This window comes from Arthrobacter sp. 10T419 (assembly GCF_056394105.1).
Genome location: NZ_JBFTHF010000009.1, coordinates 171,772 through 214,699, shown reverse-complemented (window position 1 = coordinate 214,699; position 42,928 = coordinate 171,772). Strand labels below are relative to the sequence as shown.

Annotated in this window: 39 protein-coding genes and 1 tRNA gene (1 of these 40 cut by a window edge); 31 read left to right on the top strand and 9 right to left on the bottom strand. The window is 68.0% G+C overall.

Features of this window, described 5'->3' with window-relative positions:
• The first annotated feature begins 457 nt into the window (after positions 1-457).
• The 10 genes from AC1DBD_RS15305 (at position 458) to AC1DBD_RS15260 (ending at position 11,717) form a co-directional block, all read left to right on the top strand.
• On the top strand, positions 458-1,522 hold the full coding sequence (locus AC1DBD_RS15305; RefSeq protein WP_476892782.1) for a hypothetical protein: 1,065 nt from the start codon (positions 458-460) through the stop codon (positions 1,520-1,522).
• 6 nt (positions 1,523-1,528) lie between these two features.
• A complete protein-coding gene (locus tag AC1DBD_RS15300; protein WP_476926297.1) occupies positions 1,529-2,521 on the top strand; it encodes an HAD-IIA family hydrolase in 993 nt (330 codons plus the stop codon).
• Between the two features lie 10 nt (positions 2,522-2,531).
• Positions 2,532-2,780, top strand: coding sequence for a hypothetical protein (locus tag AC1DBD_RS15295; protein WP_441418928.1), 249 nt, complete (start codon positions 2,532-2,534; stop codon positions 2,778-2,780).
• On the top strand, positions 2,777-3,601 hold the full coding sequence (locus tag AC1DBD_RS15290; RefSeq protein WP_476982425.1) for a TlyA family RNA methyltransferase: 825 nt from the start codon (positions 2,777-2,779) through the stop codon (positions 3,599-3,601). Before AC1DBD_RS15295 ends, AC1DBD_RS15290 begins: the two co-directional genes overlap by 4 nt.
• A gap of 22 nt (positions 3,602-3,623) precedes the next feature.
• Complete coding sequence (locus AC1DBD_RS15285) at positions 3,624-4,661, top strand: NAD kinase (protein WP_441418926.1); 1,038 nt, start codon at positions 3,624-3,626, stop codon at positions 4,659-4,661.
• Positions 4,662-4,664: 3 nt separating this feature from the next.
• Positions 4,665-6,401, top strand: a complete 1,737-nt coding sequence (gene recN / locus AC1DBD_RS15280; RefSeq protein ID WP_476982424.1) for a DNA repair protein RecN — start codon at positions 4,665-4,667, stop codon at positions 6,399-6,401.
• A 73-nt stretch (positions 6,402-6,474) separates the two neighbouring features.
• The gene (locus AC1DBD_RS15275; RefSeq protein ID WP_441418924.1) at positions 6,475-8,241 is read left to right on the top strand and encodes a CTP synthase; all 1,767 of its coding nucleotides are present in this window, start codon (positions 6,475-6,477) and stop codon (positions 8,239-8,241) included.
• A gap of 27 nt (positions 8,242-8,268) precedes the next feature.
• Positions 8,269-8,931: an NUDIX domain-containing protein gene (locus tag AC1DBD_RS15270; RefSeq protein ID WP_476982423.1), complete on the top strand. Its 663-nt coding sequence runs from the start codon at positions 8,269-8,271 to the stop codon at positions 8,929-8,931.
• On the top strand, positions 8,931-9,956 hold the full coding sequence (gene xerD / locus AC1DBD_RS15265; RefSeq protein ID WP_476982422.1) for a site-specific tyrosine recombinase XerD: 1,026 nt from the start codon (positions 8,931-8,933) through the stop codon (positions 9,954-9,956). Before AC1DBD_RS15270 ends, xerD begins: the two co-directional genes overlap by 1 nt.
• A 123-nt stretch (positions 9,957-10,079) precedes the next feature.
• Positions 10,080-11,717, top strand: a complete 1,638-nt coding sequence (locus AC1DBD_RS15260) for an HNH endonuclease signature motif containing protein (protein WP_476982421.1) — start codon at positions 10,080-10,082, stop codon at positions 11,715-11,717.
• Positions 11,718-11,739: 22 nt separating this feature from the next.
• Here the strand turns inward: AC1DBD_RS15260 and AC1DBD_RS15255 are convergent, their stop codons facing one another.
• Complete coding sequence (locus AC1DBD_RS15255) at positions 11,740-12,234, bottom strand: GNAT family N-acetyltransferase (RefSeq protein ID WP_441418920.1); 495 nt, start codon at positions 12,232-12,234, stop codon at positions 11,740-11,742.
• Between the two features lie 118 nt (positions 12,235-12,352).
• On the opposite strand from AC1DBD_RS15255, the gene AC1DBD_RS15250 reads away from it, so the two are divergent.
• The 4 genes from AC1DBD_RS15250 (at position 12,353) to AC1DBD_RS15235 (ending at position 15,212) form a co-directional block, all read left to right on the top strand.
• Positions 12,353-12,856, top strand: coding sequence for an RNA polymerase sigma factor (locus AC1DBD_RS15250; RefSeq protein ID WP_476982420.1), 504 nt, complete (start codon positions 12,353-12,355; stop codon positions 12,854-12,856).
• 2 nt (positions 12,857-12,858) lie between these two features.
• Positions 12,859-13,650, top strand: coding sequence for a hypothetical protein (locus AC1DBD_RS15245; protein WP_441418918.1), 792 nt, complete (start codon positions 12,859-12,861; stop codon positions 13,648-13,650).
• Positions 13,651-13,682: 32 nt separating this feature from the next.
• Positions 13,683-14,183, top strand: coding sequence for an NUDIX domain-containing protein (locus tag AC1DBD_RS15240; protein ID WP_476909483.1), 501 nt, complete (start codon positions 13,683-13,685; stop codon positions 14,181-14,183).
• Positions 14,184-14,342: 159 nt separating this feature from the next.
• Entirely contained in the window at positions 14,343-15,212 is an 870-nt protein-coding gene (locus AC1DBD_RS15235; protein WP_441418916.1) for a hypothetical protein, read from the top strand.
• An 83-nt stretch (positions 15,213-15,295) separates the two neighbouring features.
• On the opposite strand, the gene AC1DBD_RS15230 is transcribed toward AC1DBD_RS15235, so the two are convergent.
• The 4 genes from AC1DBD_RS15230 to AC1DBD_RS15215 all read right to left on the bottom strand — a co-directional run bounded on the left by AC1DBD_RS15230 (position 15,296) and on the right by AC1DBD_RS15215 (position 19,572).
• Positions 15,296-16,435: a bifunctional 2-methylcitrate synthase/citrate synthase gene (locus AC1DBD_RS15230; protein WP_476982419.1), complete on the bottom strand. Its 1,140-nt coding sequence runs from the start codon at positions 16,433-16,435 to the stop codon at positions 15,296-15,298.
• Between the two features lie 62 nt (positions 16,436-16,497).
• On the bottom strand, positions 16,498-17,400 hold the full coding sequence (gene prpB / locus AC1DBD_RS15225) for a methylisocitrate lyase (RefSeq protein ID WP_441418914.1): 903 nt from the start codon (positions 17,398-17,400) through the stop codon (positions 16,498-16,500).
• The gene (locus AC1DBD_RS15220) at positions 17,400-18,920 is read right to left on the bottom strand and encodes an MmgE/PrpD family protein (protein ID WP_476982418.1); all 1,521 of its coding nucleotides are present in this window, start codon (positions 18,918-18,920) and stop codon (positions 17,400-17,402) included. The genes prpB and AC1DBD_RS15220 overlap by 1 nt, the downstream gene beginning before the upstream one ends.
• A 10-nt stretch (positions 18,921-18,930) precedes the next feature.
• The gene (locus tag AC1DBD_RS15215) at positions 18,931-19,572 is read right to left on the bottom strand and encodes a GntR family transcriptional regulator (protein WP_441418912.1); all 642 of its coding nucleotides are present in this window, start codon (positions 19,570-19,572) and stop codon (positions 18,931-18,933) included.
• 183 nt (positions 19,573-19,755) lie between these two features.
• Between AC1DBD_RS15215 and AC1DBD_RS15210 the strand changes: the two genes are divergently transcribed.
• Positions 19,756-21,675 (top strand): propionyl-CoA synthetase, encoded by a 1,920-nt coding sequence (locus AC1DBD_RS15210; protein WP_476982417.1) that lies wholly within the window; start codon positions 19,756-19,758, stop codon positions 21,673-21,675.
• 56 nt (positions 21,676-21,731) lie between these two features.
• Here AC1DBD_RS15210 and AC1DBD_RS15205 read toward each other — a convergent pair whose 3' ends face one another.
• Together AC1DBD_RS15205 and AC1DBD_RS15200 are read right to left on the bottom strand one after the other, a co-directional pair.
• The gene (locus AC1DBD_RS15205) at positions 21,732-22,451 is read right to left on the bottom strand and encodes a response regulator (RefSeq protein ID WP_441418910.1); all 720 of its coding nucleotides are present in this window, start codon (positions 22,449-22,451) and stop codon (positions 21,732-21,734) included.
• Entirely contained in the window at positions 22,448-24,169 is a 1,722-nt protein-coding gene (locus AC1DBD_RS15200) for a sensor histidine kinase (protein ID WP_476982416.1), read from the bottom strand. Before AC1DBD_RS15200 ends, AC1DBD_RS15205 begins: the two co-directional genes overlap by 4 nt.
• Positions 24,170-24,303: 134 nt before the next feature.
• On the opposite strand from AC1DBD_RS15200, the gene AC1DBD_RS15195 reads away from it, so the two are divergent.
• From AC1DBD_RS15195 to AC1DBD_RS15150, 10 genes are all read left to right on the top strand, one after another.
• Positions 24,304-25,671: a cation:dicarboxylate symporter family transporter gene (locus tag AC1DBD_RS15195; RefSeq protein WP_476892767.1), complete on the top strand. Its 1,368-nt coding sequence runs from the start codon at positions 24,304-24,306 to the stop codon at positions 25,669-25,671.
• A 299-nt stretch (positions 25,672-25,970) separates the two neighbouring features.
• Positions 25,971-26,870 (top strand): ParA family protein, encoded by a 900-nt coding sequence (locus AC1DBD_RS15190; RefSeq protein WP_441418907.1) that lies wholly within the window; start codon positions 25,971-25,973, stop codon positions 26,868-26,870.
• Between the two features lie 8 nt (positions 26,871-26,878).
• Positions 26,879-27,727, top strand: coding sequence for a segregation and condensation protein A (locus AC1DBD_RS15185; RefSeq protein ID WP_476909488.1), 849 nt, complete (start codon positions 26,879-26,881; stop codon positions 27,725-27,727).
• Positions 27,728-27,819: 92 nt separating this feature from the next.
• Positions 27,820-28,440, top strand: coding sequence for an SMC-Scp complex subunit ScpB (scpB, locus tag AC1DBD_RS15180; RefSeq protein WP_476909555.1), 621 nt, complete (start codon positions 27,820-27,822; stop codon positions 28,438-28,440).
• Between the two features lie 109 nt (positions 28,441-28,549).
• On the top strand, positions 28,550-29,752 hold the full coding sequence (locus tag AC1DBD_RS15175) for a pseudouridine synthase (protein ID WP_441418905.1): 1,203 nt from the start codon (positions 28,550-28,552) through the stop codon (positions 29,750-29,752).
• A 3-nt stretch (positions 29,753-29,755) separates the two neighbouring features.
• Positions 29,756-30,865 carry a prephenate dehydrogenase gene (locus AC1DBD_RS15170; RefSeq protein ID WP_441418904.1) on the top strand — a complete coding sequence of 370 codons (1,110 nt, stop codon included), beginning with the start codon at positions 29,756-29,758 and terminating at the stop codon, positions 30,863-30,865.
• Complete coding sequence (gene cmk, locus AC1DBD_RS15165; RefSeq protein ID WP_441418903.1) at positions 30,865-31,608, top strand: (d)CMP kinase; 744 nt, start codon at positions 30,865-30,867, stop codon at positions 31,606-31,608. Before AC1DBD_RS15170 ends, cmk begins: the two co-directional genes overlap by 1 nt.
• Before the next feature lie 49 nt (positions 31,609-31,657).
• Complete coding sequence (locus AC1DBD_RS15160; protein ID WP_441418936.1) at positions 31,658-32,356, top strand: lysophospholipid acyltransferase family protein; 699 nt, start codon at positions 31,658-31,660, stop codon at positions 32,354-32,356.
• A complete protein-coding gene (gene der / locus AC1DBD_RS15155; RefSeq protein ID WP_346959094.1) occupies positions 32,353-33,903 on the top strand; it encodes a ribosome biogenesis GTPase Der in 1,551 nt (516 codons plus the stop codon). Before AC1DBD_RS15160 ends, der begins: the two co-directional genes overlap by 4 nt.
• A 167-nt stretch (positions 33,904-34,070) precedes the next feature.
• Positions 34,071-34,147, top strand: a tRNA-Pro gene (locus AC1DBD_RS15150).
• 91 nt (positions 34,148-34,238) lie between these two features.
• On the opposite strand, the gene AC1DBD_RS15145 is transcribed toward AC1DBD_RS15150, so the two are convergent.
• Entirely contained in the window at positions 34,239-35,108 is an 870-nt protein-coding gene (locus AC1DBD_RS15145) for an Fpg/Nei family DNA glycosylase (RefSeq protein WP_476982415.1), read from the bottom strand.
• A 153-nt stretch (positions 35,109-35,261) separates the two neighbouring features.
• On the opposite strand from AC1DBD_RS15145, the gene gcvH reads away from it, so the two are divergent.
• The 5 genes from gcvH to AC1DBD_RS15120 all read left to right on the top strand — a co-directional run bounded on the left by gcvH (position 35,262) and on the right by AC1DBD_RS15120 (position 38,390).
• Positions 35,262-35,648 (top strand): glycine cleavage system protein GcvH, encoded by a 387-nt coding sequence (gcvH, locus tag AC1DBD_RS15140; RefSeq protein WP_138769663.1) that lies wholly within the window; start codon positions 35,262-35,264, stop codon positions 35,646-35,648.
• Between the two features lie 164 nt (positions 35,649-35,812).
• Entirely contained in the window at positions 35,813-36,286 is a 474-nt protein-coding gene (locus tag AC1DBD_RS15135) for an FHA domain-containing protein (protein WP_476982414.1), read from the top strand.
• A 23-nt stretch (positions 36,287-36,309) separates the two neighbouring features.
• Positions 36,310-37,026, top strand: a complete 717-nt coding sequence (ftsR, locus tag AC1DBD_RS15130; protein ID WP_175321576.1) for a transcriptional regulator FtsR — start codon at positions 36,310-36,312, stop codon at positions 37,024-37,026.
• On the top strand, positions 37,026-37,529 hold the full coding sequence (locus AC1DBD_RS15125; protein ID WP_175321577.1) for a bifunctional nuclease family protein: 504 nt from the start codon (positions 37,026-37,028) through the stop codon (positions 37,527-37,529). Before ftsR ends, AC1DBD_RS15125 begins: the two co-directional genes overlap by 1 nt.
• A 264-nt stretch (positions 37,530-37,793) precedes the next feature.
• Positions 37,794-38,390, top strand: a complete 597-nt coding sequence (locus AC1DBD_RS15120; protein WP_476917778.1) for a MerR family transcriptional regulator — start codon at positions 37,794-37,796, stop codon at positions 38,388-38,390.
• Between the two features lie 103 nt (positions 38,391-38,493).
• Here the strand turns inward: AC1DBD_RS15120 and AC1DBD_RS15115 are convergent, their stop codons facing one another.
• Positions 38,494-39,342 carry a ParA family protein gene (locus AC1DBD_RS15115; protein WP_476982413.1) on the bottom strand — a complete coding sequence of 283 codons (849 nt, stop codon included), beginning with the start codon at positions 39,340-39,342 and terminating at the stop codon, positions 38,494-38,496.
• Between the two features lie 320 nt (positions 39,343-39,662).
• Between AC1DBD_RS15115 and AC1DBD_RS15110 the strand changes: the two genes are divergently transcribed.
• Positions 39,663-42,928, top strand: the 5' portion of a protein-coding gene (locus AC1DBD_RS15110) for a pyruvate carboxylase (RefSeq protein ID WP_476892762.1). Its footprint extends 130 nt past the window's final position; only the first 3,266 of its 3,396 coding nucleotides appear in the window; its start codon is at positions 39,663-39,665; the stop codon falls past the right edge of the window.

Below are 42,928 nucleotides of genomic sequence, written 5' to 3'. Positions count from 1 at the left end.
CAGTGGTGGTGGCGATCGTGATCGTAAGCCGTTCAGTGGTGGTGGCGATCGTGATCGTAAGCCGTTCAGTGGTGGTGGCGATCGTGATCGTAAGCCGTTCAGTGGTGGTGGCGATCGTGATCGTAAGCCGTTCAGTGGTGGTGGCGATCGTGATCGTAAGCCGTTCGGTGATCGTCCGTCGCGTGAGGGTGGGGAGCGTCGCAGCTTCGGTGGCGACCGGGACCGTAAGCCGTTCACCGGTGCCGGTGCTGATCGTGATCGTAAGCCGTTTGGTGACCGTCCCTCGCGTGAGGGTGGGGAACGTCGCAGCTTCGGCGGCGACCGGGACCGTAAGCCGTTCAGTGGCGGGGATAATCGCAAGCCCTTCGGCAACCGCGAGGACCGTCCGGCTCGCAGCTTTGACCGCGCCGAGTCCGGTCCGCGCCAGTTCGGCCGTGACCGCGCCGAGGACCGCCCCGTGCGCGAGCCGAACGCCCGGGACCTGCGCAGCGCTAACCGCCCGGACCGTGAGCGTTCACCGCAGATCGACGAGGACGTCACCGGCAAAGAACTCGACCGGGCCACGCAGCACCAGATCAAGACCCTTGAAGACAACAGCGCCGAATGGGTGGCACGCCACCTCGTGATGGCCGGCCGCCTTCTTGATGAGGAGCCTGAGCTCGCCTTCCAGCACGCCCTGGCGGCGAGCCGCCGCGGCGGCCGCCTCGCAGCGGTCCGCGAAGCCGTTGGCCTGACTGCGTACGCTGCAGGACACTACGGTGAGGCGCTGCGGGAATTCCGCACCTACCGCCGGATCAGCGGATCCAACATGCACCTGCCGGTGATGGCCGACTGCGAGCGTGGCCTCGGCCGGCCGGATCGTGCCCTGGACATGGCCCGCTCCGAAGAGGCCAAGGACCTCGACGCTCCGGGCAAGGTGGAACTGGCGATCGTCGCGGCCGGCGCCCGTACCGACCTCGGCCAGCTCGACGCTGCGGTCTCCGAGCTCGAAATCGCGCAGCTGGACATCAACCGCGCGTTCTCCTACAGCCCGCGGCTCTTCCGCGCCTACGCCGATGCCTTGACGGCGGCCGGCCGCGACGCCGAAGCGGGGAAGTGGCAGCGCCAGGCCGTCGTCGCCGAGAAGGCCCTGGGCATGGGCGTTGACGAGGAGCCGGACATCATCGACCTCGGTTGGGACGAGGAAGAGGAAGCCCGCGAGGAAAAGGAGCGCCGCCGGATCCTGCAGCAGCAGTCCGAGCAGCAGGCCGCCGCCGCCGCCGGCGAGGCCGCACCCCGTGCCGCCGGTGCCGGAGCGGTGGCCGGCCTCCCGGAGACCGACGCGCCGCACTCTGCTGTTCGCGATCTTGAAGCCGGCTCCGACGACGAAGAGCCCGACTTCTTCGAATCCGACGACGCCGAATCCGACGAGGATTCCGTGGAAGCCGACGAACTGGAAGCCGACGAACTGGAACCTGTGGAGTCGGAATCCAGTGACGCCGACGCCGGGGAGTCCCACTACTCGGAACGCGTCGAGGACTAGTCCGCAATGGCCGAAGCTGAGCTGATTTCCCGGTTCGACGCGCTCCTCGCCGATTTGGACGGCGTCGTCTATGCGGGCCCGCACGCCATTCCCGGCGCCGTGGAGTCGCTCCGCCGCCTCTCGGAAATCGGCGTCGGGCTGGGTTACGTAACGAACAACGCCTCCCGTTCGCCCGCGGAGGTTGCACAGCACCTGCGCGAGCTCGGCGCCCCTGCGGAGGAGCAGCAGGTGGTGAGTTCGCCACAGGCGGCCGGCGAACTGCTGGCCTCGCTGCTGCCTGCCGGTGCCCGCGTCCTGATCACCGGTGGCGAGGCGCTGGCCCGCGAAATCGAACTCGCAGGGCTGGTGCCGGTCCGCAGTGAGGCCGAGGATCCCGTCGCCGTCGTGCAGGGCTTTCACCCGGATCTGGGCTGGAAGGACCTCGCGGAGGCATCTTACGTCGTTGCGGCCGGTGCCCTGTGGGTGGCCACCAATACGGACATGTCCATTCCGCAGGCCCGCGGTATGGCGCCCGGCAACGGCACACTGGTTGCCGCCGTCGCCGCCGCCACCGGCCGGCAACCGCTCGTCGCGGGCAAGCCCGAAGCGCCGCTGTTCCACGCCGCCGCCAAGCGGCTGGCGGCCGACCGTCCGCTGGTGGTCGGAGACCGGCTGGACACTGACATCCTCGGCGGCAACAACGCCGGCTTCGCGACGGTGGCCGTGCTGACCGGTGTGGACACGAGGGAATCCATCCTCGCCGCGCGCACCATGGAACGCCCCACTTTCGTGATCAATGACCTCACCGACCTCTACCGCCCCTACCCGGCGGTGGAGCGCGACGCCGAGGGACGCTACCGTTGCGGAGCGGCTTCGGCGCTCGTCGAGGGGACCACGGTGCGCGTCAGCGGGGATCCCGCGGACCTCGACTCGTGGCGTGCAGCCTGTGCCGCCTGGTGGGCTGCGAACCCCGAAACTGCAACCGCCCTGGCGCCCGGCCTCGAGTGGCTGGATCACTAGACTGGAGAGCATGACCGAGCAAAGTTCTTCCACCGATGCCGATTTGGAAAGCGCTGACGCCCGGATCGACTGGCCTGCGCCCGCCGACGCCGCTGCTGTAGACGATCCGGCCGTAGATGCCTTGCTGGTGCGCCTGAACGCGCTGCCGGAGCTGCCGGTCGCGGACCACGGCGAGGTCTACGCCGGCCTGCACGACGAGCTGGCGGCAGCCCTCAACGAGGACGTGACCGGACAGCGTGCGGGGGACTCCCCGCAATGACCAGGCTTGATCAGGCCCTCGTCAGCCGCGGGCTGGCAAGGTCCCGCACCCATGCCGCGCGCCTGATCGGCGAGGGCAAGGTCAGCTCTGGAGGCGAAGTGCTCGCCAAGGCCTCCTTCCAGGTCCAGGACGGCATGGCCCTTGATGTCGCAGCCACCAGGGAGGACGACTACGTCAGCCGCGCGGCCCACAAACTGGCCGGCGCCCTGGATGCCTTTCCCGCCGTCGAGGTTTCCGGCAAGCGCTGCCTCGACGCCGGAGCCTCCACCGGCGGCTTCACCGAGGTGCTGCTTCGGCGCGGCGCCGCGCATGTCGTCGCCGTCGACGTCGGGCATGACCAGCTGGTACCGCAAATCCGCAACGACGCGCGGGTCTCGGTCCACGAAGGGCTCAACGTCCGCTACATGACCCCGCAGATGATCGGCGGCCCGGCGGCGCTGACCGTGGCGGACCTGTCGTTCATCTCGCTGACCCTCGTGGTGGCGCCCCTCGCGGCGTGCACCGAGCCCGGCGGGGACCTGGTCCTGATGGTCAAGCCGCAATTCGAGATCGGCAAGGACCGGCTGGGCCGCACCGGCGTGGTCACCTCCGTGCGGGAACGCCGCATGGCCGTCGCCAAGGTGGCGTCCGCGGCGATGGACGCAGGCCTGGACCTGGCGGGCCTCGCGCAGAGTCCGCTGCCCGGCCAGGACGGAAACGTGGAGTACTTCCTGTGGATAAAACGCGGGATCCGGACAGACCTGCCTAAGATCGAGGAGCGGGACGCAGCCGTTGCTGCGTTACTCGGAACGATCTGGCCAGAGCAGCACGAGAAGCACTAGAAGCACTAGAAGGCGGAACCCGATGAGCAGGCGTGTCCTCATCCTTGCCCACACCGGCCGCGAGGAATCCCTCAAGGCCGCTTGGGAAGCGTGCGCCCAGCTGCATGCCTCCGGCCTCGTCGCGGTGATGCAGAAATCCGAGCTCGCCGACATGGTCAGGTTCTTCGGCCGGCTGGACCAGCCCGTCGAGGTCCTGCACGACCACGTCAAACTGCCCGACGTCGAACTCGTCATGGTGCTCGGCGGTGACGGCACTATCCTGCGCGCCGCGGAGCTGGTCCGCGAGGTGGACGTGCCGCTGCTCGGCGTCAACCTCGGCCACGTCGGCTTCCTCGCTGAGAGCGAGCGGGCGGACCTGGCCCAGACCGTGGAGTGGATCGCCAGCCGCCAGTACACGGTGGAGGAGCGGATGACCATCGATGTGCAGGTGTGGGTCCGAGGGCAGAAGATCTGGCACACCTGGGCGCTGAACGAGGCCGCCATCGAAAAAGGCAACCGTGAACGGATGCTCGAGGTGGTCACCGAGGTAGACGAACGCCCGCTCACCTCCTTCGGCTGCGACGGCGTCGTCCTTGCCACCCCCACCGGCTCCACCGCTTACGCGTTCTCCGCCGGCGGCCCCGTGGTGTGGCCCGAGGTCGAGGCGCTGCTGATCGTGCCGATCAGTGCCCACGCCCTCTTCGCCAAGCCGCTCGTGGTCTCGCCCAGGTCCCGGCTGGCCGTCGAAATCCTGAACCGCACCGACGCCCAGGGCGTGCTGTGGTGCGACGGCCGGCGCTCCGTGGACCTGCCGCCGGGAGCCCGCGTGGAAGTGACCCGCTCGGCCACGCCGGTAAGGCTGGCCCGCACCCACCAGACCCCGTTCTCCGGACGCCTGGTCCGCAAGTTCGAGCTCCCCATCCAGGGTTGGCGCGGTCCGGTGCCGCAGACCGACACCATCCACACCGGGCCCCTGCCGGTGGTGCGCACCCCGCGGCCCAGCCGCGCGCTGCCCACGCCCCGTCATGCGGGCCCCGGCGCGGATCCGGAAGCACCAACTGATCCCTCGACTGTGAAGTGACCCATGCTTGAAGAACTGAGAATCCGCGACCTCGGCGTCATCACCGACGCGACGCTGCCGCTGGGCCCCGGCCTGAGCGTGGTGACCGGCGAGACCGGCGCCGGTAAGACGATGGTGGTCACCGCCGTCGGCCTCCTGCTCGGCGCAAGGTCCGACGCCGGCGCCGTCCGCAGCGGGGCGAAAAGCGCCTCCGCGGAAGCCGTGCTGAAGCTCGACGCCGGGCACGCTGCGATCAGCCGGGCACGCGAGGCCGGAGCCGAGGTCGAGGAGTTCGACGGCGGCGCCGAACTGCTGCTCGCCCGAAGCGTGGGTGCCGACGGGCGTAGCCGCGCCTACCTCGGCGGCCGCGCCGCGCCGGTCGGAGTCCTCGCCGAGATCGGCGGGACGCTGGTGGTGGTCCACGGTCAGTCGGACCAGATCAGGCTCAAGAGCCCGGTGGCGCAGCGCGAAGCCCTGGATAAGTTTGCGGGGGAGGGCCTGGCCGGTTCCCTGACCGCCTACCAGGAGCTGCACGGGCACTGGAAGGCCAGCCAGGCCGAGCTGGACGAACTCCGCAGTGCCGCCCGCGAACGGCTGCGCGAGGCGGAATCCCTCGAGGCAGCCCTTGCCGAGATCGACGCCGTCGACCCACAGCCCGGCGAAGACGAATCGCTGAAAGCGGAGGCCGTCAAGCTCGCCAACGTCGAAGAGCTCCGAATCGCAGCCAGCACCGCCCATCAGGCCCTCATCTCCGAAGACTTCGGCGAGGACGCCGATGCCACCACGCTGGTGGACGCCGCAAAGCGCACCCTGGAGCACGTCGCGGAACACGACGGCGAACTGGGCTCTGCCGCCGCCCGGCTGGCGGAGGTGGGCTTCCTGCTCAACGACATCGCCGGCGACCTGGCCAGCTACCAGGCCTCCCTCGACACCGAGGGGCCGGAACGCCTGGCCGAGATCGAGGACCGGCGCGCCGCGCTGGCCAAGCTGGTGCGTAAGTACGCCCCCAGCATCGACGAGGTGTTGCTCTGGGCGGAGCAGGCCCGGGCCCGTTTCGAAGAGCTCCAGGACGACTCCACCCGGATCGAGGCGCTGGACGCCGAGGTCGCCCGCTCCGAGGCCGACCTCCGCAAGCAGGCCGCGGCCATCAGCAAGACCCGGAAGAAGGCCGCCAAGGACCTCTCAGCCCGGGTCAGCGCCGAGCTGACCGCGCTGGCCATGGCCGACGCCACCCTGGTCATCAATGTGGACCCCGGTGAGCAGCTGGGCCCGTTCGGCACCGACGAGATTTCCTTCCTGCTGCAGCCCCACTCCGGCGCGCCGGCCCGGCCGCTGGGCAAGGGTGCGTCCGGCGGTGAGCTCTCCCGCGTGATGCTCGCCATCGAAGTGGTGCTGGCCGCCGTCGACCCGGTACCGACGTTCGTCTTCGACGAGGTCGACGCCGGCGTCGGCGGCCGCGCCGCCGTCGAGATCGGCCGCCGGCTGGCCATGCTCGCCCGGCATGTCCAGGTCCTCGTGGTCACCCACCTGCCGCAGGTGGCGGCCTTCGCCGACCAGCACATCCGGGTCACCAAGACCTCGGTGCGCGGGGCCGACGGCGCGACGGCGACCGGCTTCACCTCCAGCGATGTCCAGCTGCTGGACGAGGCGGAACGGGTCCGCGAGCTGGCCCGCATGCTCGCCGGGCAGGAAGACTCCGAATCGGCCCGGGCACACGCGCAGGAACTGCTGGACGACGCGAAGCTGCTGCCGCAGGCCTGATCGATCTTCCGGCGCGCCGGGACTGGGATGACCATCACAGCGGTGATTTATCGACCCTAGGACGGCCGAATTGATGATAGGCTCAAATTCCGTGGTGCAGCGATCAAATTCCCGTGTAAATTCCCGGTTCCCGGGCTCGTCCAAGACGACCAAACACATCTTCGTAACCGGTGGTGTGGCGTCCTCGCTCGGTAAGGGACTGACGGCTTCGAGCCTCGGTCACCTCCTGCGGGCACGCGGCCTGTCTGTAACAATGCAAAAGCTCGATCCCTATCTGAACGTGGATCCGGGCACGATGAATCCCTTCCAGCACGGCGAGGTCTTCGTGACCGACGACGGCGCCGAGACGGACCTCGACATCGGCCACTACGAGCGCTTCCTCGATGAAAACCTTGAGGGCTCGGCCAACGTCACGACCGGCCAGGTGTACTCCACGGTCATTGCCAAGGAGCGCCGCGGCGAGTACCTCGGCGACACCGTCCAGGTCATCCCGCACATCACCGATGAGATCAAGCGCCGCATGCGGCTCCCCGCCGAGGGCAAGAACGCTCCGGACGTCATCATCACCGAAATCGGCGGCACCGTTGGCGACATCGAATCCCAGCCGTTCCTCGAGTCCGCACGCCAGGTCCGCCAGGACGTCGGCCGGAACAACGTGTTCTTCCTGCACGTCTCCCTCGTGCCCTACATCGGGCCCTCGCAGGAACTGAAGACCAAGCCGACGCAGCACTCCGTCGCTGCGCTGCGCTCCATCGGTATCCAGCCCGAGGCGATCGTGATCCGCTCCGACCGCGAGGTCCCGCAGGCCATGCGCGACAAGATCGGCCGGATGTGCGACGTCGACATCGACGCCGTGATCGGCTGCCCGGACGCACCGAGCATCTACGACATCCCCAAGACCCTGCACTCCCAGGGCCTGGACTCCTACATCGTCCGCGCCCTGGACCTGCCGTTCAAGGACGTCGACTGGACCAGCTGGGACAAGCTCCTCGAAGCCGTCCACAACCCCAAGCATGAGGTTGAGATTGCCCTCGTGGGCAAGTACATCGACCTGCCGGACGCCTACCTGTCCGTGACCGAAGCACTGCGTGCCGGCGGCTTCGCAAACGACACCAAGGTCAAGATCCGCTGGGTCCCCTCGGACGAATGCGAAACCCACGACGGTGCCGTCAAGTCCCTGGCCGGCGTGGACGCGATTTGCGTCCCTGGCGGCTTCGGCATCCGCGGCCTTGAGGGCAAGCTCGGCGCCCTGAAGTACGCCCGCGAAACCAAGCTCCCGGTGCTGGGCCTGTGCCTGGGCCTGCAGTGCATGGTGATCGAGTACGCCCGCAACGTGGTCGGCCTGGAGGGCGCCTCCTCGTCCGAGTTCGAACCGGACTCTAAGTACCCGGTCATCGCCACGATGGAAGAGCAGCTCGACATCGTCGACGGCAAGGGCGACCTGGGCGGCACCATGCGCCTGGGCCTGTATGAGGCGAAGCTGGACGAGGGTTCGGTCATCGCCGAGACCTACGGCACCACTACGGTCAGCGAACGCCACCGGCACCGCTACGAGGTCAACAACAAGTACCGCGAGCAGATCGCTGCCCAGGGCCTCGTCTTCTCCGGAACTTCGCCGGACGGCAAGCTGGTCGAGTACGTCGAGCTTCCCCGTGAAGTCCACCCGTACTACGTGGCCACGCAGGCGCACCCGGAGCTGAGCTCACGGCCCACCCGCCCGCACCCGCTGTTCGCCGGGCTGGTCAAGGCTGCCCTGGACCGCCAGCACGGCGCGGGCCAGCCTGCCGCTGCCACTGGCAAGGCTGCGGCCGCCAAGTCGACTCCGGCAGAGTCAAAGTAACTCCCAACTGAATCAAAGGACGGCGCGATGCCCGGTAAGTCTGAGACCCCCAATGCTGCACGGCAGGTTTCGGATGAGCCGAGCCCGCGCCGTCTTTTGTCTTCCGAGAAGGTCTACGAAGGCCGGATCTGGGACGTTGTCAGCGACAGTTTCCAGCTGAGCGACGACGGCGAGCCACTGGTCCGTGATTACATCGACCACCCCGGTGCGGTGGCCGTGTTGCCGATGAACGACGACGGCGAGATCCTGCTGATCAAGCAGTACCGGCACCCGGTGGGCATGGCCCTTTGGGAAATCCCCGCCGGGCTGCTCGACGTCGAGGGCGAGGACTTCGTGGCCGGGGCAGCCCGGGAGCTCGCCGAGGAAGCGGACCTGGTGGCCGGGACGTGGAACGTGCTGGCGGACTTCTTCAACTCACCCGGTTCCTCCAGCGAAGCCATCCGCATCTACCTGGCCCGGGACCTGAGCGACGTCCCCGGCCACGAACTGCACGTCCGCACCGACGAGGAAGCGGAAATCGAGCTGCACTGGATCCCGCTCGACGCGGCTGTCTCGGCGGTGCTGGACGGACGGCTGCACAACCCCTCCGCCGTCGTCGGAATCCTCGCCGCCGCCGCGGCCCGGTCCGACGGGTTCCAGGGACTCCGCCCGGCCGACGCGCCGTGGCCGGCCCACCCCAGCCAGCGCTGATGACCGGACTGCTGGCGGCCGAACCTCCCGCCGCTGAACCTCCTGCCGAGGCCTTGCCCCCGGCGAAGCCGGCGCCCGCCCGTCCGCTGACCGCCGTCGACCGCGCCATCACCGACTACCTGCAGCACATGGGGGTTGAGCGCGGACTGGCCGCGAACACCCTCTCCGCTTACCGACGCGACCTGGCGCGCTACGCCCGGCACCTCGCCAGGGCCGGCCGCCAGCGCCCGGAGGAGATCACCCGGCGCGACGTGACGGGCTTCGTGCAGGCGCTCTCCGACGGGTCCGACGGCGGTTCCGCCCTCGGTGTGCGCTCGGCCGCCCGCACGGTTGTGGCGGTTCGCGGGCTGCACAAGTTCTGGGCGCTGGAAGGTGTCACGCCCGCCGACCCGGCCAGCGATGTGCACCCGCCGATGCCCGGAAAGCGGCTGCCCAAGGCCATCACGGTCGATGAGGTGACCCGCATCCTGGAAGCGGCCGGAACCGACACTGCGACCGGACTGCGCGACCGCGCCCTGCTCGAGTTCCTGTATTCCACCGGGGCGCGCATCAGCGAGGCCGTAGGCCTCGACGTCGACGACATCTCGCTCCAAGGGGACGACGAGCCCGGCCCGGCGATTGTCCGGCTGTTCGGCAAGGGCTCCAAGGAGCGCTTGGTGCCGCTGGGATCCTACGGAGCACGCGCCCTGGACGCCTACCTGGTCCGCGGCCGGCCGCTGCTGGCCGCCAAGGGCAAAGGCACCCCGGCCCTCTTCCTGAACGCCCGGGGCGGCCGGATCAGCCGCCAAAGCGCCTGGACCATCCTCAAAGCCGCGGCCGAGAAGGCCAACATCACCAAGGACGTTTCGCCCCACACCCTGCGGCACTCCTTCGCCACGCACCTGCTCGAGGGCGGGGCCGATGTCCGCGTTGTGCAAGAGCTGCTGGGCCACGCGTCCGTAACCACCACACAGGTCTACACGCTGGTCACCGCTGACACGCTGCGCGAGATCTACGCCGCCGCGCATCCGAGAGCGCTGGGGTAGGCCTGATCTGCTTGGCCTGCTTGGCCTGCTTGGCCTGCCGGGCGTGCGGCCGGCAGCTTACCGGCCGGCAGGATGCGACGCACCGCCATCAATAATGTCGGTGCTCGTTCGTAGGCTGGGGGTATGAAAAGCGGAGTGGCTTTCAACGCGCAGACTGGTGAGGCCCTGGCAGCCGTTGCCGACTCTGTCGCTGCACTGGCTGCCGTCATAAGCGACGGCGAAGAGCATACCGATCCGCTGCGGGCCTTGGCCGATGGTTGCCTGGACGGTCTGGCCGAGGTGGCCCGGCTGGAGGCCCGGACCGCCGCACTGAAGGTCAGGCTCGCAGCGGCTTACCCGCAGGCCGCAGAAGCCCTGGCACAGCCCGCGGCGACGCCGCGGGATTCGACAGCGCAGGAGATGGCCGTGGTAGCCGAGGTCGCATGTGTGCTTTTCGTGAGCGAACGGAGCGCCGGAGCCCTCCTGCACGAAAGCCGGGCACTCACGACGTCGTTGCCTCTAACCCTGGCAGCCTTGCAGGCCGGAACGATCTCGTGGCAGCACGCCCGGATCATGGTCGACGAAGCCGAGGGCCTGGATCCGGCCGGGGCGGCGGCGCTGGAGACCCACTTCCTGGACCCGGAGGCACCAGATCCGGCGCGTGGATGCCCAGCCGGGGAGTTGGCGCCGGGCCGGTTTCGGGCCAAGGCCCGGAGCTGGCGCGAACGCCACCACCCGGTCAGCGTAGAGTCGCGCCACACCAAGAGTGCGGGGGACCGGCGGGTCGAATACTGCCCGGACCGGGACGGGATGGCCTGGCTTTCGGCGTATCTTCCGGCCGACTCGGCCGCGGGTATCTGGGAGCGGATCACCAGCGCGGCCCGGGCCCTGCAAAACCCTTCTGAGGTCCGGACCCTGAGCCAGCTCCGCGCGGACGTTGCCGCCACCTGGCTGCTGAGCAACGGGGGCGGCGAAGCGGGCTGCGGCGGGAGCGAGGCTGTGGCCGGGGATGTCCCGGCGCCGCGGGCACAGGTCCTGATCACGGTCCCGGCCCTCTCCCTGCTTGGAGCCACCGACGAACCTGCCATGCTGGACGGGCACGGACCGATCCCGCCGTCGATGGCCCGCCGCCTGGTCGCAGGCGGCGCCGATTCGTTCTACCGGGTCCTGACCGACCCGCGCGACGGCGCCCCGCTGGAAATCGGCCGCACCAGCTACCGCGTCCCGAAGGCCCTGCGGCAGTGGCTGCGCCTGCGTGACGGCAAATGCCCGTTCCCGGGCTGCAACAACCTGTCCCTGGACAACGACGCTGACCACCTCCTGGCCTGGGCCGACGGCGGCACCACCGGGATCGCCAACCTCGGCCAACCCTGCCGCAAACACCACCGCCTCAAACACACCACGGCCTGGGCACCCACCCAAGCCAGTCAAGACCACCCGCCTGGCTGGACCTCACCGACCGGCCGGCACTACGCCAGCGAACACCAGGATTGGGAACCACCCCACTTGCCGACGCTCATTGCGGAGTCGGACACCCAGTCCCACCAAGGACTGCCAGGGCATACGGGATACGGGAGTGTGCCCGCGCCGTTTCCAGAGGATCGTGCAGGCGAACATCTTGGACTGGAACTGCCGGAGGATCCCCTCCCGGACTGGTATGAATTTCCGGACTGGCATGAATTTAGGGCCGGGCACGAAATCCCTGCCGTTGAAGCAACCGACCCGGACTGGTCCTCGGCGATGGGAACCACGCTGGTGGGGCGCCTTCTCCAACCGGCCTGATCGACTAATCAACTGACGGTCCCTACCTCACCATGCGTGCGTCGACGATCTTTGGAGCCCCGGGGTCCCTCTGTTCCGTACCGTCGAAATCGAAGCCGTTGCGGCGATAGAACGCCACCGCACGGGGATTGTCCTTCGCGACCCACAGCATGGCCCCACCATCGCCCACGGTCGCATCCATCAAGGCCTGTCCCACCCCGGTGCCGTGGTGCTCCGCCAACACGTAAAGGCTGTAGAGCTGCCGGTCGCGGGGGAGTTGCTGACCCCTCGCGTCGAGGCTGGGACCAGCGAACGCGAAGCCGATGATCTGTCCTCTGCTCTCCGCGATTCTGATAGTCCATTCCACGCGGGGGTTCCCGAGGACCCTGTTCCACATCTGGTGTCGGCTCCGGACATGCTCCTCGGTGAAGAAGTCCTCAGGAAGTAAGCGTGAATACGTCTCCCGCCACGTGGCCACGTGCAGATCAGCGATCTCAAGTGCCTCGGGCAGCGCGGGTTCGCGCAAAGTGAAGGGCATCACGACATCCTGCCAGAATTTCCGCTCCTGAATGTTTTTAGTGGCCGATGTAAGAAAAAACCCGTCGCAGGACACTTAGTCTTCAGGAAGAAGTCATCCGATGTCCGGGGGAAGCACCATGTTGGCTGCCAAAGAGCAAGCGTTCATTGACCTGCACACGCAACATTCAGTGCGGGTCTACCGCTACATTGCCTGCCGGATCAGCGACCGGCACCGCGCCGAGGAACTGGCTGCGGATGTCTTCAGGATTGCCTGGGAAAAGCAGCTGCCGGAACCACCCGGTATTGGCTGGCTGCTGGCGACCGCCCGGAACGTGATCGGCAACGAATACAAGGGCCGCCGTCGCCGCCAGGAACTGGTCGATCGGCTGGAAGATGAGGCCCGCAGCCAGGTTCCAGGGCCAGACACTGAACAACGCGCCGCCGTAGCGGACGTTCTAGCGCGGTTGAGGGAGCGGGATCGCGAGGTCCTCATGCTCACCTACTGGGACGAACTGAGCACCGCTGAACTGTCCCAGGCGCTGGGATGTTCTCCGTCCGCCGCTGCAGTCCGACTGCACCGGGCACGCCGGGCCTTCGCGAAGGCCGCGCCCACCCATCTCATGACCGAACGGAAGGACTAGCCATGGACCGCATCGAACAGCTCATGAAGGACGCCAAGCCGCGTGTCGGTGCACCGGGCGTGGCGCCGGGGAGCGATGCTGCCCGCTCTGCCGTCTTTTCTACGGATCCCAACATTGTCCAACTGGCCGGGCGCACACCCGCAGGGCGGACACCGGCACGACGCAAAACCGTCCGGGCCGCGGCGGCAACCGTGCTGGCCGCTGCTGCTGTCGTTGCCGCAGTGGTGATCGGCGGGAACCTGATGCCGCAATCGGCGCCCGGCCCTGCCCAGACCGGGGTCCCAACGGTGACCGCCTCCGCAAGCCCCGCACCGAGTCCTGCCAGCCCCTCACCAAGTTCGGCCACCCCGACGGCGCCCACGTCCACAGCCGCTCCCGCTCCAACGAGCGCCGCAGCTTTGAGCACCGGCGGCGTCGCGTGCACGCTGTCCAATATCGACCAACAGCGCAATGACCAGACGCGTGCCATCAAGGCGATCCCCGCCGCCGAGCAGGCTTATTACACCGTGCTGGGCTGTGCTGACGGTTGGCTCGCCTACTCCATTTCCGATGATGGCGTCCGGGCGCTCAAGCTCGACGGCGGCAACGCGTGGTACAAGATTGCCAAGCTGCAAAACGGCCGTTTCCTCTGTGACGTTCGGCAGGAGTGGGCCTACGTCTTCAACTGGGAGTTCCAGGCGACGAACAACCAGGGACTCACCGCGCAGCAGGCCATGGACAAGGAATTCGCGGCCAAGGGAATTCCGGTCAAACTGCGGCCGAAGCTGGTCGGCGAGGGCCCGGCGGCCGGGTAACTTCGGTGCCGGCGGCTATTAGGCTGGAATACATGAACCTCACACCAGTGACCCTCTGCTTCCTGCTCCGCGACACGGCGGGCGGCGCGGAGGTGCTGCTGGGCCTGAAAAGGACCGGGTTCGGCGTCGGCAAGATCGTCGGCGTCGGCGGCCACGTCGAACCGGGGGAGAGCGACGCCGAGGCCGTGGTCCGCGAGGTCTGGGAAGAGGTCGGTGTCGTGGTGCTCCAGGAGGACCTGGTCCACGCCGGCAACGTCGAGTTCATCTTTCCCGCCCGGCCGGCATGGAACATGGCCTGCCGGCTCTTCACCACCCGGCGCTGGAACGGCGAACCCGCCGAAAGCGCGGAAATAACGCCCGAATGGTTCGGCGTCGGGGAGCTTCCGTTGCACCGCATGTGGCAGGATGCCGGGCACTGGCTACCACCGGCGCTGGCCGGCGAAACCATCGACGTCGTCGTGGTCCTCAACGAGGACAACGAAACGGTGGCGTCGATCCGCTACCCCTCCACGCAGAGGACCACGCAAGGCTGAGGCCCGGCGCCCGCGACGAATATTTCCGCGACTCGAAACTCGGTGCGGGGAATGCCGCTGCTCGGCCGGTAGCCTAGGCTTCGAACATTGCTCAGCGGCGATCCAGGCACTTCCTTCGCTCGCCGGCAAGCGGCACACGGACCACATTGGGGGCAAGGCATGGATTCAAGCAAGCACGACCTTACGGGCGGGGAGTCCTACGACGACGAACAGCCGGCCGTAAACGGTACACGCCGCCGCTGGCCGCTGGCGGCTGCCGTCGTTATCGTCGCGCTGGCGGCCGTTGCCGGGGGCGTCGCCGTCGCCGGCAATATGCGGCCCGCCGACCCGGCCCCCGCTGCGGCCTCGACGGCGGCAGTATCCACGCCGACCGAATCCGCCACCGTCACGACGGAACCGTCGCCCACCGCCACGGCGTCGGAATCCGCGACGCCGTCGGCAACCACAGCGCCCGCAACGGACGGGACGGTCAGCGGAGTCACCAACGGGCGTTACGTCAGCGCTTCGGCCGGGGTCTCATTCACCTTGCCTGACCGTTGGACGGTAGAGGAATCCACGGACCGGCCCGCCGAGTTCCCGGGTACCAAAATCATCGTCTTCAACGAAGCCAGGATGCAGGTGGCCGAGCTTTACCACGGCGCCACTGGTGCAGTCGGCGGCGCCTGCGGTCCGGGTCCGTACAAAATGACGGAACTCGACACAGCGCCGGCCCTGGACACGCCGTGGGCCCAGGCCAGTGGAGTGCGGTTTTCCTACCGCGTCCTGGATATGCGGGCGGACGGCGGCGCCTTCGACTACCAGGTTGGACTGGTCGACAATGTGACCGGGCAAGTGAAGGACAGCTGCAAGATGTTCTCCTTCGTGTCCGGTGCGCCCAAAGGCACCCTGTCCTTTGCCGACCGCACCTTCCAAAGCCAGAGGAACGATGACCCCATCTTCAACTCGCTGGCGGAGGCCAAGGACTTTATGCGGAGCCCGGAGTACAAGAAGCTCAAGGCCATGATCCTCAGCCTGAGGATGCAGGGCTAGCAACAAAAAGCGCGGGCCGTCCACCTCCAGGAGGTGGGCGGCCCGCGCTTTTTTTGTTGCTCGCACTGGCTAAGTCATGCTGTCTACGGCACGTGCCGTTCCTCGACACCGTTGTATTCGCTCAGCGGGCGGATCAGCGAGTTCGAGTCCAGCTGCTCCATGATGTGCGCGGTCCAGCCGGTGATCCGGCTGGCGACGAACAGCGGAGTGAAGGTGGGGGTGTCGAATCCCATCAGGTGGTACGTCGGTCCGGCCGGGTAGTCGAGGTTCGGCTTGATCGCCTTCGCCTCATCCATCGCGGCCTCGAGTCCGTTGTAGAGCCCCAGCAGCTCCGGACGGCCGTAGTGCGCGATCATCTTGTCCAGGGCCGCCTTCATGGTGGGAACCCGGGAGTCGCCGTGCTTGTACACGCGGTGGCCGAAGCCCATGACCTTCTTCTTGTGCGCCAGGGCATCTTCCATCCAGGCCTTCGCCCGCACCGCAGCCTCTTCGAGCGACTCCTCCTGCCGGATGCCGATCTCGTCGAAGGTGTGCATGACCGCCTCGTTCGCGCCGCCGTGCAGCGGCCCCTTCAGCGCCCCGATGGCGCCGGTCACGGCCGAGTGCAGGTCCGAGAGCGTGGAGGTGATTACCCGCGCCGTGAAGGTCGAGGCATTGAAAGAGTGCTCGGCGTACAGGATCATCGAGACATTGAACGCCTCCACTACTTCCTGGACCGGCTCCTCGCCGAAGGCCATCCACAGGAAGTTGGCGGAATAGCCCAGGTCGTTACGGGGCTCCACCGCTGCCTGCCCGTGGCGTCGGCGCTGGTCGTAGGCCACCACCGCCGGCATGGCGGCGAAGAGGTCCACGGCTTTGGCCATGTTGGCCTCCCGCGAGGAGTCCTCGGCGAGCGGGTGCCGGGCGCCCATCACCGACGCCGCGGTGCGGCAGACGTCCATGGGGTGCGAGGTGATCGGCAGCGCGTCGATGACCTGCTTGACGACCGGATCCAGGGCACGTCCCGCGCGCTCGGCTGCGGTGAACTCCGCCAGCTGCTCCGGCGTCGGCAGCTCGCCGTTCCAGAGCAGGTAGGCCACTTCCTCGAAACTGCACTTGGCGGCCAGCTCCTGGACGGGGTAGCCGCGGTAGAGCAGGGAATTGGTGTCCGGGTTGACCTTGGACACCGCGGTGTAGTCCACCACGACGCCGGCAAGGCCCTTTTTGATCTCATTTTCAGCCATGCTGAAACTCCTTTGTTCCTAACGCCTGTTGACCGGCCGGGGCCGGCAGTCCGGTGGGGGTGTCAGATGCCGGGGATCTGGAAATTGAAGACCCCGGTGTCAAAGCGGTTGTACGCCTCGTAGTCGACGAGGTCGTAGAGACGCGCACGGGTCAGCATGCTCGAAACCTGTGCCTCCTGGGTGCCGTCGGATTTGATCGATTCCAGAGTACGCTCAGCAGCGCCCATGGCACTACGGAGCAGCGTTACCGGGTAGATGACCATGTTGACGCCGACGCCGGCCAGCTCGTCGACCGTGAACAGCGCGCTCTTGCCGAACTCGGTCATGTTGGCCAGAATCGGCACGTCGACGGCGTCGCGGATGGCCTGGAACTCGCTGAGGTCCTTCATGGCTTCCGGGAAGATCGCGTCAGCGCCGGCTTCCACGAGGGCCTTGGCCCGCTGCTGCGCCGCCTCGAGCCCATCGGTGGCCCGGATGTCGGTCCGGGCCATGATCAGGAAGTTGGGATCCCGTCGGGCGTCGGCCGCGGCCCGGATCCGCTTGGTCGCGGTGTCGAGGTCCACAACGTTCTTGCCGTCGAGGTGGCCGCAGCGCTTCGGGTTGAACTGGTCCTCGATGTGGCAGCCGGCCAGGCCCGCGTTCTCGAGCTCCTGGATGGTGCGTGCCACGTTCATCGGCTCGCCGAAACCGGTATCGGCGTCGACGATCGAGGGCAGGTCCGTCATCCGGGCGATCTGCCCGGCCCGGGTGGCCACCTCGGTGAGCGTGGTCAAGCCGATGTCCGGCAGGCCGAGGTCATTGGCGAGGACGGCGCCGGAGATGTACACCCCGGCGAATCCCTTTTCCTCGATCAGCCGGGCCGAGAGCGGGTTGAACGCACCCGGGAACTGCTGGATTGTCCCGGAAGCAAGCAGCTCCCGGAACCGGATCCGCTTCTGCTCCGGCGTGGTCTTCGAATACAGCATTAGAAGAGTCCCTTCGGGGCGGCTGCCAGGTCGATCACGCCGTCGGCTGCCTTGATGTTGAGCTGGTCGAGCTCGCCGGCGGCGAGTTCGGGAAGCCGCGCGGCGGCGGCCAGGAAGCGCTCGATCTCGTCCTCGGCCACGAGGCCGGCGGCGAGGGTGCGGAACTTGTTGACGTACTGCTCGCGGGCGAACGGCCGGGCGCCCAGCGGGTGCGCGTCGGCGACGGCGATCTGGTCGGTGATGACGGTGCCGTCCTTGAGCGTGATCTCCACGGAGCCGCCGAAGGCCTTCTCCGCGATATCCAGCGAGTGGTAGCGGCGGGTCCATTCCGGATCCTCGACCGTGGTCACCTTCTGCCACAGCTCCACCGTGTCCGGGCGGCCTGCGCGCTCCGGGGCGTAGGAATCGACATGGTGCCAGGCCCCGTCCTGCAGGGCCACCGTGAAGATGTACGGAATGGAGTGGTCCAGGGTTTCCCGGCTTGCCGTGGGGCTGTACTTCTGCGGGTCGTTGGCGCCGGAACCGATCACGTAGTGCGTGTGGTGGCTGGTCTTGATCAGCACGGACTCGACGTTGGCCGGGTCGGTGACCTCGGGGTGCTCGCCGTGCAGCTTGCGGGCCAGGTCAATCCACGCCTGTGCCTGGTACTCGGCGGAGTGTTCCTTGGTGTAGGTGTCCATGATGGCGCGCTTGGCTTCGCCGTCCTCGGGCAGCGGCACCGTGTAGTTGGCGTCGGGGCCATCGAGCATCCAGGCGATGACGCCGTCTTCACCTTCGTAGATCGGCACCGGGGAGGTCTGGCCGCGCATGGCACGGTCGGCGGATTCAACAGCCATCTTGCCGGCAAACGCGGGGGCGTGGGCCTTCCAGGTGGAGATCTCGCCCTTGCGGGACTGGCGGGTGGCGGTGGTGGTGTGCAGCGCCTGGCCGATGGACTGGAAGATGGTCTCGACGTCGAGGCCCAGCAGGGTGCCGATGCCGGCGGCGGCGGAGGGGCCCAGGTGCGCTACGTGGTCGATCTTGTGCTTGTGCAGGCAGATGGCCTTGACCAGGTTGACCTGGATCTCGTAGCCGGTGGCGATGCCGCGGATCAGGTCCTTGCCGCTGGAACCGACGTGCTGGGCGACGGCGAGGATCGGCGGGATGTTGTCGCCCGGGTGGGAGTAGTCCGCGGCCAGGAACGTGTCGTGGTAGTCGAGTTCGCGGACGGCGACGCCGTTGGCCCAGGCCGCCCATTCCGGAGCCACGCGCTCCTCGATGCCGAACACCTTCGAGCCCTTGCCGCCGGTGCTGGGACCGTGGGTAAGTGCCTGGGCGCGGGCGGCGACGATCGGGGCGCGGTTCAGGGAAGCGATGGCCACCGAAGCATTGTCGATGACGCGGTTGATCACCATGTCGGTGACCTCGTCGGAGACGGCGACGGGATCCGCGGCCACCTTGGCGATCTTGAAGGCGAGCTGGTCCTCGCGGGCCAGGTTTTCCTCGCTCTTGTAAACGCGGACGTGGTGTTCCTTAACCATGGTGCTCCTTCTAGTGAGGTACGTGGGTGGCTTTGACGTGGGAAAGGCTTCGGTGCAGATGCAGCGTGGTGGCGGCCTCGGCGAGCCGCGGGTTGCCGGCGGCGATGGCTTCGGCAATGGTGGCGTGCTCGGCGGCCGCTGCGGTGAGGCGCTCGGCGTCGTCGGCCGCCAGCCGGCGCACCCGGACCAGGTGAACGCGCAGGCTGCGCATGGCCTGGACCAGGTAGGAGTTGGAAATAGCGGCGTCGATGGCCGCGTCGAGCCGCCCGACCAGGCTGTAGTAGTCATGGCGTGCGGGGTCTGTGCCATTGATCAGCTCCGGCGCTCGCAGGAGCTCGCGACGCAGTTGCTCGAATGTCGCCGCATCGCCGCGCTCGGCGGCCAGCGCCGCGGCCCTGCCCTCGAGGGTTTCGCGCAGTTCGAAGAGTTCGTCAATGTCCTCGAGGGAAATGTCGGTAACGACGACGCCGCGGCCGCCCGCCGTCGTCGTCAGCCCTTCCGCGCTGAGCCGGCTGAGGGCCTCGCGCAGCGGGGTCCGCGAGATGCCGAGCCGCTCGGACTGTTCGACCTCGGCGAGGACTGTTCCCGGCAGGAGACGCCACTCGATGATGTCGTCGCGCAGGGCGGCGTAGGCCTTGTCACTGGCGCGCATGATGGTCTCCTTCCTCGGCTGACCCGTCCAGTGTATACACAATCGGCAGAATAGCCCACACTTTCCGGCCCTAATCAGCAAAAAGAGCCAGATCCAAGTGTCCGCTGTATACACAGCCCTTGTGGAAGGACCCCAGCAGGGCTACCATGAGCTGCATCACAACGTCGTGGACGGGATTACTTCATGGTCACCAAGAGCTACCGGGACAGTTACCAGCGCAGCGTTGAGCAGCCGGAGGACTTCTGGCTTGAGGCCGCCGGGAAGATCGACTGGAGCACGCCGCCGGGCCGGGCCCTCGACTCCAGCCGCGCGCCGCTTTACAGCTGGTTTCCCGACGGCGTGCTGAACACCTGCTACAACGCCCTGGACCGCCACGTGGCGGAGGGCCGCGGCGGCCAGGACGCCCTGATCTACGACTCCGCCATGCTGGGCACGCAGCAGCGCTTCAGCTACGCCGAGCTCACCGACCTCGTCGCTCGCTTCGCCGGGGTGCTGCGCAGCCACGGCGTCGGCAAGGGCGACCGTGTGGTGATCTACATGCCGATGATCCCGGAGGCCGCCATCGCCATGCTGGCAACCGCCCGGCTCGGCGCGATCCACTCGGTGGTCTTCGGCGGTTTCGCGCCTAAGGAACTCGCCGCCCGCATCCGGGACGCCAACCCCGCCGCCGTGGTCACCGCCTCCGGCGGAATCGAGCCCTCGCGGCGGATCGAGTACCTCCCGGCCGTCGCCGAAGCGCTGGAACTGGCCGGCGCGCCGGAGACCCCCGTGCTGGTCAAGGCACGGGAAGGCTTCACCGCGTCCGCTGCAGACCACGCCGGCTGGCTGGACTGGGACACGGCGATGGCGTCCGCCGAGCCCGCCGCCCCGGTCGACGTCGCAGCCACGGACCCCCTCTACATCCTCTACACCTCGGGCACCACCGGGTCACCCAAGGGCGTGGTGCGGGACAACGGGGGCCACGCCGTCGCCCTGAGCTGGACGCTGGAGAATATCTACGACGTCGGCCCCGGCGACGTCATGTGGACTGCCTCCGACGTCGGCTGGGTGGTGGGGCACTCGTATATTGTTTACGGGCCGCTGCTGGCCGGCGCCACCACCGTGATCTATGAAGGCAAGCCGGTGGGCACCCCGGACGCGGGCGCGTTCTGGCGGGTCATCCAGGACCACAAGGTCAACGTGCTGTTTACCGCCCCTACCGCGCTGCGGGCCATCCGGAAGGCCGACCCCGAGGCGAAGCTGCTCGATCAATACGACATCTCCAGCCTGCGCACCCTGTTTGCGGCGGGCGAGCGGCTGGACACGGACACCTTCCACTGGGCGTCCCGCGTCCTCGGCGTGCCCGTGGTGGACCACTGGTGGCAGACCGAGACCGGCTGGGCCATCTGCGCCAACCCTCGCGGCCTGGACGGGCTGCCGATCAAGGCCGGTTCGCCCAGCGTTCCGATGCCCGGCTTCAAGCTGCGGATCCTGGACGGCGCGGGCGACGAGGTGGAACCCGGCACCGAGGGGAACATCGTCCTGGGACTGCCCCTGCCGCCGGGCACGCTGACCACGCTCTGGCGCAACGACGAACGCTACATCTCCTCCTACCTCCAGGCCTTCGAGGGCTGCTACGCCACCGGCGACTCCGGTTACCAGGACGAGGACGGCTACCTCTTCGTGATGGGCCGGACCGACGACATCATCAACGTCGCCGGGCACAGGCTCTCCACCGGCGCCATGGAACAGGTGATCGGCCAGCACCCGGCCGTCGCCGAATGCGCTGTGATCGGACTCGCGGACCCCCTCAAGGGCCAACGCCCCAGCGGCTACGTGGTCCTCAAATCGGGGGTGGACGTGCCGGAGGAGATCCTGGTCAAGGACCTGATCGCCCTGGTCCGGCGCGACATTGGCGCCGTGGCGGATTTCAAGCACGTCACGGTCGTGGAGGCCCTGCCGAAGACCCGCTCCGGAAAGATCCTGCGCAAGACCATGCGCCAAATCGCCGACGGCGACGACTATGTGGTGCCCTCCACGATCGAGGACGCCGGCGTGATCGACCAGCTCCTGGAGACGCTGCGGCCCGGCGCCGTGGGCACCCGCCCGTCAACGGCGTCCTAGTCCGCCAGTTGGGTGAGCTGGCGCCGCGGGGGAGAGGCATGGGGCCAGGTGTAGGGCTACGACGCCGGCCGGCTCCAGCGGTACTCGTTCTCCGGCCGGCCGGGGGCGCCGTAGCGTGCGGTGCGTGACACCGTACCGGCGTCCGCGAGGTACTCGAGGTAGCGGCGGGCCGTGACGCGGGACATGCCCAGTGCTTCCATCACCTCGCTGGCCGACACCGCACCGGCCTGCAGCTTCATGAAGTCCTGCACGGAATCCAGTGTCGAGGCGGACAGGCCCTTGGGCAGCGGCAGTTCGGAGGGCGCCCGCAGGCTGGCGAAGGCCTGGTCCACGTCACTCTGGGACGCCCCCGCGCCGGTACCGCCCGGGCCGGGGGAGGCCAGCTGTTCACGGAACTGCCGGTAGCTGCTCAGCTTGTCCGCGAACGTGGCGTAGGTGAACGGCTTGATCAGGTACTGCACGACGCCGGTTGCCACGGCGCTGCGGACGATGTTCAGCTCCCGCACCGCCGTGATCGCGATGATGTCCGCAAAGAGGCCGGCGGCCCGCATCCGGCGGGCGATGTCCAGCCCGTGCAGGTCCGGCAGGTTCATGTCCAGCAAGACCAGTTCCACGGGCTGCCCGGCGGCTGACAGGTCCGTCATCAGGCGCAGGGCGGACTGCCCGTCCGGGGCAGACCCGGCCAGGGTGAAGCCCTCGAGTCGGCCGATGTAGGCGGCGTGGGCGGCCGCGGCGATCGGCTCGTCCTCGACGACGAGTACGCGGATATCGCTCATTGCTGTTCCTCTGCTGTCCCGGCTGGTTCTTCCCTGGCGCCGTCCGCGGCGTCTCTCGCCGCGCCTGCCGCTGCAGCCGGTGCCGTCGGCAGGGTGACACGGAACAGTGCCCCGGCCGGGCTGGTGATTGTCATGCTACCGCCCAGGCGCTGCACGGCCTGGCGGACCAGGGCCAGCCCGAGGCCGCGCCCGAAGGGACCCGGAGCCTTGGTGCTGAAGCCGTGCCGGAAAACATCCTCCACGGCGTCCGGATCGATGCCGGGGCCGCTGTCCTCCACCGTGATCTCCAGGGCTCCGCCCGCCGAGGAGACACTCAGCTCCACGAGGCGCGGCGGTGGCGCATCGGCCGCGGCGTCGATCGCGTTGTCGAGCAGGTTGCCGAGGATGGCAACGAGATCCTGGACGGCCAGTCCGGTCACCGCCGTGGAGCCGTCGGTGGTGAGGATGAGTTCGACGCCGCGTTCGTGCGCCTCGGCGGCCTTGCCCATGACCAGGGCGCCGAGCACCGGCTCCTCGAGGGAGCTGACCAGGTCATCGGTCAGCCGCTGGCTCAGCTCCAGGTCGTTGGTGGCGAAATCCAGTGCCTCGTTGCCGCGGCCCAGTTCCATCAGGGACACGATGGTGTGCAGCCGGTTGGCGTGTTCGTGGGTCTGGGCGCGGAGGGCGTCGGAGAGCGTCCGCATGGTCTCCAACTCGCTGCCGAGCGACTCGATTTCGGTGCGGTCCCGGATGGTGGCCACCGTGCCGTAGACGGGGGCGCCGGAGGCCGCCGGCCGCTGCCGGGCCGCGGGGGAGCGGGGCCCGACCGCGGGGCCCTGGTTCACCACCAGGACACGCGGGCCGGTCAGGTGGATTTCGTCCTGGGCGGTCCGGCCGGATTCGAAGAGTTCCTTGAGGCTGGGGGCCAGCGGCAGTTCCGCCAGCGACGGCGCGTCCGGTCCGCGGCCGCCGGAGGACCCGACGTCGACGGCGCGGGGCGGCACCCCGAGCAGCGCGGCCGCCTGATCGTTGTACATCACCACCTTGCCCTTCGGGTCAATCAGGATCACCCCCTCGCGGACCGAGTGGAGCACCGACTCGTAATAGGCGAACAGCTGCGCCAGCTGCTCCGGGCCCCAGCCGCGGGTAACCCGGCGGAGGTAGCGGCCCAGCAGCCAGGAGGCCACCGAACCGCCGGCCAGCAGAGCCACTGCGATCGCGAGCAGCGCCGGCAGGCGGCCGGAAAACGCGACATCCACCGTCCCCACCGTCACGCCCGCCGCCACCAGGGCCCGGACCTTGCCGTCGGCGTCCTTGACCGGGGCGATCGTCCGCACGGACGGTCCGAGCGTGCCGGCCATGATCTCGGTGAAGACCTCGCCGCGCAGGGCCGCGTCGATCGAGCCGATGTAGGGCTTGCCCAGCTCCTCGTTGCGGGGATGGGTCCACCGGGTCCGGTCCGGCGCCATGATCGTGATGAAGTCCGCGCGGGCGTCCCGCATCACCTCCAGGGCGTAGGGCTGGAGCCTCGCCGAGGGATTGGGGGCGCTCGCCGCCTGCAGCACCAGGGGGTTGTCTGCCACCGCGGTGGCGATCCCGGCCATCCGCCGGCCGGCTTCCTCGTAGGCGTGGTCGCGGGCGTCGACGAAGGTGGCCGTGCCGACGACGGCGGTCAGGGCCAGCATGAACAGCAAGTGGGCCACAAACAGCCTGCGGGCGATGCTCCAGTGATGGATCAACTGCACCTTCCATGACCAATATGAACGCAACGGTGATGCGCGTCACTTCATCCCCAATGATGGAGAAACACGCAGAACGGACGTGATGCGCACCCCAAGCCGCATCGAAGTCCAGCCTATACAAGGAGAACACCATGGCCTCTCAACGAGGAGAGTCAGCGGCAACCGCCGCGGCGCCGGTCAAAAAGCGCAAGGGGCTGGACAAGTCCCACTACCTGTACATCGCAGTCATTGTCGCCGTGGTCCTCGGCGCCCTGGTCGGCCTGATCTTCCCCGAGGTCGGCAAGTCCCTCAAGCCGCTCGGCGACGGCTTCATCAAGCTCATCAAGATGATGATCGCCCCCGTCATCTTCTGCACCATCGTGCTGGGCATCGGCTCGATCGCCAAGGCCGCCACGGTCGGCAAGGTCGGCGGCCTGGCCCTCGGCTACTTCATCGTCATGTCGACCTTCGCGCTGGCCATCGGCCTCGTCGTCGGCAACCTGATCCACCCGGGTGAGGGCCTCAAGCTCGCCCCGTACGATCCCAACAAGAAGGCCGCCACGGACAGCACCGTCGACTTCCTGCTCGGCATCATCCCGGGCGACATCCCCGTGCTGCCCACCCTGCTCGCCGCTATCCTGGTCGGCTTCGCGCTGCAGAAGATGGGCCCGCAGGGCACCCCGATCCTGAAGGCCATCGGCCACGGCCAGGCCCTCGTGTTCCGCATCCTGATCATGGTCATGTGGCTCGCCCCGGTCGGCGCATTCGGTGCGATCGCCGCCGTCGTCGGCGCCACCGGCGTGCAGGCCATCATCAGCATGGCCACCCTCATGGTCGCCTTCTACATCACCTGCGCGGTGTTCATCGTCGTGATCCTGGGCGGCCTGCTCCAGGTCGTCTCGGGTGTCAACATCTTCCGCCTGATGCGTTACCTCGGCCGCGAATACCTGCTGATCTTCTCCACGTCCTCCTCCGAAGCGGCCCTGCCCCGCCTGATCGCGAAGATGGAACACCTCGGTGTCTCCAAGCCCGTCGTCGGCGTCACGGTCCCCACCGGCTACTCCTTCAACCTCGACGGCACGGCCATCTACCTGACCATGGCCTCCCTGTTCGTCGCCAACGCGATGGGCACCCCGCTGGACCTGGGCGCCCAGATCTCGCTGCTGATCTTCATGATCATCGCCTCCAAGGGCGCCGCCGGCGTCACCGGCGCCGGCCTCGCCACCCTGGCAGCGGGCCTGCAGGCCCACCGTCCGGAACTGCTTGGCGGCGTGGGCATGATTGTCGGCATCGACCGCTTCATGTCCGAGGCCCGCGCGCTGACCAACTTCACCGGCAACGCCGTGGCGACCGTCCTGATCGGCACCTGGGTCAAGGAGATCAACGGCGGACAGGTCGAGCGTGTCCTCTCCGGCGCCGAGCCCTTCGACGAGCAGACCATGATCGCCGGCCACACTGGGCACGTGGCCGCCGACCAGCCAGCCGGCCAGGCCGCGCAGCCGGTGCCGGTCAACGCCTGAGCACCAGCCCGAACGCACTGAAATCGCCCGGACGCGCACCCCGCGTCCGGGCGGTTTCGTTTGCGGCGGGGTCCCGGTGCCAGGCAACCCTCGACCTCTACCAGAGGGTCAAGGCGCGCGGAACGGCGGTTGTCAAGGTCCGTCGAATACCGTGTCGGGGGCTGTAACCTTGGGAGGAATAACGATCCTTGCCGGGCGGCCGCAAGCAAGATGAGGCCGCAACATGAGCCAGTCAGCACAACAAGCAGCCGGCAGGGTCAGGCACGAAAATCACCGTCATCGAAAGTGTGGATAGATACGTGAGCAGCGAACAGGGTTCAGCCACTCTGGAAGGCACCGGACTCGACCTGGAAGACGCCATCATGGGCCCCACCGGGCGCCCCCAACGCGACTTTCCGGAGCCCGCGCCGCTGTCATCCCACGGCCCGGCCCGGGTCATCGCCATGGTCAACCAGAAGGGCGGCGTGGGCAAAACCACGTCCACCATCAACCTGGCCGCTGCCCTGGCCGAATACGGCCGCCGCGTACTGCTGGTCGACTTCGACCCGCAGGGCGCCCTCTCTGCCGGCCTTGGCACCAATCCGCACGAGCTGGACCTCACGGTCTACAACGTGCTGATGGACCGCAAGGTCGACATCCGCGACGCCATCCAGAAGACCGGCGTCGAAAATGTGGACCTGCTGCCGGCCAACATCGACCTCTCCGCCGCGGAAGTCCAGCTGGTGAACGAGGTCGCCCGTGAACAGGTCCTGGACCGGGCCCTGAAAAAGGTCGAAGACGACTACGACGTTGTCCTGATCGACTGCCAGCCCTCGCTCGGGCTGCTCACGGTCAACGCGCTGACCGCGGCCCACGGCGTCATCATCCCGCTGATCTGTGAATTCTTCGCCCTGCGCGCCGTGGCGCTGCTGGTCGAGACGATCGACAAGGTCCAGGACCGGCTGAACCCCCGCCTGCAGGTCGACGGCGTCCTCGCCACCATGTACGACTCCCGCACCCTGCACGGCCGCGAGGTCATCGCCCGGCTCGTGGAGGCCTTCGGGGACAAGGTCTTCGAGACCGTGATCAAGCGCTCCATCAAGTTCGCCGACGCCACCGTGGCTGCCGAGCCGATTACCAGCTACGCCGGCAACCACGCCGGTGCCGACGCCTACCGCCGCCTGGCCAAAGAGCTGATTTCGCGCGGCGGCGCGCCCTAACCAGGGCTATGGCGGCGACGGGAACCGCGACGGCAGAGCTGTCGCCGCCCGGGAAGAAGCCCGGATTCGAGGTCCGGCTGGCCAACTTCACCGGCCCTTTCGACCTGCTGCTGGGCCTGATCTCCAAGCACCAGCTGGACATCACCGAGGTGGCGCTGGCCACGGTCACCGACGAGTTCATCAAATACATCAAGGGGCTGCAACGGCTGGGGGAGGACTGGGCCCTGGACGAGGCCAGCGAATTCCTGGTCATCGCCGCCACCTTGCTGGACCTCAAGGCGGCCAGGCTGCTGCCCGCCGGCGAGGTCGAGGACGACGAGGACATCGCGCTGCTCGAAGCCCGCGACCTGCTCTTCGCCCGATTGCTCCAGTACAAGGCCTTCAAGCAGGTTGCCGGACTGATCGGCTCGACGCTGGAGCTGGAGGGCCGGCGCTACCCGCGGCAGGTCGCCCTGGAGGGCCAGTTCGCCGCCCTCCTGCCCGAGCTGGTCTGGAAGCACACCCCGCAGCAGTTCGCGGCTCTGGCCGAAGCGGCCCTGAAACCCAAGGAAGCAGCCCCCACCGAAGTGGGCCTCGAACACCTGCATGGCACGCCGGTAAGCGTGAAGGAGCAGGCCGAAATCATCGGCCACCGCCTGCGTCTTGGCAAGGCACTCACCTTCCGGGCCCTGATCGCCGACGCCGAGTCCACCCTCGTAGTGGTGGCCCGGTTCCTCGCGCTGCTGGAAATGTTCCGGGACAAGGCAGTGGGCTTCGACCAACTGCTTCCCCTCGGCGAGCTGTCCGTGCACTGGACCGCCGACGACCCGGACTGGAGCAGCGACAAGCTGAGCGAAGAATACGAGGAGCAGCCGTGACCGAAGCACCCACCTCTGCCACAGCCGGCGGGGCCCCATCAGGCGCGGCCGGATCCGACGCCGGCGACTCCCGGGTTCCGGACGTTTCCGGACTGCCCGGCGGCGCCCGTGCCGCGCTGGAGGCCGTGCTCATGGTGGTCGACGAACCGGCCACGGCCACGGAGCTGGCCGCCGGCCTGAACCTGACGGTCGACGCCGTCGAGGGCCTGCTCGGGGAACTGCAACGGGAGTATAACGGCTATACTGGTAATGCCCCGGATGCGGACGACGCCAGCACTGCGATTAATCGTGCTGGTTTCGGTGCCGCCCCCCGGGGTTTTGAATTGCGGAATATCGCCGGAGGCTGGCGGATCTATTCCCGCGCTGAGTTCGCCGACGTCGTAGGCGGATTCGTGCTGGAAGGACAGACAGCCAGGCTGACGCAGGCGGCGCTCGAAACGCTCGCCGTCATCGCCTACCGCCAGCCCGTTTCCAGGGCGCGGGTGTCTGCAATTCGAGGGGTCAATGTTGACTCCGTCGTGCGGACGCTGACCCAGCGCGGACTGATCGAGGATTCGGGAACCGATCCTGAGTCCGGGGCCATCCTGTACCGCACGACGTCGTATTTCCTCGAACGTATGGGAATCGGCTCGGTGGCTGAGTTGCCTCAGCTTTCGCCCCATCTTCCAGGGCTTGAAGGCATAGCAGAGTTTTACGACGCAGGAAGAATGTAGGCAGGAATGCTGCCTGCGTAACGAGTATCCACCAGGGCAGAACCATTTGCCCGGCCGGTGGGGGCTGCCGTGAGGCAGCCGCCGCGGGCCAACAAACGAAGGACGGGTCATGACACAGGCGGGACGCCAGGGTTCACCACGTAACGGTTCGGGACGCACCAGCGCCGGACATCAATCAGCACGCACCCAGGGTGCGGGCGGCGCCGGCCGAGGCCAGCGCGACTTCTCCAAGGGCGGCGGCGACCGCCCGTTCAAGCGGCCCAAGCCGCGCGAAGAGGCTTTCATCGATCCGGACCTGAACCCCGCGGGTTCAGCTCCGGAATCCGGGGACCGCAACGGCGCCAAGCCGGCAGCGCGTAAGCCGGCCGCCCGCAAGCCTGCGGCACGCAAGCCCGGTGCCGGCAAGGTCCCCGGTACGCCGGGCGCGCTCAAGCCCAAGCCGCGCATCGGCGCCGGAGCGGCCAAGGCCACCGGTTCCAGCGCGTTCGGCGGCGAACGCTTCGGCCAGAACCTCGGCCCGGTCCGGAAGCCGGCCCGCAAACGCGGCCCGCGCGGACCCGTGCCGCAGTCCGAACTGCACGATGCCGACGGTGTCCGTCTGCAAAAGGTCATGGCCTCCGCCGGCGTCGCCTCCCGGCGCGTCTGCGAGGAAATGATCGCCGAAGGCCGCGTCGAGGTCGACGGCCAGGTCGTCACCGAGCTCGGCATGCGCGTCGACCCCAAGGCGTCCGTGATCCACGTGGACGGCCTGCGCATCCAGCTGGACGAAAACATGGTCTACATGGTGTTCAACAAGCCCAAGGGCGTTGTCTCCACGATGGAAGACCCGGACGGCCGTCCGTGCGTCAGCGATTTCGTCCGCAACCACCACGGCGAACGCCTTTTCCACGTCGGCCGGCTCGATGTCGCCACCGAGGGGCTCCTGCTCCTGACGAACGACGGCGAACTCGCCAACCGCCTGACGCACCCCTCCTACGAGGTGCCCAAGACGTACCTCGTCCAGGTCCGCGGGCCGTTCCCGCAGGGCGTCGGCGCGCAGCTCAAGGCCGGCGTCGAACTCGAGGACGGCATTGCCTCGGTCGACTCCTTCAAGCTCGTCGACTCGACCCCGGGCCACGTGCTGATCGAGGTCGTGCTGCACTCGGGCAAGAACCGCATTGTGCGGCGCCTCTTCGACGCCGTCGGTTTCCCGGTACTGCGCCTGGTCCGCGTCAAAGTCGGTCCCATCGGCCTGGGCGACCAGCGCCAGGGCAGCATCCGCAACCTCGGCAAGCAGGAAGTCGGCCACCTGCTGGCATCCGTGGGGCTGTAAGGCATGTCCGCTTTTCGCACCCACGGCCGCGGCCACCTGAACGGGCCGGTCGTGGTCGTGGGCACCGGACTGCTGGGCACCAGCATCGGGCTGGGGCTCCGGGGCCGCGGCGTCGCCGTGTTCCTCTCCGACCCGTCGCCCACCAACCAGGCCGTCGCCGTCGACATCGGCGCAGGCCTGCCCTTGGCGCGCCTTGACGGCGAAACGCCGGAACTCGTCGTGGTCGCCGCGCCGCCGGACGTGACCTCCGACGTCGTCGCCCGCGCCCTCGCGGACTACCCGCAGGCCGTTGTGGTGGACATTGCCAGCGTCAAGGCGTCCATCCAGGCGGAGCTGCGCGAGCGCGGCGCCGACCTGGGCCGCTACGTCGGCACCCACCCGATGGCGGGCCGGGAAAAGTCCGGCCCCGTCGCCGCCCGCGGGGAACTGTTCACCTCGATGCCGTGGGTGCTCTGCCCCACGCCGGAAACCCGGCCCGAGGCCCTGCAGGCGGCGCGTGCGCTGGCCGGGGACCTGGGCGCCGTCGTCTCCGAATTCGGTGCCGAGGAACACGACGAGGCCGTGGCGCTGGTCTCGCACCTGCCCCAGGTCATGTCCTCCCTCGTAGCCAGCCGGCTGCAGGGAACCCCGCTGCACGCGCTCTCGCTGGCCGGCAACGGGCTGCGGGACGTGACCAGGATCGCCGCGAGCGACCCCACGCTCTGGGTGCAGATCCTCGGCGCCAACGCGGGCAAGGTCGTGGAGATCCTCTACGGCGTCCGCGAGGACCTGAACCGGCTGATCGGAACCCTCGAGGATCCGACCGCGCCCGGTGCCAGGCTGGACCTTGCCCAGCTGATCAGCGAAGGCAACGCCGGCCAGGCCCGGATCCCGGGCAAGCACGGCGGACCGCCGCAGGCCTACTCCTGGCTGACCGTCCTGGTGGACGACACGCCCGGCCAGATCGCCAGGCTCCTGACCGAGATCGGCGAGATCGGCGTCAACCTCGAGGACCTCCGACTGGACCACTCCTCAGGACAGAATGTCGGCATGGTGGAACTCTCCGTGCTGCCCAACAAGCACGAGCTGCTCATCGAAGCCCTCAACGACCGTGGATGGCGGGTACTCCAGTAATGACCCAGGAACTCATTGAAACGGTGGACGTCGTCCGCCCCGGCAAGAGCCTCGTCGTCGCAATCGACGGCCCCTCCGGCTCCGGCAAATCCAGCGTCAGCAAAGAGGTGGCGCGCCGGCTCAGGCTGGCCTACCTCGACACCGGCGCCATGTACCGGGCCCTGACCTGGTTCTGCCTCGACAGCGGCCTGGACCTCGCCGACGCCGAAGCCATCGAAGCCGCTGCCGAGGCCCTCCAACTGGAGATCAGCACCAGCCCGCAGGAAGAGTACGTCCGGGTCGCGGGTGCCGACATCACCGAGGCCATCCGCGAACCGGGCATCTCCGCTGCGGTCAGCGCGGTCGCCACCACGCTCGGGGCACGGACCGAACTGATCCGCCGGCAGCGCGCGCTGATCGAAAAGCACCACCGCCGAATGGTGGTGGAGGGCCGGGACATCACCACCGTCGTCGCTCCCAATGCCGAGGTGCGCATGCTGCTCACCGCCAGCGAAGAGGCCCGGCTTCGCCGCCGCGGCATCCAGCTCGGCGGCAGCCAGAACGCCGAACAGCTTGCCGCGCAAGTCACGGCGCGGGACGCCAAGGACTCCACCGTGGTGAACTTCACGCAGGCCGCCGACGGCGTGGTCACGCTGGACTCCTCGGACCTGGACTTTGCCCAGACCGTTGACGCGGCCCTCGGGATCGTGCACCGGGTCGTCACCCACACGGCCATCAACCACACGGCCATCGACCGTGACTGAGGGCTCAGCCGGGGCGCAGCTTCCCGGCCGCTGGTTCAAGCACGGGACCATGGCCTGGAGCCGGCCGGTCGGCTGGCTGCTGGACCATCTGGTGTACCGGACCACCGTCCAGGGCCGCGCCAACGTCCCGGCGGCGGGGCCGGTCATCTTCGCCGGAAACCACATCAGTTTCCTGGACGGCCCGGTCATGTTCGGTGCGGCGCCCCGGCCGATGCACATCTTCGTCAAGAAGGAGATGTTCAAGGGGTTCCTGGGCCTGGTCCTGAAGGCCTCCGGCCAGTTGGCGGTGGACCGTTCGGGTGACCGGGCGGCGCTGGAACGGGCCAAGAGCGTCCTCGACGCCGGACGGTGCGTCGGGATCCTGCCCGAAGGCACGCGGGGGAGCGGAGAGGCCGCCGCTATCAACAACGGGGTGGCCTGGCTCGCGCTGAACTCGGGGGCCACCGTGATCCCGGTAGCCATCCTCGGGACCAGGATCAGCGGCGAGCACCTCAACGCGGTTCCCCGTCCCGGCCGGCGGCTGCACGTCAGCTTCGGCGGGGCCCTCACCGTCAGCCGCAGGCCCGGGGAGACCGGGCGTGCTTCAATGGACAGGGTGGGAACCGAGATCCGCGCCGCACTGGCACGGCACGTCCAGGACACAATTCAGAGCAGCGGGCAGCGCCTGCCCGACGCGGATTCACCGCAAGAACCACAGACAGCAGTAGCCGCGACGCCGGCAGATCACCACCTAAGGAAAGTGCAATGAGCGATACGACTCAAACCCCCGGCCATTTTGGCGCCGGCGAAGACGAATACACGCCCACCGGCACGGACCAGGTGGCGGAGAACCTTGCCGCCCTGGACGACGAGGAAGCCGAGCTCCGCGCGGCCTCGCTCCGCGCCGGCCTGGACGACTACGAACTGGACGAGGAAGACGCCGCCCTGCTGAGCGGGCGCTACGAGGACGAGGACTTCGACGGCCCGGTCAAGCTTGACCCCGTCCTGGCCATCATCGGCCGGCCGAACGTCGGCAAGTCCACCTTGGTCAACCGCATCCTGGGCCGCCGCGAAGCCGTCGTGGAGGACACCCCCGGCGTCACCCGTGACCGCGTTATGTACTCGGCGCACTGGAACGGCCGGAACTTCACCGTGGTTGACACCGGCGGCTGGGAGCACGACGCCCGGGGCATCCACGCCCGCGTCGCCGAGCAGGCCGAGATGGCCGTGGAGCTCGCCGACGCCGTGCTGTTCGTGGTGGACTCCGCCGTCGGCGCGACCGCCACGGACGAAGGCGTCATGAAGATGCTGCGCAAGTCCAAGAAGCCGGTCATCATGGTGGCCAACAAGGTCGACGACTTCGCCCAGGAAGCCGACTCGGCCGCGCTCTGGGGCCTCGGCTTCGGCGAGCCGTACCCGGTCTCCGCCCTGCACGGCCGCGGCGTCGCCGACCTGCTCGACCATGTCATGGACACGCTGCCGGAGTTCTCCACGATCGAAGGACTCGAGCGCAGCGGCGGCCCGCGCCGGATCGCCCTGATCGGCCGGCCGAACGTCGGCAAGTCCTCGCTGCTGAACAAGCTCGCCGGCTCCGAACGCGTCGTCGTCGACAACACCGCCGGCACCACCCGTGACCCGGTCGACGAGTTCATCGAACTCGGCGGCCGCACCTGGCGCTTCGTCGACACGGCAGGCATCCGCCGCCGCCAGCACATGGCCCAGGGCGCCGACTTCTACGCCTCGCTGCGCACCCAGAGCGCGCTCGAAAAGGCCGAGGTCGCCGTCGTGCTCCTCGCCGTGGACGAGGTGCTCAGCGAGCAGGACGTACGCATCCTGCAGCTCGCGATCGAGTCCGGCCGCGCGCTGGTGCTCGCGTTCAACAAGTGGGACCTGCTCGACGACGAACGCCGCACCTACCTGGAACGCGAAATCGAACAGGACCTCGCCCACGTGGCGTGGGCGCCGCGCGTCAACATCTCGGCCAAGACCGGCTGGCACAAGGACCGGCTGGTTCCTGCCCTGGACACTGCGCTGGAGAGCTGGGACAAGCGCATCCCCACCGGACGGCTCAACGCCTTCCTCGGCGAACTGGTGGCGGCACACCCGCACCCGGTCCGCGGCGGCAAGCAGCCCCGCATCCTCTTCGGCACCCAGGCCTCCAGCCGGCCGCCGAAGTTCGTGCTCTTCACCACCGGCTTCCTGGATCCCGGCTACCGCCGCTTCATCACCCGCCGGCTCCGCGAAACCTTCGGCTTCGAGGGCACGCCGATCGAGGTAAACATGCGGGTCCGGGAAAAGCGCGGCAAGAAGCGCTAATTCCGAACGCGCCCGCTGAGGGTAAAAGTTCCCGTGACATAAGTGAAAGTGTCACGGGCACCCTCCGGAATCGTGTAAGCTTTTGGAGGTGGTTCGGCCGGACTGCTCGGATGAAATCCTTTGGATAACAACAGGACATCATCAAGAGCGGAGAACGGCGGAACCAACGGGCTGTAGCGCAGCTTGGTAGCGCACTTGACTGGGGGTCAAGGGGTCGCAGGTTCAAATCCTGTCAGCCCGACCAACAGAAAGTACCCCGCCATTCCGGCAACGGAATGGCGGGGTTTTCTGTTTCCCGAACCGGTCGACTTCGTAAAGCGGCTCCTGGAAAAGTCCTACTTCAAAAAACGAGACGTCCGGCGGTCCGCCAGGATCTTTCCCTTCGTCTGGCAGTGCGGGCAGTACTGCAGCGCGGTGTCGGCAAAGGAGACCTCTCGCACGGTGTCTCCGCAAACCGGGCATGCTTCGCCGGCCCGGCCGTGCACCCGCATGTGGCTCCGCTTGGCGTCCTTGAGCTCGGCCGGCGGTTTCCCGCGGGCCTCGGCCAGTGCCGTGCCCAGGATTTCGTGGATGGCGTCGTACAGGCGCTCTACCGCCGCCCGGTCCAGGGCGCCGGCGATGGCGAACGGGGAGATCCTGGCCGCGTGCAGAATCTCGTCGCTGTAGGCGTTCCCGATGCCGGCGATGATGCCCTGGCTGCGCAGCAGCCCCTTGATCTGCTGCTTGCCGGCCGCGAGGATCCCGGCCAGGGTCTCGACGTCGAACCCCGGGCTGAACGGATCCGGTCCGAGCGCCGCGATCCCCGGCACATCCGTCGGGCTGCGGACCAGGTAGACCGCCAGGCTCTTCTTGGTGCCGGCCTCGGTCAGGTCCAGGTCAAGTGGTCCGCCCCCGCTGGAAAACGACAGCCGCGCCGCGATATGCCCGCTGCCCATTTTCAGCACCGCGCCGGTGGGCGCGTCGGTGAACCGCACCCAGCCGGCGCGGGCAAGGTGAAAGACAAGATGCAGCCCGTCGGCCTCCAGGTCCATGAACTTGCCATGGCGGCGCACCCCCGTCACGGTCCTGCCTTCCAGCGCCGAGATGGGAGGATCCGCCGTCTTCAGCACCGCAAACGAGACGATCTGGATTTTCGTGAGGACCGCACCGCGCAGGCGCGTGTCCAGGAAATCCGCGAGGGCTGCCACTTCCGGTAGCTCAGGCATGGGCAAATCCGACCGGAACGGGTGCAGGTGCTGCCATGGCCCCATCATGCCAGAGTCCTCCCGGGGTCCGGCCGGATATGCCTATACTTTCAGCGGCGGCCCGTTCGATCGGCCGCCGTCGACCTTGGTGATTGACCAGACGAAAGGCCCGCCATGAGCATCATTCCCGAAGAGCTGTCCTACACCGCGGAACACGAATGGGTCTCCGCCCCGAATGCCGACGGAGTCGTGCGCGTGGGGATCACGGATTTTGCCCAGGACGCGCTCGGGGACGTCGTCTACGCCCAGATGCCGGAGGTCGGCACCGACATCAAGGCCAACGACGTCGTGGGGGAGGTCGAGTCCACCAAGAGTGTCAGCGACATCTACGCCCCGGTCAGCGGCGAGGTAGTGGCCCGCAACGAGGCCCTGGACACCGATTCCGCCCTGATCAATTCGGATCCCTACGGCGAGGGCTGGCTGATCGAAATCAAGCTCGCAGAAGCCGACGCCGTGGAGTCGTTGCTCAGTGCATCGGAGTACGAACAACAGGTAGGCTAATGGGAAGGTCTCCGGGCCGTGTTACTGGACACAGCAGTTGTTGGAGACAGCAATTACTGGACACAGTGGCCGGCCGGGGGGACTGACTACCGGATCTGCCAGGCTTTTCCGGACGGCATGCGTTGTTTGCAGGGGGGACACCTGCAACGAATGAGGAGGACTCAATGGTTGGGCACGGACAGAACGACACCGGTGAATACGGCACGGGTGGAGTGAAAGCCTCGGAGACCACATCGATCCATCTCACTCCCGTGCGCGACGAGCCCACCCTCACCCCGAAGGTTTCGGTCGAGGAACGCACGGCCATCGAGTCGTTGCCCGCAGGGTCCGCCCTGCTGGTGGCACACAGCGGCCCCAACGCCGGCGCCCGCTTCCTGCTCGACTCGGACGTCACGACGGCGGGCCGCCACCCGGACGCCGATATCTTCCTCGACGACGTCACGGTCTCGCGCCGCCACGTTKAATTCCGCCGCACGGCGCGCAGCTTCGAGGTCGTGGACACCGGGAGCCTGAACGGCACCTACGTGAACCACGACCGTGTCGACAGTGTGGAGCTGAAGTCCGGTAACGAGGTGCAGATCGGCAAGTTCCGGCTCACCTTCTACCTCAGCCCTGCCCGTACCGCAGGCAACGTCTGATATCGGGGTAGTTGCCTGTGGCCATGGCACAAGCCGAACGGCGCGGACCCCAGGTCCTGAACATCGGGGAGGTTCTGGCTCAGTTGAGCGACGACTTCCCCAACATGACCGCGTCGAAAATCAGGTTCCTTGAAGAAAAGGGACTCATCAACCCGCAGCGGACTCCCGCCGGGTACCGGCAGTACTCCGAGGGCGACGTCGAGCGTCTCCGCTTTGTGCTGGCCCTGCAGCGGGACCAGTACCTGCCGCTGAAGGTGATCAAGGACTACCTCGACGCGATTGACCGCGGCGAACGCCCGGACAACCTGCCTCCCGGGGTCACGGTCTCGCCGCGGATCGTCTCGGACCAACTCGCCGCCGAGCTGAACCACCGGGTACGCCTGCTCAGCGAAGAGCAGCTCCGCACCGAGTCCGGGGCCAGCGTGCCGTTGCTCGAATCCCTGCTCAGCTTCGGCCTGATCGGCCACGTCAACGGCAAATTCGATGAACATGCCCTGCAGGTTGCCCGGGCCTGCGTGCAACTGGAGGGCCACGGCCTGGAACCGCGGCACCTGCGCCCGTTCCAGGCCGCCGCCGAACGCGAATTCGGGCTGGTGGAACGGGCGGTGGCGACCCTGACCTCGCGGAAGGACGCCGCCTCTCACGCCCGCGCCGCCGAGGCCGCCCGCGAAATCAGCGAACTCTGCCTGACGCTGCACCGGGCCCTGGTCCAGGACCGCATCTCGAGGATGGACATCTGATGATTGAGGTGGAAATCGTAGGCGTACGGATTGAATTGCCGTCCAACCAACCGCTTGTGCTGCTCAAGGAGATGCACGGGGAGCGCCACGTCCCCATCTGGATCGGCACCCCGGAGGCCAGCGCCATCGCCCTGGCCCAGCAGGGTGTGGTCCCGCCGCGGCCGATGACGCACGACCTGCTGGTGGACGTTGTCGAGGCATTGGGCCACACGATCGTCAGCGTCAATATCGTGGCGGTCGAGGACAACATCTTCTACGGCCAGCTCCAGTTCGAAGACGGCACCACCGTCAGCTCGAGGGCCTCGGATGCCCTGGCCCTGGCCCTGCGGGCCAAATGCCGGATCTGGTGCGCGGACGCCGTGATGGAAGAAGCCGGTGTGCGGATCACCGAGCACGACGACGGCGAGGAGGCCCAGCCCGGGCCCGCCGTCGACGAAGAGGGCGAGCTGCGCCGCTTCCGCGAGTTCCTGGACGACGTCGAACCCGAGGATTTCGCCGGCTGAAACAGCCCTAAGCTTAAAGTCGAGGTCGAAAGTTTCGACACGCCCCGGCAATACCGCCAACGTCTTTGACCTTGGGCCCCGGCAGGCCTAACGTCGGAGGTACAAGTTCCCATTGCATACAACAGCCGCGCAAGTCACACTGGACAGAGCAGCCGGAGCCGAAACTACACGGATGATTTTCGTGCCTACTCGGTCCGACGCAGGTCCCGGACAGCGCGTCGTTGCTGCAAGTTCCCGCGGGAACTCATGACAAGGAGGATCCACGTGAGTCCGAAAGGCGAAGCAGGCGAGCTCAAGCAGACCTCGACGGCAGGCGTTGCTGTGCCCGCGAGCGGTGCCCAGGGCCTGCTCTTCACCGAGGATCTTCCCGTCCTGGACGAAGACGCGGGTTACCGCGGCCCCACCGCGTGCAAGGCGGCCGGGATCACCTACCGCCAGCTGGACTACTGGGCACGCACCGGGCTCGTCGAACCCGCCGTGCGCGGCGCCGCCGGCTCCGGGTCGCAGCGCCTCTACGGCTTCCGCGACATCCTCGTCCTCAAGGTCGTCAAGCGGCTCCTCGACACCGGCGTCTCCCTGCAGCAGATCCGCACCGCCGTCGAGCACCTCCGGGAGCGCGGGGTCGAAGACCTCGCCCAGATCACGCTGATGAGTGACGGCGCGAGCGTCTACGAGTGCACCTCGGCGGATGAAGTCATCGACCTGGTCCAGGGCGGACAGGGTGTCTTTGGCATCGCCGTCGGCCGGGTCTGGCGCGAAGTGGAGGGAAGCCTCGCGGCACTGCCGAGCGAACACGCCTCGGACCAGTCCTTCCCCGACGATGAACTCAGCAAGCGCCGCGCGGCCCGCAAGATCGGCTAGCACTGCCGGAAGATTTAACTAAGAAGCGCGGGGCCACATCGTGGCCCCGCGCTTCTTGTTGTCCTCCATCCGGGAGGCCGGACTTCGAGCCGGAACAGTACAGCTAACGCTGGCTGCGGTTGCGGACCATGCCCGCAGCCGCCAGCTCCCCGGTACCGCCGGCCCCCATCAGGTTGCCTAGCAGCGTGTCGAACAACGCCGCGGCGTTCTTGGCGGAGTCCCCGGGCCAGTGATGGACCGAGTGGGCCGCGCCCTGGATCTGCTGCCAGTTCGCCTGCTCCGGGATGTGCGGGGTGAGCAGCAGTTCGCCGAACATGGACTGCATCTCGGCCAGACGGAAGGTGTGCTCCGAGGAGCCGGCCCGCACCCGGTTGGCGACAATGCCTGCGGGGGAGAGGCCTGGCGCGAATTCCTGCCGGAACAGCTGGATGGCGCGCATGGTGCGCTCGGTGCCCGCGACGGAGAACAGTCCCGGCTCGGCGACCAGGGCGACCTTGTCGCTGGCGGACCAGGCCATCCGGGTCAGGCCGTTCAGCGAGGGCGGGCAGTCGATCAGCACGAGTTCGTACTGCCCGGCACCTGCCAGCACGGCGGAGAGTCGGCGCAGGTCGCGGCGGCCGAGGTCGGGCCGGTCGTAGATTCCGGTATAGGCCGAGCCGATGGCGACATCCAGTACGGACGCTGCTGTTCCCTTGGAAGAAGCGCTGTGCTCCACCCATCCGCTGGGGACAACGTTGTCGGCGAGGCGGGCCCGGCGCGGGGACTTGAGCATCCGGCCGATGTCGAGTTGTTCATCGGGCCGGACGCCGAGGGCGGTGCTGGCATCCGCGTGCGGGTCAAGGTCGACCACGAGGGTGGGGATGCCGGCTGCGAGTGCGGCCGACGCCAGTCCGGTTGTCACGGAGGTCTTGCCGACACCGCCTTTGAGGCTGCTGATGCTGACTACTTGCACTTGAAAAACCAATACCTAACGCCGGTTGCCGAGACTGGGTCATGCCGGCCCGTGCGTTCCTTCGGACCGGGGCGTGCATGCGCCACCCACCAACTCATCATATGTTGACCAGGCACCGAAACCTTTCTCATCCGGCCCGACTTATCCGGGCCGGCGGGTGCCCGGACCGCGGCGGAGCCCCCCGCGCGACAGCGATCTGCCCAATGCCGCCGAAATGACGCATAATGCTGTGATGGGCGCCACAATGATTTGTGTTTGCGCACACCAGTCTTAGAAACTGTGACGACTTACCGAACCACCCGCGATGATGCAGGAGAAGTATGTTTTCCAAGATTCTGGTGGCTAACCGCGGCGAAATCGCCATCCGCGCCTTCCGCGCCAGCTATGAGCTGGGTGCCAAGACCGTTGCAGTGTTCCCGACCGAGGACCGTAACTCGATCCACCGCCAGAAGGCGGATGAGGCGTACCTGATCGGCGAGGAGGGGCACCCGGTCCGGGCCTACCTCGATGTTGACGAGGTGGTGCGCGTGGCGAAGGAGGCCGGGGCCGACGCGATCTACCCCGGCTACGGATTCCTCTCGGAGAACCCCAACCTGGCGCGCGCCGCGGCTGCCGCCGGCATCACCTTCGTTGGACCGCCGGCAGAAGTCCTTGAACTGGCCGGCAACAAGGTCGCCGCACTGGAGGCCGCCCGCAAGGCCGGCGTCCCGGTGCTCAAGTCGAGCCAACCGTCCAAGGACGTCGACGAACTCATCGCCGCCGCGGACGAAATCGGCTTCCCCATCTTTGCGAAGGCCGTCGCCGGCGGCGGCGGCCGCGGCATGCGCCGGGTGGACACCCGGGACGCGCTGCCCGAGGCCCTGCAGGCCGCCATGCGCGAGGCCGACGCCGCCTTCGGTGACCCCACCATGTTCCTGGAACAGGCGGTGCTGCGCCCGCGGCACATCGAAGTGCAGATCCTCGCCGACGCCGAGGGCAACGTCATGCACCTCTTCGAGCGCGACTGCTCCATCCAGCGCCGCCACCAGAAGGTGATCGAGATTGCCCCCGCGCCGAACCTCGATGAGGGCATCCGGCAGGCGCTCTACCGGGACGCCGTGAAGTTCGCCAAGGCCCTGAACTACGTCAACGCCGGCACCGTGGAGTTCCTCGTCGACACCGTGGGCGAGCGGGCCGGCCAGCACGTCTTCATCGAGATGAACCCGCGCATCCAGGTCGAGCACACGGTCACCGAGGAAGTCACCGACGTCGACCTCGTCCAGGCCCAGCTGCGGATCGCCTCGGGGGAGACCCTCGCCGACCTCGGCCTCTCGCAGGAGACCGTCAAGCTCAACGGCGCCGCACTGCAGTCCCGCATCACCACCGAGGACCCGGCAAACGGCTTCCGCCCCGACGTCGGAAAGATCACCGGCTACCGTTCGGCCGGCGGCGCCGGTGTGCGGCTCGACGGCGGCACCGTCTACTCCGGCGCCGAGATCAGCCCGCACTTCGACTCGATGCTGGTCAAGCTGACCTGCCGCGGCCGCGACTACAAGACCGCCGTCGCCCGCGCCCGGCGCGCCCTGGCCGAGTTCCGGATCCGCGGCGTCTCCACCAACATTTCCTTCCTGCAGGCCGTTTTGGACGACCCGGACTTCGTCGCCGGTGACGTCGCCACCTCGTTCATCGACGAACGCCCCGAACTGCTCAAGGCCCGCGTCTCCGCGGACCGCGGCACCAAGCTGCTGACCTGGCTCGCCGAGGTCACCGTCAACAAGCCCAACGGCGAGCTCACGGCACACACCGACCCGGCCGACAAGCTGCCCGCCCTGACGGACAGTGACGCCCCCTTGGGGTCCCGGCAGCGGCTGCTCGAACTCGGCCCGGAGGGCTTCGCGAAGGCCCTGCGCGAGCAGGACGCCGTCGCCGTCACCGACACCACCTTCCGCGACGCGCACCAGTCCCTGCTGGCCACCCGCGTCCGGACCCGGGACCTCGTGGCGGCCGGACCGGCAGTATCTAAGCTGCTGCCCGAACTGCTCTCCGTCGAGGCCTGGGGCGGCGCGACCTACGACGTCGCCCTCCGCTTCCTGGGCGAGGACCCTTGGGACCGCCTGGCCGCGCTGCGCAAGGCGCTGCCGAACATCTGCCTGCAGATGCTGCTCCGCGGCCGGAACACCGTCGGCTACACGCCATACCCGGAAGAGGTGACGGTGGCCTTCGTCAACGAGGCCGCCGCGACCGGCATCGACATCTTCCGCATCTTCGACGCCCTCAACGACGTCAACCAGATGGCCCCCGCCATCCGCGCCGTCCGCGCCACCGGCACCGCCGTGGCCGAGGTCGCCCTCTGCTACACCGCGGACATGCTCGATCCGGACGAGAAGCTGTACACCCTCGACTACTACCTGGACCTGGCCCAGAAGATCGTCGACGCCGGCGCGCACATCCTCGCGATCAAGGACATGGCCGGACTGCTGCGCCCGGCGGCGGCAGCCCGCCTCGTGACGGCCCTGCGGGAGAAGTTCGACCTCCCGGTACACCTGCACACCCACGACACGGCGGGCGGCCAGCTGGCCACCCTGCTGGCTGCCGTGGACGCCGGCGTGGACGCCGTCGACGTCGCCTCGGCCTCGCTCGCCGGCACCACCAGCCAGCCCTCCGCCTCGGCCCTCGTCGCGGCGCTGGCCCACACGCCGCGGGACACCGGCCTGAGCCTGGCCAATGTATGCGCCCTGGAACCGTACTGGGAGGCCGTGCGCCGCGTTTACGCACCGTTCGAGTCGGGACTGCCAGGCCCCACCGGCCGGGTCTACCAGCACGAGATCCCCGGCGGCCAGCTCTCCAACCTGCGCCAGCAGGCGATCGCGCTGGGGCTGGGCGAACGCTTCGAAGCGATCGAGGACATGTACACCGCAGCGGACCGCATCCTGGGCCGGCTCGTGAAGGTCACGCCCTCGTCCAAGGTGGTTGGCGACCTCGCCCTGCACTTGGTCGGCCTCAACGCGGACCCGGCGGACTTCAACGAGAACCCGCAGAAGTACGACATCCCGGACTCCGTGATCGGCTTCCTCTCCGGCGAACTGGGAGACCCTCCCGGCGGCTGGCCCGAGCCGTTCCGGACCAAGGCCCTGCAGGGCCGCAGCGTCAAGGTCCGCGACGTCGAACTCAGCGCCGAAGATAGTGCCGCGCTTAAAGGTGACTCCAGGACGGTGCAGCAGACCCTCAACCGGCTGCTCTTTGCCGGTCCCACTAAGGACTACCAGAAGAGTGTCGAGGCCTACGGAAATCTTTCCGTCCTGGACACCCGCGACTACCTCTTCGGCCTGCAGCGCGGCGCCGAGCACGAGATCGAGCTGGAGAAGGGCGTGCGTCTGATCGCCTCGCTCGAGGCCGTCTCCGAGCCGGACGAGAAGGGCATGCGGACCGTGATGTGCACGCTCAACGGACAGTCCCGGCCCGTGGTGGTCCGTGACCGCTCCGTGGTCAGCAACGTCAAGGCCGCCGAGCGGGCCGACGCCTCGCAGCCGGGCCAGGTCGCCGCGCCGTTCGCCGGCGCCGTCACCCTGACCGTCAAGGCCGGCGACGCGGTCAAGGCCGGGGACAC

Coding starts and splice junctions, on each gene's coding strand:
- AC1DBD_RS15300 (WP_476926297.1), top strand. CDS start 1,529: ATGGCCGAAGCTGAGCTGATTTCCCGGTTCGACGCGCTCCTCGCCGAT.
- AC1DBD_RS15295 (WP_441418928.1), top strand. CDS start 2,532: ATGACCGAGCAAAGTTCTTCCACCGATGCCGATTTGGAAAGCGCTGAC.
- AC1DBD_RS15290 (WP_476982425.1), top strand. CDS start 2,777: ATGACCAGGCTTGATCAGGCCCTCGTCAGCCGCGGGCTGGCAAGGTCC.
- AC1DBD_RS15285 (WP_441418926.1), top strand. CDS start 3,624: ATGAGCAGGCGTGTCCTCATCCTTGCCCACACCGGCCGCGAGGAATCC.
- recN (WP_476982424.1), top strand. CDS start 4,665: ATGCTTGAAGAACTGAGAATCCGCGACCTCGGCGTCATCACCGACGCG.
- AC1DBD_RS15275 (WP_441418924.1), top strand. CDS start 6,475: ATGATAGGCTCAAATTCCGTGGTGCAGCGATCAAATTCCCGTGTAAAT.
- AC1DBD_RS15270 (WP_476982423.1), top strand. CDS start 8,269: ATGCCCGGTAAGTCTGAGACCCCCAATGCTGCACGGCAGGTTTCGGAT.
- xerD (WP_476982422.1), top strand. CDS start 8,931: ATGACCGGACTGCTGGCGGCCGAACCTCCCGCCGCTGAACCTCCTGCC.
- AC1DBD_RS15260 (WP_476982421.1), top strand. CDS start 10,080: ATGAAAAGCGGAGTGGCTTTCAACGCGCAGACTGGTGAGGCCCTGGCA.
- AC1DBD_RS15255 (WP_441418920.1), bottom strand. CDS start 12,234: ATGCCCTTCACTTTGCGCGAACCCGCGCTGCCCGAGGCACTTGAGATC.
- AC1DBD_RS15250 (WP_476982420.1), top strand. CDS start 12,353: ATGTTGGCTGCCAAAGAGCAAGCGTTCATTGACCTGCACACGCAACAT.
- AC1DBD_RS15245 (WP_441418918.1), top strand. CDS start 12,859: ATGGACCGCATCGAACAGCTCATGAAGGACGCCAAGCCGCGTGTCGGT.
- AC1DBD_RS15240 (WP_476909483.1), top strand. CDS start 13,683: ATGAACCTCACACCAGTGACCCTCTGCTTCCTGCTCCGCGACACGGCG.
- AC1DBD_RS15235 (WP_441418916.1), top strand. CDS start 14,343: ATGGATTCAAGCAAGCACGACCTTACGGGCGGGGAGTCCTACGACGAC.
- AC1DBD_RS15230 (WP_476982419.1), bottom strand. CDS start 16,435: ATGGCTGAAAATGAGATCAAAAAGGGCCTTGCCGGCGTCGTGGTGGAC.
- prpB (WP_441418914.1), bottom strand. CDS start 17,400: ATGCTGTATTCGAAGACCACGCCGGAGCAGAAGCGGATCCGGTTCCGG.
- AC1DBD_RS15220 (WP_476982418.1), bottom strand. CDS start 18,920: ATGGTTAAGGAACACCACGTCCGCGTTTACAAGAGCGAGGAAAACCTG.
- AC1DBD_RS15215 (WP_441418912.1), bottom strand. CDS start 19,572: ATGCGCGCCAGTGACAAGGCCTACGCCGCCCTGCGCGACGACATCATC.
- AC1DBD_RS15210 (WP_476982417.1), top strand. CDS start 19,756: ATGGTCACCAAGAGCTACCGGGACAGTTACCAGCGCAGCGTTGAGCAG.
- AC1DBD_RS15205 (WP_441418910.1), bottom strand. CDS start 22,451: ATGAGCGATATCCGCGTACTCGTCGTCGAGGACGAGCCGATCGCCGCG.
- AC1DBD_RS15195 (WP_476892767.1), top strand. CDS start 24,304: ATGGCCTCTCAACGAGGAGAGTCAGCGGCAACCGCCGCGGCGCCGGTC.
- AC1DBD_RS15185 (WP_476909488.1), top strand. CDS start 26,879: ATGGCGGCGACGGGAACCGCGACGGCAGAGCTGTCGCCGCCCGGGAAG.
- AC1DBD_RS15175 (WP_441418905.1), top strand. CDS start 28,550: ATGACACAGGCGGGACGCCAGGGTTCACCACGTAACGGTTCGGGACGC.
- AC1DBD_RS15170 (WP_441418904.1), top strand. CDS start 29,756: ATGTCCGCTTTTCGCACCCACGGCCGCGGCCACCTGAACGGGCCGGTC.
- cmk (WP_441418903.1), top strand. CDS start 30,865: ATGACCCAGGAACTCATTGAAACGGTGGACGTCGTCCGCCCCGGCAAG.
- AC1DBD_RS15160 (WP_441418936.1), top strand. CDS start 31,658: ATGGCCTGGAGCCGGCCGGTCGGCTGGCTGCTGGACCATCTGGTGTAC.
- der (WP_346959094.1), top strand. CDS start 32,353: ATGAGCGATACGACTCAAACCCCCGGCCATTTTGGCGCCGGCGAAGAC.
- AC1DBD_RS15145 (WP_476982415.1), bottom strand. CDS start 35,108: ATGCCTGAGCTACCGGAAGTGGCAGCCCTCGCGGATTTCCTGGACACG.
- gcvH (WP_138769663.1), top strand. CDS start 35,262: ATGAGCATCATTCCCGAAGAGCTGTCCTACACCGCGGAACACGAATGG.
- ftsR (WP_175321576.1), top strand. CDS start 36,310: ATGGCACAAGCCGAACGGCGCGGACCCCAGGTCCTGAACATCGGGGAG.
- AC1DBD_RS15125 (WP_175321577.1), top strand. CDS start 37,026: ATGATTGAGGTGGAAATCGTAGGCGTACGGATTGAATTGCCGTCCAAC.